Raw genomic sequence first — 50,473 nt, forward strand, 5'->3', positions numbered from 1 at the left:
CAGAGCACACACAATAGCAATGGCTAATGTTGCGAATAGAATTTTGACAAACACCGCCTCTGATTGCTGCATTTCTAACAATCGAGCACTGTCAGAAACATTATGTTTTATCGAGAGCCTTAAAGGTGCTGAAAACAAGTCGTTGCCTATTGAAACGAGCTTCGTTTCAGACGCAGTGTTCTCTGCATTAGTGCGTTCGACGCTAGTGCGTTCTAAACCAGAGTGAGGAACGTGATTAAACTCGACCGACTCATTCTCATATAGGAAGGGGGTGACTTTGGACTCCAACCGGTCGTAACCCATCAGTACAACCAAATAACCTTGCGGTGTATAACTAGAACCTTCAATAAGCCGATAAGGCAAAATGGGAGCAACAAACGCAATGCCTGCACTGGCATCATCCACTAACTCAGGTTCAGTAAATTCAGTGTGAAACAGCTTTCCTTGCTTATAGGTTAAAAGCGGCTGCTTCAAATCTTCGAGTAACTGACTTTTCTCAAAGTGATACAAACTGCCCTTGCTGTCATAAATAGGTTTCCAGTAACGATCCAGTATGTACGTGGCTGACACGCTATCAGCCAACGAATTAAAACTATCCATCTTGTCCCAGACTACGCTCGAGAAAAAGATATTCCCTCCCGCCTTAATCAAAGAGCGATCCTGCGAATACCATTGTGTAAGGCTTGCGATGAGATTAACTTTGTCAAATACCGTTTGCTCAATACCGATAGTCGAATTGGCCAACTTGATTTCTTTTTGCTCTAGAGAGCTTTGGCTTTGTTGATTCAATATAAGCTGTCCAGCGACATAAACAGGAAGCAATGAACAAGCAAGTAGTACTAACCCCATGGTGTACTTTAGAGAAAGTTTCAATTGCCGGACCTCATCGTCGCCGAGTAATAGAGCACGAATTCATCATAGAACTTATGCAACTCTGCCTTTGGCATACCTGACTTGAATCGCTCATATGCCCTTGCAGACGCTTCCCATACAATCGCCATTCGGTAATCACTCGACATCATTTGCGACGACTGAAACTCATCGTACATATTGGAAAAGGTGTGATTCCCCTCTTTTACTCGACGTTGATTCACTTCGTAAAATGGAGAGATCATTGCATTTGAGTGAGCTAAGTAGGTGAAGCGATTCGATTGTAAGTATTCAACCACCTCCTTCAATGCCTCTCTTTTCTCTGGATTTTCCATACCTTTTTTGGTGATAGCGAACACTTTCGCGCCACTAAAAGAGGACATAGATCTTCCTTGATACGTCGGCAATGAATTCACGTGTAAAGCCTCACCAAAAGCCGAATCAAGTTCACTAAACGCCCAATCTCCATCAATTAGAAACTCAACTTCACCATTAATGAATTGCTGCCTAGCGCATACTTCATCACAAGATCGTTCAATAGTATTTGTCTTTTCAAGCATCTCGATAAACTCAAAAACCGAGACCAAACCTTTGCCATTGACATTCTGCGCTGAAAGCAAATTTTTTGAAAATAGCTGATAAAATGCCAAATAGAAGTACATATTTGGATTAGGGAAAAGAAGGCTTACCTGCTTCGTATCTGCAGAACGTTGGATTAACGACTCCCAAGTAATGACTTGAGATTGTGGTTTATTTGAATACAACACTATCTGATTACCAATACCAACAGGCAGCGCTTTAAGCTCACCGTCGATAACCACTGCATCAAGCGCTTTCTTCTCATAGCGTGAGGTATTAACCCAATTTTCAGGGAGGGTAGCAAGATCGATATATTCACTTAACCCTAGGAAATCGGAAGGCACCCAAATAGCATCTGGGAAGATATTATCCCTAGGATCTGCAACAAGAAGCTCTGAACGAATACTGTTGACGTTGAATGGGCGAATTTCAACGTAATGCTCGGTCATCGACTCAATATGTTCTTTGACATAGTCGGCGGTTTCATAGTTGATACCCGCCCATATTTCGAGTGTAGAGGCACAAGTAAACATCGGAAAAAACGCCGGCAAGATACTCAGTAGTCTCACACATCACTCCAATAGGTAAAAAAACATCAGGGTCAAACTTAATTATTCGAACACAAACCAACCTCATCACTACGCGATCACTTGCTAGTTGTTATTTTTTGGCGATACGTTATATAGCAAAAAACCATGAAGAAATAGGACAACGTGACAACATGACAACATGACAACATGACAACATATCATACCCTTAAGTATTGCCTAGGCAAAAAAAAATACCGCAAAAGCGGCATTCATCTCATTTGGTGCTATTGAATTAGTTGACCAATGTTGGCCCAACTAATCGCATTTCCCAATCTTCAACCTCACCCGTTTCCAAACGTCGTTCAACAAGCTTTCCCCAGGATTCAACTAACGGCAAATCAGCTAATTGGCTTAACTCTCGTTTATCGAGACAACCAGTGAAGACCGCTCCCATGATTCGAGCTAGAGACCAGTCAGGATAAGGTCTTTCGCACAAAATAATCTCGTCACCAGCTCCAATATTCCCGTGTTCCAATACTCGAAAGTACCAACCAGTACGAAGAGTATCTTGCAGTCTTCTTGCCATATCATTTTGCTCGAATCTTACGTTCAACTTCCAACAAGGCATACGTCCCTGTGAGACTTCCAACACTGTTGAACCAATGCGAATCTTATCTTTCAAACAAATTGACGCTTCAGTTATACCACTTGAGCTGAGGTTCTCGCCAAATGCGCCTGCAGCTTGGAAAATCGATTTGTCGCCTAGCTCGCGTTGCCAAGCTGGGTAGTGTTCACTTGGATAAATATGAAGGGCTTTTTGAATACCACCATGGAAACGAGGATCGCCTTGCTCGTCATTTGTAAAACCAAGCTCTGTGGCATGTTGACGACTAGGCACAACTTGTTTGTTAATGGCACTTTTTGATCCGTGTGCAAAGTCCACAGTCTTGCCTGTTAATACACTATTCACTACGCCTAACTTTTTCATATCCCTGCCCTTTTAACCGTAACTTGTCTGCTGAACTTTATCGCTTGATCTATCGTTTGATTAACGTTGCCGCTTGCTTAAACATGCCGTTTTCTTTGGATATTCCAACTTGATATCGCATACATTTTCTTTCGCGGCTTCATTCACGTTTCCCAACATGATAGCCTAGCGAACCTGTGTCAGGATAGAGATGTAAGGACAGTTAACAATGCTAACCCGCCAAATTGATTCTCAATCCGATGTCATGACTTCAAATGAAATGATGGCTACCAGTTTCCATTCACCTGCATTGGTGAAGACCATCGACATGCCCAAAGGGTATATTGACAAAATGCATCAGCACACATGGCATCAAGTTATCTTTCCCATCAAAGGGCTGTTGCAAACCAAAACTGATCACTACCAACACCTTGTGCCACACACCTCAGCCTTGTTTGTTCCTGCCAGTATCCCACATGAATCTATCGCACTTAGTCATACGACGTTTGTCGGCATTTATATCAATCCTGATTTTGGCACGACCTATGATCCTCAAGTGCGAACCATTACGCTCACGCCGTTCTTAAATGAACTGTTACAAGAGCTCCGAAGGCAGTGTGAAGGACACAAAAGTGATGAGGAAGTATCACGTTTGCTCGCGGTTTTACATGACCAAATCATGAAAGGTAATGTACAGACCTTTCAACTATTATTACCCGAAGACAGACGCTTAAAACTAATATTTGAAGCGCTTACAGATATTCCAGCATTAGATTGGTCGCTCAGTGAATGGGGGAAGAAAGTAGGCGCATCAGAGCGCACGTTATCGCGGTTATTCTCAAAAGAATTCAATACGTCGTTTCAATTATGGCGACAGCAAATACGACTGATTTACTCGCTGTCTTTATTGGATGAAGAACTCTCAATTCAAAATATTGCCGACAAAGTGGGTTATCAGAACGACTCTTCATACATCAAAGCTTTCAAGGCCTATTTTGATGTTACCCCACAGCAGTTTCGTGTTAATGGTCAACGGAGAGTGTAAGTGCTAATGGTGAGATACGAGCAGTGATGGGGCTTAATAAAACAAGTGAAGTGTTACTTTCTACTTTGTAATAACTTGTCGTACAAGAGCCTAGTTAGAAGCTAAGAAGGCAGGCTTACCGCTTCAAAGAAATAAAAAAAGAGGAGCATCAAGCTCCTCTTTCGAATTGTGAATATTGAAGTTCGCTTACTAAGCGTATTTTTCTTCAAACTCTTTCATAAAGCTCACCAATGCTTGAACACCTTCTAGTGTCATTGCGTTGTATAACGAAGCTCTCATACCGCCAACAGCGCGGTGACCTTTAAGTGATTTAAGGCCTGCAGCGTCAGCTAGCTCAAGGAACTTGCTATCCAGTTCTGGTTTCGCCAATTGAAATGGCACATTCATTCTTGAGCGGTTTGCTGTGTGAACATCGTTTCTGTAGAAAGCAGAATCATCAATCGCGTTGTAAAGTAGCGCCGCTTTTTCTTGATTGACGCGCTCCATTGCTTCAACACCACCTTCAGCTTTCAGCCATTTAAATACAAGGCCCGATAAGTACCAAGCATACGTTGGTGGCGTGTTAAACATTGAGTCTTTTTCAGCAAGCACTTTGTAGTTAAGAATACTCGGTAGCACATCGTTTGCAAGATCGAGTAGATCATCACGAACGATAGCAATGCAGATACCCGCAGGACCAATATTCTTTTGAGCGCCCGCGTAGATAACGCCGTACTGAGAAACATCGATTTGACGAGACAATATATTTGATGACATGTCGGCAACGATTGGTTTATCAGTTTGCGGTAGCTCGCTGATCTCAATGCCATCTATAGTTTCATTTGGGCAGAAGTGCACGTAAGCTGCTTTCGGATCGATTTTCCAATCTTTAGCTGGTACAACCGCCGCTTTACCATCAATTGATGTTTTCGCGTTGAATACATCGATTTCACAGTACTTACTTGCTTCTGTCACTGCGCTTTCTGCCCAGTAACCCGCATCAATATAAGTCGCAGTCTTTGCGTCACCCAGAAGGTTTAGAGGCACAGCAGCGAATTGAGCACGAGCGCCCCCCTGACAAAAAAGAACTTTGTAGTTGTCTGGGATATTCAAAAGATCACGTAGGTCTTGCTCAGATTCGTCGGCAACTTTAATAAACTCTTTGCTTCGATGGCTGATTTCCATAACGGAAGTACCCAAACCATTCCAATCAATGAAATCAGCTTGTGCTTGTTTCATTACTGGTTTAGGCAGTGCCGCTGGACCAGCACTAAAGTTAAAGACGTTATCTAATGTAAGTTCCATGGGGGTAATTGCTCCTGCTAAATAATAACTAAGCAAGTAATACCATGTTTTCCCCAACATAAAAACCACAAAAGAGGTCTTAAGACCTCTTTTGTTTCGTACCGTACAAAATGTTTAACTTAACTCGTTAAAACACCCTACCAGTATTCAGGCCTGTTCTTTTTATTGAACAAAAACCGGCATAAGTAGCGCAATTAATGGAATTTCTTGTCCATTTTCAAACACTAGATTTCCGTTTGCTATGTCAGCGCTGATTTCATAACCACTTTCTGTTTGCTTGATCATCTCCATTACGATCAATTCATCTATACCTTCACGGATGAATGGGTACTCCTCGACAAGTCCATTTGAGAAACTCGAGTGAATATTACCCGTTAATGCAGGAACAATCATAGAAGGATTACTACTGATGTTTTCAGTTCCTTCGGGTACGCTCAGCAACCATTTAGAGTCAAATTCACCCTGACCTAGCTGTAGAGACATATTATTCATTGAAAGGTCAAACCCTTTAGCAAACAGGATATCGATGAATGGAATGATCTCTGCAACATCATCTTGAGTCAGAACCGGATTTGATTGGTAGATTTCAAAGATCTTCTCAAACGATTCACTGTCCAGTTTCGCCATTTCGAAATCGACGTTTAAGTTATTCACTTGACCTTCGTTGGTCTCGATATTGGCGATATCCAACTTGAGATTACTGCGCAGACGTTTAGTCGCTTCATCAAGGTGAGATTCAAAATCGTACTTTGAATTTTCGATAGTCATGAATGGCTGCATAGCCGAATCCGAAACTAGGAAGCTATCGATAGTAAAATTCTGTGAGCCTAACCAATAGCCTTTTGCTTGCTGGCCAGAACCAACACCCGTCAGGTTCGACAGTGTCACTTCTTCACCGGTTTCAAAATCAATTTGCACAGAAGGAACCGTAAGCTTGTAATCGACTTGCCCTAATACAGTGGCATGGCCAGACAGGTTCGATTTCGTGATAGAGACTGAGGTACCATTATCATCAGAACCTTGATAATTAAACTGACTCAACTCGAAATTAAAATCAGTGTTGCCGTTTAACTCGGTGCTGGTAGTAAGAGTCAGAGGAAGAATATCTGCATTTTCAAATGTCGACAGCGCACCTAGGCTGACTAGACCATGGCTAACCGCGCTGTTGATAACAAACTCACTCGGAATCCCATCAAGCGCGAGTTGCTCTTTGAGATTTTCATCCGTCACCGTTAAACGTGTTTTAACATTAGAAGATAAATAACCTCTATCGTATTCCACGATCTCAGCTTGAATGCTTGAATTGTTAAGCTTTGCAACGCCATCAGTAATCGCGTTTTGTCCAATTTGCCCAACCGCTAGTGGCCAACAAAGTGCCAATGAGATTGCTCCGCCGATTGCGCCAATTTTTCTTAACTGTTCCATGAGTTCTCTTTCTACACGTGTCTGTTTTTTTTAGTCTAACCCATCAGTAGCAAACAAGAAACATTGAGTTAAATCAGTCTATTGCTCGATACTTCGATTGCCTCAATAAATTAACGGTTAGCTCTCATCCTTATTCGTCGGTTCTTGCTAGGCTAGAAGCGTCGCTACTATTAAGGTTGAGCTGTGAATCAATACGCTGTTATCTGTTTGGACAATAATCCGGTTAGCATTGAAAGAATACATTTGGAGCTGGCTCCGTTGGCTTCTGTATTCGATATTTATACTGCCGAGAACATAGAAGACGCACATCACGCATTAGAAGATATCCATGATCACAACCAAACCGTTGCCTTGGTGATCACTCATCATCATTCTGAATTTAATGGCGTGCAATTTCTTATTGAACTTGAACAGCTGCCTCATAGTAATACCGCAAGAACGATATTAGTCAGCGCCTCGTCAGACATTCAATCCATTCTAACCGCTGTGAATGAAGGTCGACTCAATCACTGTCTAACCAAACCAGTTCAAGATCAGGTTCTATTCAAATCAGCGCAAAAAGAGCTGACTTCTTTTGTTATCCAATACGACTCAGAAAACCTGCTCTCTTACAGTGATGCATTGGATCAACAGCGCTTACTCAGAGCGCACATTGAACAAAAGATTCACTCTTTCCAATCGGGGTTCATTCACGACTACCACCAGCTTTCTGATAATGCTCTAGCTGAGCGCGTAGTTAGTGCCCTGCAAGATGTCTTCTCTAAAGACGATAAAACCAAAGCAATTCGTGATTATTCACCAGAGCATTTACTGACGGTTGAGGGCGAAGACAATCGCTTTCTGTGGTTGCTCATTGAGGGTGAAGCTGCACTCTACAAGAAAGATGAATTAGGGCAACAGCGAGAAGTAGTACGTCACTCCAAAGGGAACATTGTCGGTGGGATGTCCTTCGTGACTGGTGAGCCTTCGTTTTCTACCGCGATAACTCTGACTCAAACACGAGTGATTAAGCTTGATAAAGACAGTTTCGCTCAGGTTATGCACTCAAACAGCACTCTGTTACCGCTGTTTACTAATTTATTGCTTCGTCACTTTAACCGACGCTTGCAAAGAAGCATCACCAATAAGATTAAGCTCCAACAAACGCTCGAATCTTTGGAATCCGCGCATCAACAGCTAATAGAAAAAGAGAAGATGGCGATGTTGGGTCAACTCGTCGCGGGCGTCGCTCATGAGTTAAACAACCCTATCGCAGCAATATTGAGAAGTATTGAAACCTTATCTGAACATCTCGATCAGATACTCGAAAACTCGTCTCTCCCAGAGTCAAACAAAGGGACCGAAGTATTAGCGCATTCGAAGCTGGCCAAGCCACTATCGACGGCTCAAGAAAGACAGCTAGTAAAACATTTGACCTCAACGATCGATGATCGGGCGCTAGCCAAAAAAGCAGTCAGGCTTAACCTATGCCAAGATTCTACGGTTCTAGAGACCTTGAAAGACTCCCCTGTCGCAGGTAAAGAGCTGCTCAATGATTTAGAGCATTATCACTATGTTGGAAACTCGATTCGCTCAATTCAAGTGTGCAGCAAACGCATTGCCGACATGGTCAAAAGCCTAAAAAGCTACGCCCGAGAAGATGAAGAGGTTCGCCACTACGCGGACATTCACGAAGGGCTAGAAGATACGCTAGTTATTTTTGAAAACAGGCTTAAATTTCACGAGCTAGAAAAACACTACGATACCGACCTCCCCCCTTTATTGTGTCAGTCACTCGCACTGCAACAGGTGTGGACGAACCTTATCTCCAACGCGCTCGACGCACTTTCAGAAAGAGGAAAAGTCTCGATCACAACGTCTCAGCAAAAAAAAGGGGATGACTCTTTTTTGGTTGTGCAAATATCCGACACTGGCCACGGTATCGACAAAGAACATATCAATACGATTTTCGACCCAAATTTTACGACCAAAAAAGAAGGCAACTTTGGTTTAGGAATTGGATTATCCATCTCTCAACAAATTGTTTCGACTCATCAAGGATTTATTTTGGTGGAGTCTGAGGCAGGAAGCCATACTGACATGCAGGTTTGGCTTCCATTCAAACAAGAAGGAGCACCTCATGAATAAGTACCTAATTTTATGTGTCGATGATGAACTGGAAGTTCTCAACAGTGTGCTTCAAGACTTGGCGGTATTTGAAGAAAACTTTATCGTTGAAGGTGCAGAATCGGTCGATGAAGCCAAACAAGTAATCAAAGAGATGGGCCAAGATGGCATTAAGCTCGCTTTAATTTTATGTGACCACATCATGCCGGACAAAACAGGGATCGATTTCCTTATTGAACTCAACCAACACGACTTCACTAAACCGACACGTAAACTGCTACTCACAGGGCAAGCAGGGTTAGAAGATACCGTGACGGCAATTAATAACGCTGCACTCGATTTCTATATATCTAAACCTTGGCAGGGTGATCAACTCCGAGACACAATTACTCAACAGTTGACTGACTATGTCATTGCTAACGACAAGCAATTGCTAAACTGGACTTCCATTTTGGATACCGAGCGCATACTGACCGCCATGGCAGACAAACGAACAAGTTTTGGCGAATAGCTCCCAGCCCCATACGGGTGGTAATGACGATTAGAAGCAAGTGGTCAGACTAAACTTTTCTGATAGCTATTAAAGCAAGGAATAGCCGTTCAAGCTGAGCGAACAAAGATTAAATTAGGTCAAATAGAGATTTAATCTCGGCGAGTCGCATTTTAGCTTGCACAGCATAGCACTGAGATTTTATTTATTAACGCTTACATTTTGATGAATTGTATCTAAAACATGAGATCTCAGTTGCAGAGTAACCCTTGATTTGGTCATTTTTTAGTTAATTGACAAATGAATGGCATTTTTATGGATTACTTTTCCGTGAGTTAGATTAAACTGTCTCAATGTTTATGGTTTGCCTGATTTATCTCAAACCAAAGGAATTAACACAAATAAAGGTTTACTGTCGTTATGCGCAAAATTCTACTTACTACCGCTATGCTACTGGCATCTAGCCAAGCACTAGCTGTTGATGAACAACCACAAGTAATGAGCAACTTTAACTACGATTACTTTGAAGCACGTATCGGTGCTAGCCCAGTAACGTTTGGTGGCGCGTTCAGTAAGTCAATTCACCCGAATGCTCACGCTATCGCACGTATCGATTCAGAATTTGAAGGCGATTACGATTCAGCTGTAGGTCTTGGTTTCCACGCACCATTAAACAACTGGGCAGATCTAACAGGTGAAATGCTAGCGCGCATCGTTCAACCTGAGAACTCTAGTTCGACGGATATAGGTATGGAAATAAACGTTGGTGTTCGCCAATGGCTTGGTCCACAACTAGAAGTGGGTGGTAAAGGTGGTTACGTTTCAATCGATGACAATGATGATTGGACTGGTTCTGTTTACGCACGTTTCCACTCTACAGAGCTATTTTCTCTAGGTGCAGAAGCTCGTATCAACGACTTCTACGGTGATCAGCTAATGTTCACAGCTCGTTTCAAGTACTAATACTTGAAAAGATTGCTCTCAATGGGCACTTAGCTTTCCAATAATCAAGGCTAAGACAGAAACAAAAAAACCGAGGATATTCCTCGGTTTTTATTTATTAACAATAATCTTAAGCATATAGGAACAACTTCTTTAGTGGCAGCTCTTTAATAATTGCTGCTTGCGTGGTTCTTGTAACAGTTTCCAATGGATACCATCAATTGCACCCGCAAATTTCCAAAGTAGTTTTAGGTCAACATCATTGCCGTACGCTTTGCGAACCTTATTAAACACTTCAGGTGCGCCTAGCTGCATAAACATTGAAACATCATCCACACCCGCCTTCTTAACCATGCGCTCTAGTGTAAGTTGCATGTTCGGAAGATCTCTTAATCGACGGCTAGCTGATGATTTTTTGAAGCTACGTTGCTGAATTGAATTATCGATTGAAGTACGAATAATGCTATCCAAATCAGGGTGTTCACATGTAAACAAGTCAGTAATATCGTAATAGTTTACGGTTGCTGTCGTCTGTTTTTTTACATGACGATACTTTTCACAATCAAGATCTGTCAGTTTTTTATCTAATGACTTTCCACCTCTAATAAATAAACAACCTTCGCTCAACAAAGCGAACATGGCGTCATTTTGAAAGAGGCCCATACCTCCGAACATAGAACGTTTTTGATGCTTACCAAATTGATTCATGTAATTAATAAATGCTGTCTCGGTCATATCCGTTGATCCTTAATCAAATTACCCCGATTAGGTTGATCACCAGACAAGCAGCTTTTTATGCGAAAAATTTTTAATCTATTTTTTATTGTTTAGATGAATATTATGTTTCGTCTCTCACCTTTAAAATAAATGATACTTCGAAAAGAAAAATAAGTCTGGACTTAGTTCACATCAATTAATTGTCTATTCCAGTATTTCATGATTGACTTCACAGTAAACTATCAAATTTGAGTAGAATACTGACATTTGGTGATACATCGGTTCAAACTTTCGGAGCTTATGTGGCCCGATCAGTATTGCCTCTCAGCATCGTGGCTTGTAAAATAGTACGACATACCTGCTGTTGTTTTTTATATGAATCATTTATCGTTTTTCTGGCTACCACAAAATAAAGCTCTTCTATTAAAGGGCCTAGAATCAGAGTTTGCCCAATTAGTTGGTCATTCTATCTCAGCGGGAAAAATAACACTTCCTCCTATACCTAACGTTGTACTCAAAATTCAGAAACTTTGTACCCTCGATTCAACCGGGATTGCCGAAGTTGCCGAGTGCTTACTTGAGGACCCGGGCCTCACGGCCGTTGTGATTCGCGTTGCTAACTCTGTCGTCTTTAACAGACGCAACATTACTTGCGTCGATATTGTGACAGCGGTTTCTCGCCTCGGTATATTGAGAGTACGCGACATTGTTACAGCTCAAGCAATTGAGCAACTCAAGCATTCAGTAAACCTTAGCAACGAATGTAACCAACTTTTGGTCCAGAGTGCTTCTGTGTCCAAAGAGCTTGGCGCGACCATGGTTCTCGTGACCAATGGATTCAAAGAGCTTTCCCCTATTGAATATCGCTATCTTGAACATGAAAAATCATTGCTTGTTGGGTTATTAGCAGACATAGGTTTGTTCTGTTTAGTCAGCGAATATCACCTCTATCTCGAAAACGGTAACTACCTCAACCACGATATCGCCCTGCAAATCTTCCAAGGTCAGTGTTCGGCGACAAGTAAGCTAGTTTTACGACGTTGGGGTTTCGATAGCGACTTTATTGATGTGTGTAGCAACACCATCAATATACAAGAAGAGCGTGAAGTGTCTTACCTGGATATCGCTAGAATTGCTAACCACCTATTGATGTTCAGAAACAAGGACGAGAACATCGACGAGCACGAAGTTGAACTGAATGTGACTGGTGCAGAGGTGCTTTATAAATTAAGCAACTTGAGTAAACATGATTTTAATGCAAAGCTAAACGACGTTATAAACACTAGCGGCTTCTAGGCAACCGTTAAAAGCTAAGTATATGTAATTTGAAGTAAATGCAATGGGGAAAGCATGTTTACAGGGATGATCTTTATATTTGCACCACTCGTCGTGGGGTATCTTTTTTCTATTTCAAATATTCAAACGCTAGAGTTTATCAACCGCTCTACCTCGCGTTTAATTTACGTGATCTTGGCGCTTATGGGCCTAAGCTTAGCCGCGCTTGATAATCTAGGTAGCAACCTGCAGACAATCCTTCTATATACTGTCACTTTCTTTGTTTGCTTGGGTGCTTGTAACCTAATGGCACTGCCTGCTATTGATAAATTACTGCCACTTCAAACTGACAGCAGCAAAAAGAAGCTCCCTCTGTCCTCTATGGCGATGGAATCGGCCAAGCTAATCTTAGTGGTGGGCTCTGGCCTTATCGCTGGCTTGGTGTTGCCTATCGGCCTGGATTGGGTCGATACCGCCAGTGAATGGATTTTGTTTGTACTTCTGTTCTTCATCGGCATCCAACTTCGTAATAGCGGACTAACGCTTCGGCAAATCTTGCTCAACAAGCACGGCATGGTTATCGCGGTAACAATCGTCATCACCTCATTGGTAGGTGGCGTTATCGCGGCTTATCTTCTTGATATACCTCTGTTCAAAGCTTTGGCGATGTCTTCAGGTTTTGGTTGGTACTCATTGGCCGGTATTTTGATGGGTGACGCCTTTGGTCCAGTCTATGGGGGGGCGTCCTTCATGCTTGAGCTGCTAAGAGAACTGGTTGCCTTGGTATTGATTCCAGTTCTGATTCGTAGCTATCCATGCACCTCGATTGGTTATGCGGGGGCAACGGCGATGGACTTCACCTTACCTGTGATTCAAACCACAGGAGGCGTTCGATGCGTTCCTATCGCGATTGTCAGTGGCTTTATTTTAAGCTTGCTTGTCCCGATTTTGATGTTGTTCTTTGTATCTCTTGCTAACTAGATCGCAGGAATAGTAATTGTTTTAGATTAGAATGCATCTCGAATTGAAATGCCCAAGATACCGATACAGTTACCGAAATAAAAAGACACGAAGTGTCATTGCTCAACAAATAATGATCACGGTACTCTGTAACGACAAAGTTATAAAAAGAATAAACTTACAAAAGGAACCACTATGAAACGCCTTTGCGTCGCATTACTGCTAGCTTCAACTTCTACTTTCTCTTTTGCAGCAGATTCTATGTCTGAAACAAATCAGTGCCAAGCAACAAAATATGATGCGTACATCGACGCTTCTTTGAATTGGTATGCCGACCTTGCTGCTTTAACGTCTGAACAGTACCCAGAGTTAACAGAAGTCAGTGAGTGGTTCCTAGAAGGTCGTAAACACCACTTTGAACTTAATCGTGCCGCGGTCAATTACTACCTAGTTAACGACTCAAGTAAAGTCGCTACTGAGCAGCCAGTTGAAGGTTGGTTGCAATTAGAACAACACGACATTAAGACACTTTCAACGCGTAATGATGAGCTTGGCCAAATCGCAAAAACAACGTTCGATGACCGCCAATCAACGCCTCACGCTCAAAACTACGAACTACGTTCAGCGTTTGCAGAATTGCTTAGTCACCCTAAGCAGATCGACACAGCACTGCAGCGCTACAACCAGTCAATTGCTAAACTTGAAGCGATTAAATGTAAATAACCCCTCATTTAATATGCTTTTTTGAGAAGTTGGATTTCATAATTAAGACGGGACATTGTTCCCGTTTTCGTTTAGATTGTCCCGCTCGCGTCAATATAAAAAAAAATAACTCGCTTGCTATGGTTACGGAACAAAAAACAGCAGATGTTAGCTTCGACAGTCTTTTACGTATCTTCACGGTACCTGAAGGCCCAGATTCAACACTCACTCAAATTGAAGACAAACTTTCACGAAACCTGAATCAATTCTTACGTGAACACATTGTGGCTGAAGAAAAGCCGCTGCGTGAAATTGAGAAAGATTTTTCAAATGCTCATATCCCTGAGCAGCCTGAATTTGTTTCTGAACATACTGAGCATCTACTCGATTCTCTCGTGTCTCATTCGGTACATACGTCGTCGCCAAGTTTTATTGGCCACATGACGTCTGCCCTGCCGTATTTCTTGATGCCGCTTTCTAAGATAATGATTGCCCTCAATCAGAATCTAGTAAAAATCGAGACCTCAAAAGCTTTTACTCCCCTAGAACGTCAAGTTCTGGGCATGCTACATCGCTTGATTTATCAAGATAGTGATCAGTTTTACTCTCGTTGGATGCACAGCGCAAACCACTCTCTAGGTGCGTTTTGTTCTGGAGGTACCATCGCGAACATTACTGCGCTTTGGGTTGCACGTAACAATGCACTGAAAGCACAAGGTTCGTTCAAAGGTGTCGAGAAAGAAGGCTTATTCAAAGCCATGAAGCACTACGACTATGAAGGCCTTGCCATCTTAGTCTCTGAACGTGGTCACTACTCTCTTAAAAAAGCCGCTGATGTACTCGGTATCGGTCAAGAAGGCCTAGTGTCTGTTAAAACCGACAACAACAACCGAATTTGCACAGACGATCTAAGACTGAAAATAGAACAACTCAAGCAGAACAAGATAAAACCTTTCGCTGTTATTGGCGTAGCGGGTACAACAGAAACCGGTAATATCGATCCGTTAAGAGACATTGCCGAGGTATGTGCTGAATCTGATTGCCACTTCCATGTGGATGCTGCTTGGGGCGGCGCGACTTTAATGTCGAATAATTATCGCCACCTGCTTGATGGCATTGAGCTGGCGGATTCAGTTACGATTGATGCACATAAACAGCTTTATATCCCTATGGGTGCGGGTATGGTTCTGTTTAAAAAACCAGACGCAATGACTGCTATTGAACATCATGCTCAATATATTTTGCGTAAAGGATCTAAAGATCTCGGCAGCCATACGTTAGAAGGCTCTCGCTCAGGCATGGCCATGCTGGTTTATGCTTCGATGCACATCATCAGTCGTCCAGGTTATGAGCTACTGATCGACCAGAGTATTAACAAAGCGCGCTACTTTGCCGACTTGATCAAGCAACAAAACGATTTTGAATTGGTATCAGAGCCTGAACTTTGCCTACTGACTTACCGCTATGTGCCTGAATCAGTTAAAGCCGCCCTACTTAAAGCCGATGCAAAAGAACGTATTGAACTGAATGAGTTGCTGAACGAGCTCACTAAGTTCATTCAGAAAAAACAACGTGAAACAGGTCGATCTTTTGTTTCAAGAACTCGTTTGAACCCTGAAGTTTGGGCGCATCAACCAATCATCGTTTTCCGTGTTGTGTTAGCGAACCCACTAACAGGCAACGACATTCTTTCTTCGGTACTTGAAGAACAGCGCGAAATATCGACACTAGCCCCTAACTTGATGGGTAAAATCACCAAGTTGGTTACGCAAATCAACACATAGCCATTCAATTTTAGTTGCATCAAATTGAAAATTTCTTTCTTTTTGATGTAACTAAGCTGTCAGTTCGTACTCAATTTGCACTCTTTTTACTCAAAATCTCTTCCAGTTCTGTAGTTTTCTAAAATTTTGTTGAGGTTTGTCATATTCTTAAGCATTCATGCCGTGTTTTTGTATTAGTAAATAGTATGTTGGGTTTATACTGACTATATGGTGCTAGTTAGCTTGATATCTATTTGAAGCAGCGGTATTTACATGCAAAAAAATATTTTGAGTCATGTTTTACTGATATTTGTTTCAGCCATACCCCCTGGTAAAAAGATATTAACTAGCAAGTTGTTCTCTATACCCTTGTGAACACTATGAATACATTAGAAAAAATACAAAAAAACCTGGAAAATTTCAGCAAGTCTGAGCGTAAGGTAGCCGAAGTAATTATGGCTTCCCCTCAAACTGCAATTCATTCTAGCATTGCTACCTTAGCTAAAATGGCTGACGTGAGTGAGCCAACAGTTAACCGCTTCTGTCGTCGTTTAGACACAAAAGGCTTCCCTGACTTTAAACTTCACCTAGCTCAAAGCTTGGCGAACGGTACACCTTACGTGAACCGTAACGTTGAAGAAGATGATGGCCCAGATGCTTATACACACAAGATTTTCGAATCGACTATGGCTTGTTTAGACGTTGCTAAAAACAGTCTCGACGCGATGCAGGTAAACCGTGCGGTTGACTTGCTGACTCAAGCAAAACGCATTTCGTTCTTCGGACTGGGTGCCTCTTCTGCTGTAGCCAAAGATGCTCAAAACAAGTTCATCCGTTTTAATATTCCGATCACATGTTTCGAAGACATCGTGATGCAACGAATGAGCTGCATTAACTGCAGTGATAACGACGTTATTGTTCTTATCTCTCATACAGGCCGAACTAAAAGCCAAGTTGAGATCGCGAACTTAGCGCGTGAAAACGGTGCGACAGTTATTGCTATCACAGCAAAAGACTCTCCACTAGATAAAGCGAGTTCATTGTCTATCTCATTGGATGTACCGGAAGACACAGACGTTTACATGCCAATGGCAAGCCGTGTCGTTCAAATGACGGTTATCGATGTGCTAGCAACAGGCTTTACGCTTCGTCGTGGCTCTGGTTTCAGAGAGAACCTAAAACGCGTTAAAGAGTCACTTCGTGATTCACGTTACGAGAAGTACTCTCAGTTCTAACCTGCTAAGACATGAACAGAAAGCACATGACTTGAGAACAAGTCGAATTAAAAAACGGAGCCTAGTGCTCCGTTTTTATTTGTCTTTCCGAAAGAATTTTTTTAATGTTCTCTTTACCAAAACAAATACGGTTAAATAGTCCAACTATTGCCTTTTTCAACCACTCCGTTTTCAGACGCATAAGAATTAATATATGTAAAACTCGACTCAACCTCTTGAGACCGATCTTTTTGATTCAATAAAGCGTTCTTATCAGAGCTCTGATCACAACAGCACTCCTCACAAACTTGCTGTAAAATATGTACTAACCTTTCTCGATTCAGCGGTAGCGGATTGCCTTTAATTGCGACCGATTTTAATGCATCGGCTGACACTTCATCAAACTGAGCGGCACACACACCAAATTCGAGTAGACTTGGTAACTGGAGAGTATTTAATGTTCCAGATAACCAAGAAACGGCCTCTTCCTCTTTAGCCTCTATATTATACGTCACTATTTGAGCAATTCGTTTATAACGTACTAAGATGTCGTCTCGTTTCTGTTCTCTTGCTACGGCAATGTTTTCTAACATTACATATGGCGCTAACCGAGCCGTAATAATACTGTGTGGCGCAGAAATTTTACCACCTAGCGCAGACGCTAAACCATGAGCAGCACCAAGCTTAGCATTAGTGATTGCCATTCCACCAAGCATAGAGGCAAACGCTAGATCACAACGTGCTTGTGGCTCATCATCAATACATGCCCGAACCACAGATGAACTCAATTTACGCAGCCCTTCCTCGCAAATCATATCGGTCAGCGGGTTAGGGTCACCACACACATAGGCTTCCATTAAATGAGTAAATGCATCCATCGCACCACGCCCCGATAGATACAGATTAGTGCCATGAGTTAAAGTAGGGTCAACAATCGCAACGTTCGCCAGCATGTCTGGGCTTCTAAGGCTAACCTTGACTTGATCTTGGCCTGATTTGAGCACCGCATTCTTAGTTACTTCTGCCCCCGTACTCGCCGTTGTAGGGATAGCGATAAACGGAATAGGTTTGGTTTTCAAAGGAACATTACGACCAACCACTTCTACATAGTCGTATAAATTACCTTGATTAGGTAGAATCGCCGCTAAAGCTTTCCCCATATCAATCGCACTGCCTCCACCCATGGCCACTACCATGTCAGGTTTAAATCGACGAGCAGAAATGGCGGCTTCTTCTACCATTTTTATGTTGGGTTCACCTGAGACCGCAATGTGTTGATAACGTATGCTTTGCGCATCAAAGTAATCGGTGACGATTGAAGTTCGTTCTAACGTATTACCAGTAACCAATAGAACACTGTAGCCATATTGATTAAAGAGAGACAATGAAGCCTTTAATGCCCCATCACCAAAGATGATCTTTGTAGATGTCATAAACTGAAACATGGTGCCTCCTGCGCCTATGTATGACTAAACAAAACTGCGAACTCTTGGTATTTGGAATATGACGTTTGTGTTTCAAACATAACCACGATATTGACGTAGTAACATCAGCGAAGAATACAGAGTGTGGTTCTATATCTGTTTCTAAGATGCCTCGTTCTGCAGCTGATTTTTTTGACGAGGTGCAACTTGTCGTATTAAAGACAGATTAAAGTCCTATTTTTAGGGGTAATTCACATTCTTATAATAAGGGTACTCATCGTCAACATTCACAAGAGAACTGCCATGTTCTTTTTTATGAACATTATTTGCTCTGATAGGCAAAACCTATTGTATTAAGAGGCAATTCCATCTTTATTTCCCTAAGGCATTAGGGCATAGTTGGTTTCAAGAATTTTTGAGTCGTATTCAGTTTAAGAATAGTTGACATATTTAGGTTAACGAGCCTCATCCCGTATTTAGGAGAAATGAAATGTTTGTAGTTATTTTTGGTCGCCCAGCTTGCCCATTCTGTGTTCGTGCAAAAGAGCATGCTGAAACTCTTAAAGCGAAGCGTGATGATTTCAACTACCGTTATGTTGATATTCACGCTGAAGGCATCAGCAAAGCTGACCTGGAAAAAACAGTAGGTAAGCCGGTAGATACAGTGCCACAAATTTTCATCGACCAAGACCACATTGGCGGTTGCACAGAATTTGAAGCATACGCAAAAGAAAACTTAGGCCTTTTTGACTAAGCTAAATTGTCTCTTACGAGCATCGAGGTTAAAGCCTTAAGCAGCTAACCAGTTTACCGTTAGACTGTCAGATTTATATAAAGCCCGCTCCCTGTAGCGGGTTTTTTTCATAACAAGTTTTCGTACCGAATAAGAATCAGGTCAAAATCAAGTAAAATAGCAAAATATCGCTTATAATTTATTTATATTTAGATACAATTCACCTCTCAAACTTACCCTGTGTTTCACGCCAATTATTGAGCGACCGCTGTGAATATCGACGTTGTTTTTCTGCTAGAACAAAACCCTATCCTTCTCATCTTTGTTGTTTTATCGATTGGTTTAGCCATTGGTAAAATTCGTTTCGGTAGCCTCCAACTCGGCAACTCAATCGGTGTTCTGATTACTTCCCTTATCATGGGACATCTGGGTTTTTCGTTTAATGCAGATGCGCTCACTATTGGCTTTATGCTCTTCATTTACTGTGTTGGTATCGAAGCTGGGCCTAATTTCTTCGGTATCTTCTTCAGAGACGGTAAGCATTACCTTATTCTTAGCCTTGTCGTACTCTCTACCGCAATTGCTTTAACGTATTTCAGCAGCCACTACCTTGGTTTAGACTTTGGCTTATCAGCAGGCATGATGGCGGGAGCCCTAACGGCAACGCCGATATTAGTTGGTGCTCAAGATGCTCTCAATTCTGGGATTGCAGAATTACCAAGAAACATGGATTTAGGTTTGATCATCGAAAACCTTTCTGTGGGTTATGCGATGGCTTACTTAGTCGGCTTAATCAGTATGATTATGTTCGCTCGCCTCATTCCAAAACTTCAAAAAGTAAACCTGCATGACTCAGCAGAGCAAATCGCTCAAGAACGCGGTCTAGGGGCATCTGGCCAACGTAAGGTTTATCTTCCAATAATTCGTGCTTACCGCGTGGGACCAGAGCTTATATCTTGGACAGACGGTAAGAACCTGCGTGAACTAGGTATCTATCGTCAAACGGGTTGTTACATTGAACGTATTCGCCGTAACGGTATTCTCGCCCACCCTGATGGTGACGCAATTTTGCAAGAAGGCGATGAGATTGCATTGGTAGGCTTCCCTGATAGCCACGCTCGTCTCGACCCAAGCTTCCGTAATGGTAAAGAAGTTTTCGACCGTAACCTTCTCGATCTACGAATCGTAGAAGAAGAGATCGTCGTTAAAAGTGACAATATCGCAGGTAAACGTCTTTCAGATCTCAATCTGTCTGAGTATGGCTGTTTCCTTAACCGCGTAGTTCGAGCACAAATTGAAATGCCGATGGACTTAAACATCGTGCTTTCCAAAGGCGACGTGCTGCAAGTGAGTGGTGAAAAGAGTCGTGTTCACGGCTTAGCTGAGAAAATTGGTTTCATCTCGATCCACAGCCAAATGGCAGACTTGATGGCTTTCTGTAGCTTCTTCATTCTGGGCATTTTGTTTGGTTTGATCACCATGACATTCGGTCAGGTTTCGTTTGGCTTAGGCAATGCAGTCGGCCTGCTATTGTCGGGGATCATGCTTGGCTTCTTAAGAGCAAACCACCCTACCTTTGGTTACGTACCTCAGGGTGCGTTAAACATGGTCAAAGACCTCGGTTTGATGTTCTTTATGGTCGGTATAGGTTTAAGCGCCGGTGGCAAGATATTCGAGCACTTAACCCAAGTTGGACCACAGGTCATTGGTATTGCTCTGGTGGTGAGTGTTCTACCAGTATTCTTCGCCTACTTGGTCGGCGCTTATGTGCTGAAGATGAACCGAGCTTTATTATTTGGAGCCATCATTGGCGCTCGAACCTGCGCGCCTGCGATGGATATCGTAAACGACCACGCTCGCTCAACCATTCCGGCTCTGGGTTATGCAGGTACCTATGCGATAGCCAATATATTGATGACCTTAGCGGGTACCTTCATCATCATTATTAGCTAATCTCTTAGGTGTTAAGAGCGCTTTAGGTTAGATATTTTTAATGCACTAATTCACCTTTGGATTAGTGCATTTTTATTACTCGTTATATTCTTCTCTTTTCCCTATCTTTCTCATCTGTCTTTTAGCTCTCTGCGCATATCAAATCAGCTCGTCATTTTTCTCAAACTACAGATAAAAAAATAGGCGCTCAATGAGCGCCTATTTCGTTTTATTCGATTGTTCGAATTAGATGTCAGCTACATCAAATTCAACCGCTGTATCAACGTCAGCTTCGTAATCCACACCTTCAACACCAAAACCGAATAACTTCAAGAACTCTTCTTTGTACTCGACGTAGTCTGTCAGTTCTTTTAGGTTTTCAGTTGTGATTTGAGGCCATAGGTTACGGCAATGTTCTTGGATGTCGTCACGAAGTTCTAGGTCGTCTAGGCGTAGACGGTTCACTTCATCAACTTCTGCAGCGCTACCGTCTTCTTTGTATAGACGTTGGCTGAACATGCGGAAGATCTGTTCCATACAACCTTCGTGGATACCTTCTTCACGCATCTTCTTGAACACCATAGCGATGTAAAGAGGCATAACAGGGATAGCCGAGCTTGCTTGAGTCACAACAGACTTAAGGACAGCAACGTTTGCTGTACCGCCAGTTTGGCCTAGCTTCTCGTTTAGCACTGATGCTGCACGGTCTAGATCCATCTTCGCTTTACCTAACGCGCCATCCCAGTAGATTGGCCACGTTAGTTCAGTACCGATGTAGCTGTAAGCAACTGTCTTACAACCGTCAGCTAGAACACCAGCTTCTGAAAGCGCGTTGATCCAAAGTTCCCAATCTTCACCGCCCATTACAGTAACAGTGTCTTTAATCTCTTCTTCAGTAGCAGGCTCTACGCTTGCTTCAATGATCAGGTCTTTGTTCGTATCAACAGCCGTGGATGTGTATGTTTCACCGATAGGTTTTAGAGCTGAACGAATCACTTCACCAGTCTCTGGCATTTTACGCACTGGAGACGCCAGTGAGTACACAACCATATCGATTTGGCCTAGATCTTCTTTGATCAGGTCAATTGTTTTCTGTTTCGCTTCGTTAGAGAAAGCATCACCATTAAGGCTCTTTGAATACAGGCCTTCTTCTTTAGCAAGCTTGTCGAACGCTGCTGAGTTGTAATAACCAGCTGTGCCCGGCTTTTTCTCAGTACCGGCTTTCTCGAAGAAAACACCGATAGTTGAAGCGCCGCCACCAAATGCAGCCGCAATACGTGAAGACAAGCCGTAGCCACTTGAAGAGCCAACAACTAATACACGTTTAGGTGCGTTTGCGATTGGACCTTGAGCTTTTGTGTAAGCAATTTGTTCTTTTACATTAGCTTCACAACCGACTGGATGTGTTGTAGTACAGATGAATCCGCGAATTCGAGGTTTGATGATCATATTCAACTTCCTTAAAAAATCAGGTTAAGGATAAAAGTTTCGTACGCAAATGGCATCTAATTTCTGTAAAAATGTGGTGAAAATGCAAGTGGTTGGAGCACTCAACTGATATTTGCTGACTAAGTCACCATTTGTTAACGCATCTATTGCGACTTCTGCGACAAAAACAAAAAAGGCACCTTATTAGGTGCCTTTTATCGTTTCTTTATCTAAGCAACGCTATTTAGCTTAGGTTTTAACTCTTTTCGCGTCAAAGTTTCACTAAAGTCATGACTGAAGTGGTCAACTTGAATCGCGGTGTAACGCAGTTTATCAGCAGCGACAATTTGGTCGACTTCTTCTTGCGTTAGAACATCGGCAGCAAGTGCTTGAGCCAGTTTGTCGGCCAGCAAGCCTTTACGAGCCACTTTGCCTTCTTTCACTGCTTTGAAGATCTTACGTTCCAGAGGCTTGATGCTGTACATCGCGTTAAAAGCGTTCTCCATAAGACCAATACTGTCATCCTCTTCCTTGCCGATGTAGCAAAGATGAGTCAGACGTTCACGGTGCGCTCCCGGAGTCATCAAGCTTTCAGCTAATTGAACCGTTAGATTGTCACTTGGTTTTTCGAAGTGGTTACCTACAGGGAAAACTAAACCTTTCAGCACTTTCCCAACCATCTTGTTAGGGAAGTTACGGTACGCTTCTTGTAGTGACTTAGCCGCATTGTGGAAACAGTGTTGAACTGCGTAGTGTACGTAGTCTAGATCAGCTTGTTGACGACCTTCATCCTCGTACTTCTTAAGCGCAGCCGAAGCCATGTATAGGTAACTTAGGCCATCGCCCAAACGTGCAGAGATAAGTTCTTTACGTTTCAGCTCACCACCTAGCGTCAGCATTGCGAAATCCGCACTGACTGCAAGCGCACGGCTCAAACGAGTTAGATCTTGGTAGTAAGGTTTCGTTGGACCACTCATGTCGGCTTTAATAAATTTAGAGCCAGTTAGTGCTGCACCAAAAGCACCGAACGTGTTTTTAGTTGCGTGTGAGATATGCTTGAACAACAAGCTATCAAAGTCTTTTGCACCTTGCTTCTCATCTGGGTTCGCTGCCGCTTCCATTTCGCTCAATACGTATGGGTGACAACGTGTCGCACCTTGACCGAAGATCATCAGGTTACGAGTTAGAATGTTCGCACCTTCTACTGTGATTGCAACTGGAATACCTAGGTAAGGCGCAGCCAAGTAGTTCATTGGGCCATCTTGAATTGCACGACCTGAATGGATATCCATTGAGTCATTCAAAATAGTACGTGCCATTTCTGTCATGTGATATTTGGCGATAGCCGTTACGATACCCGGCTTCTCTTTCATATCAAGTGAAGTGGTTGTCAGTGTACGAGTCGCTTCTAATAGATACGTTAAGCCACCAATACGGCCTAGGCTCTCTGCAACACCTTCAAACTTACCAATCGACATACCGAACTGCTTACGAACATAAGCGTACGCGCCGGTCGTTTTCGCTGTTAGGTGGCCCATCGCCGTGCCAAGTGCGGGTAATGAGATACCACGACCTGCAGACAAACATTCCACCAGCATACGCCAACCTTTACCTGCGTAATCTGCGCCACCGATTAGCCATTCCATAGGAATAAATACATCGTGACCGCGTGTTGGACCATTCATAAACGCAAGACCAAGTGGATCATGACGCTCACCGATCACAACACCTTCGTGGTCTGCTGGGATAAGCGCACAAGTGATACCGATGTCTTCTTTGTCACCCAGTAGCTTTTCTGGATCGTGCAGTTTGAAAGCCAGGCCAAGTACCGTAGCCACTGGTGCTAGCGTAATGTAACGCTTGTTCCAGTTAAGCTTGATGCCAAGTGTCTCTTTGCCTTCGTGCATACCCATACACACAGTGCCTACATCAGGGATACCGCCTGCATCAGAACCCGCTTCAGGGCCTGTTAATGCGAAACATGGTATATCTGTACCGTCAGCTAGACGTGGAAGCCAGTAATCTTTTTGCTCTTGAGTACCGTAGTGAGACAGTAGCTCACCAGGCCCAAGAGAGTTTGGAACCATTACCGAAACCGCAGTACTGATACTGCGAGTCGCAATCTTAGTTACGATAGTAGAGTTTGCGTGCGCTGAAAATTCACGACCGCCGTACCCTTTCGCAATAATTAACGAGAAGAAACGCTCTTTGCGTAAGAAGTTCCACACTTCCTCGGGAAGGTCTCGGTCTTCTTTTACAATTTGGTGGTCATCAAGCATAGCGAGCAGGGTCTCAAGTTCATTGTCCATGAACGATTGCTCTTCTGCTGTTAGCTGAGGTTTTGGATATTGATGCAGCTTAGTGAAATCTGGTTTACCAGAAAACAGCTCTCCGTCCCACCAAACACTACCCGCTTCCATCGCTTCTTTCTCGGTGCTAGATAGTGGTGGTAGTACTTTTTTAAAGAGTTTAAAAGCTGGGTCACTTACCCATTTTTGTCTTAGAGAGCTCATAGTTCAGATCCTTTTGTTCACTATATTGTTTGTGAATATTTTACTTTTTATTGTTTTATTCTTTTGCTGACATACCAGCGGCTAAATATGGAATGAGAATATCGACCACTGATTTCGCATCTATCTTTCTGTCATAGTCATTCTCTGCAATTTCTATGAGGGCTTGGCTAGATGCCATGGTGAACACACAAGTCCCTAGGGTGAAGTGCAATCGCCAAAATAACTGTTCTTGAGTAAGGTTCGGATTCGCCTTCATTACTGATGTCGTAAACAAAGAAAGTACTTCGCTATAACGAGTAGTAATAAACCAACGCAGGTGCCCTTGCACATCCGTATAGCCTCTACCGATAAGCAACATGAAGCGACTCGTACCGTTTGGTCTAACATCGTTGAGTGCTCTTAATGGCTGTCTTAAAGACTCAAACACGTCACTCATAGAATACGTTTCGTTCAAGTTTAAGTTCACTAGCGCATCTTGTAGAGCTGGCATGAATGCCTCTAAGTACCGATTGAGTACCGCACGAACCAGAGTTTTCTTATCGCCAAAGTGGTAATTCACTGAAGCTAAATTGACATTGGCTTTACCCGTAATGGTACGTAAAGAGGTGTCATTAAAACCGTGCTCAGCGAATAAGCCTTCAGCCACATCTAAGATTTTGTCTTTGGTTGTACTTCTTGGTGCCATTTCAATCACTCGTATTAAACAACTGTTTGAAATATACTCTTAGTACATTTATTTAACAAGCAAGCAACATCACATTTTCACAAATTGGTCGTACCAGTTGGAAAAAGTCGACACTAACCAATTGAATCGATGTGTGTTTACAAAAAAAGGAAAAATTAATGAATTTTCTTGGAACTGAAATAGAAATGGAGGGTCATAAATTAAGTAGAAAACAGAGTATTTAGAAGTTTAACAGGCCGTCAAACTTGTTCTTCTCACTGCTTTCTTAATTACTGCATTTTCCTTATTAACTCCTATACTTGTATCCGCCCAAACCGTGTTGGTTTGGGCTTTTTTTTGTTTGTTGTTTAGGGTGAAACCTTACTTACCCTTCTTCACAGCTACAGCTACAACTACAACTACAAACTAAACAGCGCGATCGATTCTTTATATATTGTCATTTTTTACTAAAAATCGAACTACCACGCTTGGCACATTGCTATCACTGAGATACGTATTTCAAACAACCTCCTAACCAACGTTTACCAATCTCTGCCCAAGCCGAATTCTAGCCTTGCATTTATTTTCAACACATTTACTCGAAACTTGCCACCTGTCACAACTGGTAAATTAATCAATAGCGGTAGAGACTTACATTCGAAATAAAGCCAACAAACTTAGCAATTTCTAGCAGATGTCCTAAGCTTCGTTTAATACCCTTCTCAATTAAGTAGTTAAACGCTAGTTGGGAGGCGGCGGGAGCTTTTAAAAGTAGAAGGAGACCTACTTTGAGACTGTTTAAATTACCCATCATCTGTTGCTTAGCTATTGCAACCCCACTCTCTGCTCAGACTTTAGAACAGGCTGTTGCCATTACTTTGGCTACCAATCCTGAGATAAAAAGTATTTTTAATGAGTTTGTGAGTGTACAAAAACGAAACGATGCCGCAGGTGGTGCTTATAGGCCGAGTATCGATCTTGATGCTGGTATTGGCTATGAAGGCATAAACCCTGCGCCAAACAACGGTCCTGATACCGATCTCACACGAAAGGAAGCCACCATATCCCTCACTCAGTTGTTGTGGGATGGTTCGTCGACTCTCAATGATATTGACCGTACTGCCGCAGAAGCGGAATCGGTTCGCTTACAATTACTCGCGGATGCCGAAGACAAAGCGCTAGAGGTCACACAGATCTACCTGGATGCAGTCAAAGCAACTGAAGTTTTAGCCCTTTCGGAAAGTAACCTTGCTATCCACAAGAAAATCTATAAAGACATCAAAAAACGAGCAGCCTCAGGCATAGGCTCAACCGCAGATGTATCTCAAGTAGAAGCTAGGATTGCAAAAGCGCACGGCAATTTATTAGCCGCACAGAACAACCTAATTGATACCCACACTCAATTTAGAAGAATAGTGGGTCAAGAACCGCTTGGCTTGGTCTACCCAAGAGCCGATATTTCTATGATTCCTCTGTCATTATCAGACGCCCTTGTTAATGCTCTGGACCAACACCCGGTAATCAAAGTCGCAACTGCAGATGTCGATTCGGCACACTTCCAGTACAAACAATCAAAAGGGGTTAACTACCCGACTTTCTCTATCGAGGCATCTCAATCATGGCGCGATGATGCGGGAGGCGATGAAGGTTCGAGCCAAGAGACGTTGGCAATGTTAAGAATGCGATACAACCTCTACAACGGTGGTACCGATAGTGCTAATTCAGAAGCTGCAGCTTACCAACTTAATAAAGCGAAGGATCTAAGAGATCGTGCTTATCGACAAGTGGAAGAAGGCCTTCGCCTATCTTGGAGTGCATTGGATCTGACGTTGCAACAAAAGAACTTCTTGTCTGATCACGTGGATTCGGCGTCAGAAACCGTTATCGCTTATGAGAAACAATATCGAATCGGCAAACGTACGCTCCTTGACCTGCTTAACACCGAAAACGAATTGTTTGAAGCCCGTAAAGATTACTTAGATGCGCATTACTCTGAACAGTACGCTAAATACCGTGTAATGAACGCGACAGGCTCTCTATTGAACGCTCTACTGGTCGACATTCCAGACGAGTGGACAACGGCCGTGGAGTATTAATGATGAAAATACCTTATTTATTGCTTTCCGCATTAACGATAACGCTATGTGCATGCTCTAGCCAAAATGAAGAGCCCTACATAGAAACGCCAGAAGCGGAGCAAATTTCAGACCTGCAAGACGATGATAATGATGGGGTGGTCAATGCACGAGATACCTGCCCAAGTACACCTAGAGCGTCATTAGTTGATAATGAAGGTTGTGGCGAGACTATACGCTCAGAAGAAATCAGACAGCTGAACATCCTTTTCGCCAATGACTCCTATGAAGTTAACCCTATCTTCTCAGATCAAATCACTACCATGGCTGAGTTCTTAGAAACCTACCAAAGTGCATCGATAGAAATTCAAGGTTACGCCAGTAAAGTCGGCGCGAGTGAATACAACTTAGAGTTATCAAAGAAGCGCGCTCACCACGTTGAAGATGAATTATTGTCGAATGGTATAGACCCGAGCCGAGTAAGAGTTGTCGGTTACGGTGAAAACCGCTTAGAGAGCGATGGCAACGATGCTACTTCTCATGCACTGAACCGTCGAGTAACAGCAACGGTTGTCGGGCTGAATGAGCAGATCGTCGAGGAGTGGACCATATTTACCACGCTAGAAAAATAACATGACACTGTCACTCTGGTCATCCAAAACGATCCGCAATTCATGCCGATCAAAATAATGAGTTGAATCTAGGAGTTTTAGAGTATCAATAACTAACCAAACTAAAAATACTAGCAGTTAGGATCAATAAAGCCGTGATAGGAAACCCCATCACGGCTTTTTTGTTCTTTGCTATCACATGAATCGGGGAGGATGATTCTGTGACTCGTCTTGCTACTCAGAAGTTAGCTTGTTAATCAGTGAATAGGCTCGCCGTTAAACGAGCCTACCGCTGATTATAGTTTTACTTCTTGTTGCTTTGCTGTTTTCGGTAAAGAAACGCTTAGCAGGAAGTAACCTAGAATTGCAGCTGTTGTAGACCCCATCAGGATGCCTAGTCGAGCTAGTGTGTCAAACTCTACATTCGTTGGGCCAAACGCTAACGAAGAGATAAAGATAGACATTGTAAAACCAATACCACACAGGACAGATACTGCGAAGATGTTCATAAAGTTCACACCTTCAGGGAGCTTAGCAACACCCAATTTCACCGCACCCCAGCTGAATGCAAAGATACCAAGAGGCTTACCAATCAATAGACCCATAGCGATACCAAGCGGTAGCATACCTGTTAGGCTTGAGATTGAGATACCTTCCAATGAAATACCTGCGTTTGCAAAAGCAAAGACTGGCAAGATTGCAAAAGCGACGTATGGGTGCAGAGCATGTTCTAGATGCTTCAGCGGAGAATGTTCACCTTTATTGCCTTTCAGTGGGATAGCAAAACCAATCACTACACCAGCCAGCGTTGCATGAACACCAGACTTCAATACTGCAAACCACAGAATTGCACCAACAATGAGATACACACTCAGCTTAGTTACATGCTTGTTGTTTAGCATGAACAGCACACCAGTTGCGATGAAACCAACCGTTAGCGCAAGCGTTGATAGGTCGCCTGAGTAGAACAGTGCAATGATAACAACAACGCCAAGGTCATCGATAATTGCTAAAGCCAATAGGAACACCTTCAAGCTAACCGGTACACGGTTACCAAGAAGCGCCATGATACCTAATGCGAATGCGATATCAGTTGCCGCTGGGATAGCCCAACCTTGAAGCGCTTCTGGGTTACTTGAGTTAAATAGCACGTAAATAAGTGCCGGAGCTAGCATACCGCCAACGGCTGCGATAGCTGGGAAGATTGCTGTCTCTTTAGATTTTAATGCACCTTCTAAAAGCTCACGCTTAACCTCTAAGCCGATTAGAAGGAAGAACACTGCCATTAAGCCATCGTTAATCCAGTGAGACACAGACATACCCAAAACGTAACTATGTAATACGCCTTGGTACATTTCGTTCAGTGGTGAGTTTGCTACAAACATTGCGATCGCCGCAGCGATGACTAGTATGATGCCGCCAGCAGATTCCATTTTAAAGAAGTCACGGATGACGTCGGTCATGATTTCGCCCTTATATTTATTATTTAAATAAACGAATAACAAAGAATAGCCATGAGTTTATATCCAAGCTTTCTCGATAGATAATCACTTCTTCGGATGTTTAACTTCGGTTTTTCCTACAAATACTAAACAATACGTCGTATATTCCATAATGTTATTATGTCACATAAATTAAGTATAGATGAGATAGCCGAGTCTGTATGCACATTTAGTTTAAGCTTTTTAGAAACCTCAAGCATAAAAAAGGCTATCAAATGATAGCCTTAGGTGTTTTTCAGTAGCCGGTTAACTGCATAAAGCCCGTCGCTTCATGGCTTCCGCTGGCCATTATTGGCCCTTCCCAATATGGTATGACAAATGGAAGCCACATATCTCTGCGTTTAATGCGCGTTGTGAGATTGATATTGTGCTGTGGCACGTTGATTATCCATTGAAGGGGCATTCTTCTGCCATTCAATAACGTTGTGTTCTGCAGAGGCTTGATAGAGATATCAGAGTCTGTTAAGTGATAAACCTTACCTGAGCGAGTTGCCAATGTACCAAAAACATAAGGCAATTGTTGGTTGTGACGATAGCGATTGATACTTAACGCGGTGCCATCATCAAGATTAAACACAAACCAATCCCAACCTTGTTGACCCACTCCAAGTAAGCCACTGCCCCACTCTTTATGCACCCACGCCGTACCTTCAACTTCTTTGGTAACACCATCAAGGTTCAACACTCCACTCAATGATAAAAAGGGTGCGCTAAAGTTGTAAGAAGCGACAGGTAGTAGATCGTGTTTTTTCTGATAACCATTGTCCCCGTTAAGCACGTACGGCCCTTTAGCCACAGTGTCCAACTCGAGACCAAATGTATCGGTTTTGACTTGAAGACGGCCAGGAAACGGCGTATTACCCAATGCTCGCCAGTTCCAATTATCAATCCAAATTCTAAACGGTCGATTTGTCATTCCCGCTTGACCAATGCCACCACGAGCTAAACGTTGCTCTTTCCAAACTTTCATCTCAGAAGAGATCACCACATTTGAAATATAGATTTGCGGGCTTTGCCACCCCGGAGTTTCGCGTTCATCTGTTGCGATACGAAAGAAACTCCATTGAACCGAGTACTTTTTACCATCTTTCCCTTTTAGGGACGCAAAATAATGCCACCATTCGTGTTGAAACTCTGGATGAAATTGGAAATCTCGCGGCAGAGAAACCGTTCTATCGGGTAACACTGGTTCAAATACATTGAAATGCTCACTGACCAGCACCGAGTTAACTTCATTGACGCCCTTTTCACCGACGTCAACGAAATAGGAGTAGTAAGCCCAGATACTTAAAAGCGCACCAAAGAAGCAGATCAACAAAACAGAAGAGATCAATCGGTGCCTGAATTTAATTGAATTATCGCGTTGAAGCATATTAAAGCGCATCCCTTAATGATTTCATCGGTGTGTTCCGAATCATTCTCATCACTGGTAAAGCACCAGCAAGCATTAATGCTGCCATGGCCCATGCAAATGTCACTAAATAATCCCATGGAATCACTTGTAACTCGAGTGACCAACCAAAAGATTGCTTAATCACGATATCCACGATCAAGCTCGCTAACGCTAAGCCAAGCGGAATGGCGATTAGTGAGGAAATAAGTCCAAATACAAACAACTGTAAACTACCAGTTAGGATCAGCTCTTTAGCCGAAACTCCCAAACAACGCTGTAATGAAATATGCCTTTGACGCGATACCTCGCCCGCAACAGTCGCAAAGAAGATACCGAAAACCGCAATCACTAAAGTGATGTTGCCTAGAGTGTCGGCAATAGCGAAAGTTCTATCAAACACACGCATCGCTTGGCTATGGATATTGTTATTATCGAAAATACGTTCCGACCCCAGCCTGAATACATTCTCTAGTCGGCTACGTAAGCCTATTGCATTCACGTCGTCTTTTAAAATGACGCCAAGCCCCACATTACCCCTGCCAGCAAAACCATACAGCCAGTTTCGATGGGACATCATTACTTGATGGTAAGGATTACCATAATCGTAATACACACCCACAACCTGCCAACCAGAGCCTAGGCTGTCATAAAGATCAATGTAGTCACCAGGACGAATACCCAGTTTCAAAGACATAGATTCACTGATCAATACGCCTTTAGAATGATGCAAGTGATACCAATAATTCGGAATACCTAACTTAATCGTTAGTGCTTCTAGTTCACCTTCTGATGGGCCAGTACTAACAACTTGAATACTGCCTACAGGTGAAGCGACGTCTTTTTCCCAACGCCACCACACAGAATCCACTTCAGGTTGATCTGACAACCAGTTGCTCATGCGAGCAGCGGCATTGTTAGTTGGGTATATATAGAGATCAGCGGCCAAACGCTGCGTTAGCCATTTATCCGTAGTATCTCTGAAACTGCCCACCATGGTTTCAACGCCAATATTAGCTGTTAACGCCAACATAAAGGCCATTGTCGCCACACCACGATAGCTCATACTCGAGGCTGCATCAGCAAAGAACCAACGAGCACGAACCCAACGCAAAGAGTAAGACAAACTATTGAACAGCTTCCACATCAAGAATGGCGTAAACAACGCGACACTCACCAGCATCAGGGCAATAATTGCAAAACCCGTTTCTTGGGTTTGGGGCGCTTGATACACAGCAACCGCAGCGACACAGAACCCACAACCCATTAAGGCTTGCCAAGTAAACTCGGTGCCAGCGAAGCGCATTAATGACAGTCGAGAGGTCAAACGAATAGGCTGAGATTTAAGCAAACGTACCAACGGCCAAGCGCACGCTAAGAATGCCCCAAGTAATGCCATTAATAAGCTGTAACCACTCCAACGCCAACTCCAGCTCAGCGTTAAGCCCACATTAGCATCATAAAGATCGCCCAAGCTTGAAGAAACTGCAGGTAACAGTTGATTCGCGAGCATCAAGCCAAAAATATTGCCGCATATCCAGCTGAGTAAAACTAAGATCAATAGCTCTAAACAAAGCGCTTTCGCAAGTTGCCAACCAGACACACCTGTTTGTCTCAAGATTCCGACGAGTGGTTGGCGCTGAATGAAAGACAACGACATCGCTTGATAGAAAATAAACAAGCCCACCACAAACGACAACATACCCATGGCGGTTAAGTTCAAGTGGAAGGCACTGGTAAGAGATTCCAGCTCCGCCTTTGAACTACGAGTAATCGTTAATCCATTTGGTAGCATGTTCTTAAGACGCTCAAACTTTTCAGTTGGCATATCTGAACACGCAATCACCGAAAGCCCTGCACTGCGTTTTAGCATTCTGAGCAATGAGATATCCGCAATCAGGCGAGTACCATTAATAATATTGTCTTGATCGACAGCCACTGGCCCTAACTCAGATCCATCCATCAGATGGATGTAGTCGCCGTGTTTCCATTCCATGTGTTCAGCGAGATCATCACTGACTAGGATCGGGTATGGCGGTTTCATTAGATTTAAGGTAGTGAGATCTTTTAATGCAACACCCGGCTGTAGCTGAAGCATAGACACAGGGTCTAAGCCAATTAGCATGAAGTTCGCGCCGTTTTCATCAGTGATACGATGGTGGTCAAAAGGAGAGCACTGTTGAAAGCCTTCACGGCGAAGTTGGATATAAAAACCTTGCGGGATTTTATTAGCGTTGTGTTTTGGTCGAATACGATAAGGAAGAGGATTCGAAAAAAGTTTCTCGCCATGCGCATAGCTTTGCTTGGCGTGTTGGTTGATGGCAGTAACACCAACCAAAAGTGATACGCCAAGGGTTAAACCAAGCCATACCAAAATAATCTGAAGTGGGTAACGTCGATAGTGACCGAGTAGTGCCTTAACTACGGGCCATGACATGCAGTTGCCCTCCTTGTAGACGGATACGACCATCCATATGGAGCGCTACTTTTTCACTGTGCGTCACCAATAATAAGGTACACTCTAACTGACGAGCCAAAGAAGTAAGCAAACGCATTACCGCTTCCGCATTACGTTCATCTAAGCTTCCTGTTGGTTCATCGGCCAACAAAATTTTAGGTTCCATATACAAAGCACGAGCAATTGCCGCACGTTGTTGTTGGCCACCAGACGCCTCTTCAGGATAACGCCCCAGTAAAGGCATAAGGTCTAAAGCAGAAAGAATTTGTCTCCAGAGTCCTTTATCTTCTGGTAAACCCTTTAATTGACGGCAAAAGCGAATGTTATCGGCAATATTAAGCGTTGGCAGTAAGTTGAATTGCTGGAAGATATGGCCAATATTATTTCGGCGATAAGCAGTACGATCACGTTCAGTGGAGGCGTGCATGTTGAAATGAGGAAAAGCAATTTCACCTGAGTCTGCTAGGTCTAAACCCGCGATAAGATTCAATAATGTACTTTTCCCTGAACCGCTTTCTCCCATTAATGCGAGTTGATCGCCTTGGTTTAATGTTAACTCAGCACCTTGCAAAACAGGGTGGAACTCCCCCCCGTCGACATAGCCTTTACATAGGTCTGACAGCTTTAACATTAAACAGCTCACATTAGTTAGAATTTGGAAGGAGAATCTACACTAATTCCCTGTTAGGAGGAAGTATTTTGAAAGATAGATCACACGCCAACGAGAAAGTCATTAGATTGATGCGCCTCACTTCAACTTCCTATTAAGTTCTTAATCCATTTTCTTGTTTTCATTCGATAGAGCGAACCGCCCCACTTTATGACTTCTTCGGTAAGAAACAGTAAATACACCCATTCAGGCGGGAACTTGAAATAAATAGCAGCGATCGCGGCCAATGGAATGCCAATCACCCACTGAGCAATTAAGTCTTGATAGAGGCAGAACTTAACATCACCACCCGCTCTCAATACACCTACAATCACTGTCATTGGGATAGAACGGATAACAATTCCGACACTTAAAATGAGAATAAACTTCTCTGAGAGCGCTCTGGTTTCTTCAGTCAACGCGCTGAACGCATTAAGTATTGGTACTTGCACAAAATAAAGGAAGACCGCCACAACAATACTGGTCAAGAAACACAAAATGGTTAGGCCGAGAGCTTGATAGTAAACCGCTTCATTATTCTTTGCGCCAAGTTGATTCCCGACCAAAACAGAAGCTGCATTCGACATGCCAATCAATAGACTCAGCGAGATAGACTCAACCGGCGTCATTACTGACAGTGCCGCCAAACCTTGTACACCTGATTGCCCCATGATTGCGTGATAAGCAAAAAGACCACCAGCCCAAGCTAAGAAATTAAACGTCGTCGGCAACGATAACTTCAAAAAGCGAATCACTTTTTCAACGGTCGCTGCCGCTTTGATATCACAGAATTTAAAGGCTAATAAATGTTTAGAGAAATAGAGGTAACCAAACAAGGTCGCTACTTCAATAGCCCCACTCATTACCGTCGCAATCGCTGCGCCTTTTATTCCAAGAGCAGGAAAGCCCCAATTACCAAAGATCAGTACCCAGTTTAAGAACACATTAGAAAGGATGCCAATACCACTAAAGAAAGTACTGAGCCCTGGTTTATGCATCGCTCTCAAGCCAACAGCCATACTGCTCACACAGGATACCGCCAACATGCTAAATGAAGTGATAACGATGTATTCAATACCCAAGTTAATGACTTCTTGAGAGTCTGTCGTCACACCCATGATTTGCGCTGGGAAAGAGACAAAGAAAACAATAGTCAGTAAGGCAAACAACGTCGAAACCAACCAGGTCAGAGCGGTACTTTCTCTCACACCTTGTTTGTCCCCCGCTCCCCAGTATTGTGCCGTCAACAACGCGCCACCCGTGGTAACACCAACTAACATAATGGTCGTCACAAACATCGCACGGCTTGCTACTCCAACCGCCGCAATGTCTGCTTCTCCAAGCTGACCCAACATCAACACATCCACTAAGCCTCGGCTTGAAAACATAATGCTCTGCAAAGTGATAGGCAAAGCAATCGCAATAAGCCTACGAACAAAATCACCGCGAGTGTGATGAAGAATGGAAGAGAGCAACATAGAGATACCTAAACGGAACGTATTGATGAATAAAGATAAATATCACGCTATTATATCAATGTTCGGTTTTTAACCACAGATATAAATGGAGTAACAATGAAGAAAGTACTGGTTTTAGGCGCTTCTGGATATGTTGGTTCACAGCTCCTCCCCCTCCTGCTTGAACAAGGCTATCAAGTTACTGCAGCAGCAAGGCATATCGACTATTTAAAGGCACGAACAGAACCTCACGACAACTTGTCACTGGAATACCTTGATCTCGCAGATCAAGCGGCGACACAAGCATTGGTACCCGATTTTGATCTTATCTTCTTTCTAGTTCATGGCATGGCAGAAGGCCATGATTTCATTGATTACGAGCTCAACTTGGCGCGTAACTTTGTTTCGGCACTTGGACCGAAGAATCAACACATTATCTATCTCAGTTCTCTTCAGCCTCAAACGGGCGATTCAGAACACCTTCAAGCTAGAAAAAAAACCGGACAGCTACTTCGAAAAGGCCCCGTTCCAGTAACCGAACTCCAAGCCGGTGTTATTATCGGTCCAGGCTCCGCAGCATTCGAGATCATGCGAGATTTCGTTTACAACCTACCCATAATGATTGCGCCAATATGGGTGGACTCCAAAGCCAACCCTATCGCCTTGCAGAACCTTAACCATTACTTGCTGAAACTCGCACAGGACACACCCAATGAAAGCCAAACGTTTGAGGTTGGCGGACCTGATATTGTCTCTTACCGAAACCAGTTTGCTCATATAGCCAAAACAGCCGATCGCCCACTCAGGCTTTGGGCAACGTCATTACTAACGCCTCAAATCGCTTCCTATTGGTTAGGGGTAGTCACCTCCGTCCCTTCTAACATCGGCAGAGCGCTTCTCGCAGGCTTAAAGCATGACTTCATTGCCAGTTCGACCACCATTAGAGAAAAGTACCCTCAAAAGCTTATATCGTTCGAGAGCATGGTTGAGCAAGCCATTCACGCTGAAGGAAATTTCGTTAAAAGTAATGTCTGGGGCTTTGATAAAACCGCGTTCAAACGATGGCAAGCTGGATATGGCTACTACCCCAAGAAAACCGGTGCAAGCATCACTTCAACCGCGTCACTGGAATCACTGTGGAATGTCGCAAAGCAGATAGGAAGCCCCAAGCAAGGTTACTTCTTTGCTAACGCTTTATGGCGCACACGAGAATGGCTAGATGTTCTGTTTGGTGGCGGTATACCGGTTCGACAAATGCCTGAAGGCCCAAACTTAAAAGTGGGTGACAAAATCGACTCGTGGAAAGTGATCCGTTGCGAAGAGAATCAGTTCTTATCTCTGCTTTTCGGAATGAAAGGCCCTGGTTTAGGTCGGCTGGAAATTACCGTATCTGACCACGGAGAAGCTCGTGAACTGAATATCTCAGCTTGGTGGCATCCAAAGGGCTTTCTAGGATTACTGTATTGGTTTGCGATGATGCCAGCCCACCTGTTTATCTTTAAAGGCATGGTAAAGGCGATAGAAAAGCAGGCTAAAAAAGCTGATAAAAAACCATAACAGCACATGAAGTATTAGAGTAAAGAGATGCTAAGACAGTAAAAACGAATGATGTAGCCCGTTGCTATCATTAAAAAAAAGACCGCCAATTCGGCGGTCTTTTGATAAATATCGAGAGTCACTTAGTTAACCAATAACACTGATTGGAATTTCCGCTAACTGATTACCTTGGTTGGCAGGGTACACGATGTATTCACCGTGGTACTTCACCGCTGACTTATAGTCTGTAACTTTGTGAAGCATAAAGCCTGCTTCCATCGCTGCTTGAATAAACTCTGCGTGATTACCACGCACAAACCAGTTCATCGGCTTAACCATCAACTCACCGTTGAAAGAGTCGTCACACTGTTTACCACACAAGGCAAAAGAATGTTCGCCATCGGTGAAGAATTGAATCTTACCGCCAGTGGTCAGTTCATCTTCACTCGATACGCTCCAACCCATCTCATACATTTTGTCCATAAATGCTTCAACATCACTGTCTTTTAGCGCTTTAGGCTCTTCGCCTTCAGGGAAAAAACGTCCGTAAAACGCAGAAATACGTTTGAAGGTAAAAGTTAAATCAGAGTTGTTGCCTTTTGAGCGACCCTGTTTCTGCCAGCGAACCAAGTCAGGCACAATCACGCGATCATAAGCTTGAGATTTAATCGCCTTTGTTACCCAACGAACAAGGTAAAGGTTGTTCGCGATAGGTGCGTCAATGGCCTTGCCAGATTTATGTAAAGCATATAGCTCGCCTAGCGCATCATTCACTAACTTCTGAATTTCAATATAGTATTTTGACATTATGCCTTCTTTCCTAATGTCCAATATAGTAATGCTGACATTACTGCACACGCAGCCATTACCATAGCCATAGACCCAGCACTGTCACTTGGTAGCATCGCAACGATCGCTCCAACGACAGAACCAGTACCAAATCTCAATGTTCCCGCAAGCGATGAAGCCGTGCCTGCCATATTAGGGTAACCACTTAGCAGTAGACCCATAGAGTTACTGCCAATCGTAGAAATAGTGCCGATAAACAGCATCACAAACGGTACAATACCCCAAAGCCCGAGATCCAATGCCCAACCAGCCAGTAAACCCACACCAGCCAGTAATTGAATGACCAGCGCTGCTCTCAGCATGGTATGAGAACCGACCTTCTTAACGATTCGACCATTGATTGTCGTCATAAGAATCATCGCAACAATGTTCAAGCCAAATAAGTAACCAAACAAATCAGGACGTACGCCATAAATGTCGATATAAACAAAAGAGCCTGCGGTTAAGAATGCAAACATCCCAGAAAAAGAGAATGCACCAGAGAAAATCAGGCCCATAGCCGTAGGGTTTTTACATAAACGAGCGTAATTACGAATCGTCGTTTTAAAGCGCAGTGGCTGGCGATTTTCAACAGGCAGTGTCTCAGGGATTTTGATTATTACCGCGAGAATCACAATCACCGCAAAAATGGCCAAGACCCAAAAGATTGAACGCCAGCCAAACCACAATGCCAAGTAACCACCAATCATAGGTGCGATAAGTGGCGCAACCGTCATCACCAAGGTAACGAACGACATGGTTCTTGCAAAATCTTCACGGTCGAACATATCACGCACAACGGCCTGGATAATGACCGCTGCCGCTGCCCCTGCGAAACCTTGAGCAGTACGAACTAACGTTAGCGCTTCAATGCCATGAGTAGTAGCACTCACAACAGACGCAATTGCAAAGAAGAAGACACCAATCAGTAAAACAGGCTTGCGACCATAACTGTCGGCTAACGGGCCATGTAACAACTGACCTAACGCAAAACCTGCGGTGTACGCTGTGAGTGTGATTTGTACTTCACCCGCTGTTACGCCGAGATCTTTGGCGATCGTTGGCATTGCGGGCAGGTACATATCGATGGCGAGTGGTGTCAGTGCACCAATCGCCCCCAGAACCAAAAATAGCATCCAACCTAACTGAGGAGTTTGTGGTTGTGATTTTGGGGTCTGTTGGGTAGACGTTTGCATAACTCTCCGACTAAGTACTAGGTTTTATGTGAGCATGAACATGCACACAGTGATACGCGAATATACACATAGCGATATATAAATACGCAAATAGTAATAATGGCTGAAACTGTCCTAGTACCAGTCACAATAATCAGCCGACGCTATCCTTGGTCGGCCACATTTTACAATAGAAAAAACTACTTCCAGATAGAGTCGACTTCTTCTTGTGTTAGATAACGGTATTCACCCAACTCCAGAGATTCGTCCATCTCGATTTCACCGATACGCTCGCGATGCAATGCTTCAACCTTGTTACCAAGCGCCGCAAACATGCGTTTTACTTGATGGTATTTGCCTTCGTGAATCGTTAAAAGCACTTCACGCTCAGCACGTACATCAAGGTGTGCAGGAAGTGTTAGGCCATCTTCGCTCTTAAGCTGAATGCCTTCTTTGAATTTTTCAACGTAGTCCGCTTCAACAGGTTCAACAAGCCATACACGGTATGTTTTTTCGCACTTGTGCTTTGGCGACGTGATGCGGTGAGACCACTTACCATCGTCAGTAATCAATACAAGACCAGTGGTATCAACATCGAGACGACCTGCAAAGTGCAGCTTGTCCATTTTGATTTCATCAAGCAATTCAAACGCAATACGATTTGCGCCATCTTCATGCGAACAAACAAAGCCTTCTGGCTTATAAAGCATGATGTAACGTGGGCCGTGAACGTGAAGTTCATTGCCTTGCCATTCCACAACGCACTCTTCAGTTACCTTAAGTGAGCCGCTTTTTTGAATGACATCATTAACAGTCACTGCTTTTGATTTTAATAAGTGTGTTGCTTCTCTTCGAGTGACGCCTAACGCATCGCACAGAAATTTATCTAAACGCATGAATACCTCAACTAATCTAAGTCGGGTATTATAGTCACCTTTGCTCAATTAGTTGAGCTATTTCACACTATTTGTTTTTCACCATACAAGACTCGATATGTATACACTCCGCCCATACCAAGCTGACTCCGTAAAATCAGTGATACATTACTTCAGAAAACACCAAACTCCAGCAGTTTTGGTGCTGCCAACGGGTGCAGGAAAAAGCCTAGTCATTGCAGAGCTAGCAAGGCTTGCCAAAGGCCGCGTTTTGGTGCTTGCTCACGTTAAAGAGTTAGTAGAGCAAAACCATGAAAAATATGAAGGTTATGGGTTAAAAGGTTCGATTTTTTCTGCCGGTTTAGGCCGTAAAGAAACCGACCAGCAAGTGGTATTCGCGTCGGTTCAATCCGTGGTTCGCAATCTCGATTCATTTTCTAATCAGTTTTCATTATTGGTTATCGATGAATGCCACCGTGTACCGGATGAAAAGACCAGTAGCTACCAGAAAGTGATCACTCACTTGCGCGAGAACAATCCAGGTATCAAAGTGCTTGGGCTGACTGCAACCCCATATCGTCTTGGTATGGGTTGGCTTTATCAATACCACACACGTGGCCAAGTGCGTTCTGAAGAACCGAGATTTTTCAGAGACTGTATTTTCGAACTGCCGATCCGCTACTTATTAGACGAAGGCTTTCTTACGCCAGCACGCATGATTGATGCTCCGGTTTTGAGTTATGACTTCTCTCAGTTAAAACCAGCAAGCACTGGTCGCTATAAAGAAGCTGAGCTCGATATGGTGATCGAACAATCGAAACGCGCCACGCCACAAATTGTCGACCAAATCATTGAGCTGGCCAAAGACAAACTCGGCATCATGGTATTCGCTGCAACCGTTAGACACGCACAAGAGATCCTGAGCTTACTCCCTGAAGGTGAATCATCCATCGTGATTGGTGACACACCTACGCTAGAGCGCGACCAAATCATCAACGATTTCAAAGAACGTAAAATCAAATTCTTAGTTAACGTATCGGTATTAACCACAGGTTTTGACGCGCCACATGTGGATTTAATCGCAATTTTACGACCGACAGAGTCCATCAGTTTATATCAACAAATTGTTGGTCGTGGATTACGTTTGTCTCCAGGCAAAAAAGAGTGTTTGGTATTAGATTATGCAGGCAACAGTTACGACCTCTACCAACCTGAAGTCGGCGATCCTAAGCCGGATTCAGACAGTGAGATCATCACCATTCCCTGCCCTGCTTGCGGCTTCAATAATAACTTCTGGGGCAAGCTAGACAGCAACGGCTTCTTACTCGAACACTTTGGGCGAAAATGCCAAGGCTACTTTACCGATGAAGACACAGGGGAACGCGAGCACTGTAACTATCGCTTTAGAGCTAAATATTGCGGTGAATGCGGCGCGGACAACGACATTGCCGCACGTATTTGCCACGAATGCGATGCCACCTTAGTTGACCCAGATAAAAAACTTAAAGAAGCGTTAAACCTCAAAGATGCGTTGGTGTTTGAGTGTTTAGAAATGGACCTTAACGTTCTCAAGGACGAAAAAGGCAAGTCGCAGCTTAAGGTCACTTACCGTGGAGAAAACCAAGCACAAGTGCATGAGTTTTGGTCATTAACCACCAAGAAACAGAAGCAGAATTTTAAGGATCAGTTTGTTCGCCCTCACCTTGCCGACAGACACAGACCGTTTGAGGAAGCGTCACCAACCAAAGTTGTTGCTCACCAACATCGATTTCGCCCGCCTCAATTTGTGATTGCACGTAAAGTGGGACGCTTTTGGAAAATGAGAGACAAGATATTCGAAGACGAGCTTCAACAGCGCTAATACCTCATTTTTTGAGAACCTAAAGCTCATAATTAATCAGGTTCACTTTCTGTTCAGAATTACTTTTTTATACTGAACGCTATCAACCTTCTCTAGGATTCGCTATGTTTAGTAAAGCTATGATTTCTTTGTTTTCTATAAGCTTCGGCTTATTGGTTTCTGCCAGTGTCTGGGCCGACTCTGATCATAACGGTCATGACCTCGTACAAGATGTCCACAAAGCAGGAACTCGTATCGAATTTGAAGAAGATCAAGACGAAGTCTACGACGCAGTACAAGAAGGCTATATCCGCCCTTTCTCAGAAATGTACGCGGCAGTGGAAAACGATCTGCATGGTCGAATCATTAAAGTAGAGCTTGAAGAAGATGACGACGTTTGGGTTTACGAACTCAAAATTAATCATCAAAACAACATTATCAAAGTCGAATACAACGCTGAAACGCTAGAAATGTTAATGATAAAAGGCCGAAACTTTAAAGACGCTATAAAAAGCGCTAATTAGTAGTTCATAAAAATAAGAAGAGTAAACATGAAAATTTTAGTCGTTGAAGACGAACCTCGTTTAGGCCAACAAATTATTGAAACACTTGAGGGAGCCGACTGGGTACCCGAGCTTTCTCAAGATGGTATTGACGCACTGTATCGGGCAACATCTGAAGAGTGGGACGTGATTGTTCTCGACTTAGGCTTACCAAAATTAGATGGCTTAACCGTATTGAAAGGCATTCGAGACGAAAACATCAATACACCCGTAGTTATTTTAAGTGCTAGAGACACATTAACTCAACGAGTAGAAGGCTTGAATGCTGGCGCTGACGATTATCTAACCAAGCCATTTGAAATGGTAGAGCTGATTGCTCGAATCCGCGCTCAGTTACGCCGAGCATCTGGCAGTGCCGCTCCAGTGCTACAGATTGGCGATCTCAGCTTAGACACGCGCAGTTCAAAAGTTTTGTGGCAAGGTCAAGCTGTCAGCTTAACCGCACTCGAATACAAAGTAGTCGCGTATTTCATGCATAACCAAAACAAGGTTATTTCACGTACGGAATTGGTTGAACACATTTACAAACAAGATTTTGACCGCGATTCAAACACCGTGGAAGTGTTTATCGGGCGTATTCGTAAGAAAATCGCACCAAAGATCATAAAAACCGTTCGTGGCCTCGGCTACCAACTGAATGCTGAATAGCGCGATCGTCAATTAACAAGCGCCATCATTAATCAAATACACATCAAATAAGTGGATAGCCTGTTCTGATCACCGTAATACTGATAAATCGCAACGAGCAAAGGCAGGCTAGAAATGCATGAATCTAAAAAAAAGAACGCTTAAAAACATCAGTCTAAAAAGCCGCTTGCTTCTCGCTGCGGCTTTTTGGTTGGGTGCAATGATACTTGCTGCTGGTATCGGTATACCAAAATTGGTTAATGATTACTTGGTCGATGACGTAAAGCAGCAATTGAGTCTTACTATGGACGAGTTAACTGCAAACATCGAAACAAGTAACAGCGGCAACCTTATCATGGCCGAACGTCTTTCCGATCCAAGATTCAACCAACCGTACAGCGGGATCTATTGGCGTGCATCCACTCAAGATCAGATCATTCGTTCTCGTTCTCTATGGGATAAAGATCTTACCATCAAGCGTTCACCCATTCACACCTCCGTTAAGGGACCTCAAGACGATAAGTTGATTTACATCGAGCAAGACATTTACTTACCTGAACTGAGTGAGCCTGTCACCATTACTATTGGCCTCGATGAAGACCCACTAGAGTCAACACTCAATCAGTTAACACGCCAGGTTTGGCTTATTTTGATGTTGTTGTTTGTAGGGGTGCTACTGCTCATCGGCATTCAAGTCAGTTGGTCACTACTGCCACTAAGTAAAATGCAGCGCGAACTGGTGATGCTAAGAAAAGGCGAACAACAAGGGTTAAGTGATAACTACCCGAAAGAAGTGTCTCCGCTAGTCTCTGACCTTAATGCCCTACTCTTCCATTACCAAGAGCTATTGGAGCGAGCTCGAAACCACGCAGGTAACCTTTCTCACGCGTTAAAAACACCGTTATCGGTTTTGAAAAATGAGATAGAAATGCTTCCCGATAACGAGAAGAAACTCTTACAGCAACCCATTTATCAAATTCAAAGCCAAATTGACTATCACCTTGGCCGCGCACGCATGGCGGGTGCAATGAATATCCTTTCCGTGAAGTCATCACCTTGTGAACGTGTCGAAGCTATCGCGATGGCTTTTGATAAAGTCTATGCCGCTAACGACGTCACCATGATCAATGAGCTGGATTCTGAACTTGAAGTCGCCGTAGAAAAAACTGACCTAGATGAAATGGTCGGCAACCTGCTTGAAAATAGCTATAAATGGGCGAGCAGTATTATTCGAGTTCACGCCAACGCGCTTGCAGACGGTAATATTGAATTGGTCATTGAAGATGACGGAAAAGGCATTCCTGAAGAGAAACTCGCGCAAGTCACCAAGCGAGGCGTTCGACTTGACGAAACAACGCCAGGTACAGGTTTGGGGCTCAATATAGTGAACGAAATGGCCCACAGCTATCGAGGCAGTTTAACTCTAAGCAAGAGCTCTATGGGGGGGTTAAAAGCCTCTCTCATTCTAAAGGCCTCTCAAGCTTCTTAGGCTTCTTAGGCTTCTTAGGCTTCTTAAAAACAATAAAGCTTCTGGGCGCGAAAAGCAGGCGTTTGCCTATCATTTGCAAACTCCTGCTCTTTTTTCTTACTTAATTAGAGCTCACTTTAACTCATAGAATGCAACCCTATCGTATTGCCCTCAGTATCACTGACAACACTAATGAAACCATGTTGACCAATGGCCATTTTGGGCACTTGTAAGGCACCACCATTCGCTGCTGCTAAGCTCGCTTCGGTCTCACAGTCTTCACAAGAGAAATAAACCATCGTGCTGTTACCACCAGCTTTGACACCAGACATAGAACACAGCGCCCCTGTTGCACCGTAACTGTCCATCTCACAAGGAAATACCCACATTTCAATGTCGATTTCAGTTTCGTTATCTAACTTCTCTAGCCTCACTTTAAACACAGCTTCGTAAAAAGCCTTCGCTCTCGCCATATCATCGACATAAATTTCAAACCAACCAATCGGATTCATTTGCATAACGTTGTCCTTGGCTTTCGCCGCTTACTCGCCCTTAATTAGCATAGACAAAGAAAACAGATTATCGCTGAGAAGTAGCTTATAAGAGGGTTAAGTTACTTAACTTAAAATAAGCGCTGAAGAAAAGGCAAGGCCCTGTTCGATTTAAGAATTAAACAAGGCTCATATTATTGGCTGTTCTAGGATGGGTAGACCAGAAAGAAGCGAGAGAAAGATAAGCAGTTAGGTAACTACTATATGGGTGCATATCACTAGAACGATGGATAATGAGCCAAAAACCAAAGCAACAGGTTTCCTTTAACAAGCTTTGTACCACTCTCCTATATATCGTTCACTGCCACATTTAAAGCTGGCGATTTAACGCCGTACGTCGTTGCTCCAATCATCAGAATTTTGCCATCAGTATAATAATCGTGATTATCATTCAAAGCTTCTGCGTTAGCGAGTGGCAAGTGCACCAAACCAATATTTGGATAAGTCGATTTGATCTGTTTGGCAAACCTATCGCGTTCTTCATCCACATTCGGGTCAATTTTATGAAGTATGGTGACAATACCTGAGTACGGCGTCACTTTAAGCCCATCATCGTAGCTGATTGCCCCTAACCACTTAAGTTGATTGCTATTACTGTCTAGCCCTGCGTTCCACCAACGTATGTGGCTTCTTTTCATTAGGTTTCCAGGCAATTGAAATGCCATATCTTGAGGCTGATTTCGCCAATACAAGTCAGAAACCGGAGGAGTATTCGCTTTTAACAAGGCTAAATAATGTGACCATTCAATCTCATGTCGAGAAAAGGTTTGGTTCTCTATCCAACCAAGTTGATTCATCAATTCACGGGGAGACTCCCCGACATACACAACATTGATCGCTTGTGCATCGTAAACGGGAGACAAGCCAGGAAATGCTTTATAAATCACTTGCTCTAAGTCAATAGAGGCCGTTTCTTCTGGCGCTTGTTGAGTTTGAAAATCATCGGCCTTCCAGAAGAAGTGCGCGTAATTTACGTAGCATAACCAAACGACCAAAAGTGTACTGGTCTTCAGCGTCAGTCTGCGCCACTTGAACTTATATCCGATTGTGACAAAGGCAATAACGACGACCAAGCCAATCATTAAGCTTTGATGTTCAGTAAGAAAAACCTTAACAGTATTCAATAATGGAAACTGTTCAACTCCATGTGCCAATAACATGCCCCATGCAATAAATTGTCCACCACCAAGCAACAACCCAATCGATGAAAGCAGCGTAAAGCTACTCCACTTAACGCGATGAGAGCCCGCAATAAAAGGTACGACCCAAGCAATAGGTCCAAGAAGGCGAGCAGCCACAATAATGTAATTGCCCTTCTTTGCGATTAGGTAACGGCATCGAGCCATAAGCCTTTTGGTTTTAGGGCGGAATTTTATAAGTTTCTTTTGTGCGGTTGCACCCCATTTTGATCCAATAAAATAGCTCAACTGGTCTCCGATGAAGCCACCCAACATCACTAGCACCAACGCCATCCATGCACCTGAATACAGTTGAAAGCCCGCAGCGATAAAAAAGGGCTCTCCCGGTACAAATAGGTTCGGGCCTATGAGTGCGTCACCTAATGCACCCAAAAACAGCCCTAGTCCATCAAACATAACAACCTCAGCGCTTACTGTTCTTTATAATGACCAAACTTGTAGTTCATCTCGTTGTTACGCATTTCACCCTTAAAGAAACGTCTTACATTGGCTTTAAGGTAAGTTGATCCCGTTTTAACAACACCGTCTTGGTCTAACCGACGAGGGTCAAAGCCAAAAGTCATATTCAGGAATCTAAATCGCCATGTCTTGCTCGCACGTTTTACGTAATCACAGTCTTCGCACAATACAATTTCTTCATCGAACCCGCCGATTTCATCGTGTACTCGCTTAGTCGAGAAAATACACGCACCAATCGCTGTTGGAAAAAAGAACTGAGTGGCAAATAGCCCGGCGTTAAACACCCCATAACCAAACTTGTGAACAAGCGGCAACCCCTTAGAGCTCATGTACACGCCTGCGACTTCAAGTTTCTTCTCGTCCAATTCATAAAGCGCTTTGGCAAGAAAGTTTCGAGGTAAGCTTACATCAGCGTCTAAAAAGAGGATTCTGTTGTACTGAGCCAAAGAAGCTCCCGTGTTTCTGCCCAAACTCACACCACGTGTTTCCATGTGGTGAACCGTTAAGTTTGGCAATGCACTTTCATAGGCCTGCGCCACTTCTCTTGTGTTGTCTTCGCTGTTTGAATCGACAACGATAACTTCAAACTCCTGATGGGTTTGGACGCTCAACTTTTCCATCAAGCGTCCAATGCGTTTTTCTTCGTTTAAAGTGATAACGATAATGCTAACCGGTTCCATATGTTCACCTATTTATTCTGCTGTTTAATTAACACTAAGATTAACTAACAGAGTCTTAACCAATCCTTAGTTGAACATTCATTTTCCGTTCATTAGCTGATGATATAAATAGATAAGGTCTGTGATACAAAGGGCGAGAAAGGCAGAAATGAAGACCAATGAACGTTTTATCGTCAAACGAGCTGAATATCGAAGGAATTTCCCTTTGTGATAGGCTTCTGACTTGCTCCGGTTTGAATGTAATGTTAGTATCCGCGCTCGCTTAAGCATGAACTCGTTTATGCATAAGCATTACCACATACTCAAGGTCGCATTGAGGTGTGAAGTTAATTTTTACTAATTTGAGAGTAAAACTATGAAATTTGAAGCAGTAGTACGTACTGAACTAGGTAAAGGTGCGAGCCGCCGCCTACGTCACGCTGGTAAATTCCCAGCTGTAATCTACGGTGGCGAAGCAGCAGCTGTAGCTATCGAACTTGTTCACGCTGACGTGATCAACCAAATGGATAAGCCTGAATTCTACGAAGCAATCACTCTACTGATTGACGGCGCAGAAGTTAAGGTTAAGCCGCAAGACGTTCAACGTCACGCGTTCAAGCCTAAAGTTGAGCACATGGACTTCATCCGTATCTAATTCCCTACCAAGGAATAAGATTGGATTAATCCAAGCCTTCTGCATAGAAAAGATAATCGATCTTACCAGTCGAGAAATCTAGAAATTCGAAACCCCGATGCTACCAACATCGGGGTTTCACCGTTTTTGAGCCCTCAAAAACGTCGTAAATCTCGCGCAATATACTGAAAATAATCAACTTTCCTCTTCCCCACTTTATCCCAGTTTTGCTTGGGTGGATTAAGGGTGGACGAAAGGTGGACTTATACAGTAGTTTTTCTAACATTAAGACTAGACCGCTTTTTCGCTAGGTTCAATACACTACTCAAACAAAAAAACAAAACCGACTAACATCTAAAATATTACTTGTACGGCTTTGTACGCACTTCTAAACGAATATAGTCATCATGAATAAGAACCACTCCTTTGGCGCAACTGACATCAGCTAAGAGCCACTTATTTACATTCTTGTGTATTGGACTAGGCGCTACCACTACGTAATACACTCCAGGCTAATCCAACAACAGTGAAAGGCGATCAAGAAAACACTTCTGGCCTTTCGTTCATTCTTAACACCATCTTCCAAACTAACCCTTCAATTCTCATTCAATGACATAACACGCCTGAACTAACTATTAGCAAATAAACCTACTCATCCAGTATTAAGAACTTTAAAGGCCTATAGGCATTCACTGATCCGCACACTCACTTTTCAGAACATAACACCCAGCTTCCCTGACCAAAAATCACGGATTCGGAATCCGAATAATTAATAGAACGTCTATGCAAACCAAAAATATTGAATAATTTGGGGCCAAGGATTTGTGATGGTGGGGCTCTGGTCGCATCACAAGCATAAACTCCCGCAACCCCCACCCTCATGCACTCTAGGTGACACTTTCAGTTCACCTAGAGCGCACGGATTTAAAGGGCTAACGAGAGATTTTATTAACCAAGTAATGTTGACACTTTTTTGGAAGAAATCTCAATCCAGATTCTAGTGCTAATTCTTAAAAATCAACGGCGTTTTGAAGGAGAAAAAAACGAGTAACTCTACGATTTTCACTACAACTCGTATAATAAACTCGTAAAAGTGAGGTTGCCGAAGCAAAATTGTAGCGGATATCCGAATTCGCGAATAAAAAGGAATAATATTGAGATGGTTGCAGCTATGAAAAAGAAGCGGCCTGATTAGCCAACTTTCCTTAGGCTCTTCTTTCTAGAATACTCGTAATGTCTTTTTTGAGTTCGTCTGAAAGGCGTTCGAATTTTTCTGGTGCAACCAAGCCTTCCGCACACATTTGCATGAGCTGAATAAATGCACGGCTTCGAGAGTGGCCGTCGAAAATCAACTTCATTTGCTTTTGAGATTCTTTGGAATGCTGACACATAAAGTTGAACCTTTCCCCTACAGGTTCTGATTCATCAGTAATCGTTTTGATTGCTTCATCTAGCTGTCGAGTACAAAACCGTTGCGCAGCTTCACTCTTTATCTCGCAAAAGATTTTCCAATCAGACTCTTTGATATTCATACCGACCTCCATAAAGTGTTACTTCTTAGGGTAGAACATGGCGCCATAGTCGTTTGTTATATGAATTATATCGCCAATAGTTTCCTATCGGTTACTTCAACTAACTCTCGAAAAAAACGTATGCACTTGTCTAGCTCCTCACGCTTCACTATATGAGAAGACTGTTTATCAATTTGTGCTCTATGGACCGCTTCACCACGCTTTCTAAGCCAAGAGTTTAACGCAGTTCTTGAATCTTTTGCTGTGTGAAAGTTACCCCAAACCCAACTTTCAGTAACGTCTATACCGAAAAACTCTTGGAATAGATCCTTAGTTTTCTTAGAGTCTGGATTATTGAAAACTTTAAGATGATCATGCAATCGCCCTGTTATTATGCTGCCAACCTGAGAACCCATAACCATTCCATATTTAGCATTAATTAATTCGGAAGCTATATCTTCAACATACGTCTCCCAAGCAGTCAAAGTCATGATCAAAGTTGCTCGTTTTAGCACCTCTGGTGGACGCATACCACTATCACAGTGATTCATCGAGTCATAACAGGCTATTAACTCTTCTGAATCTGAAAGTGCTAACTCAAATTCCTTTCTTGCTTGAGACATATACATATATCCTCCTTATTCATATAACGCCCAATTAGGGTGTGAGTAACGCTACCACGTAACTCGATAAAACCACAGTAATCACTAAAATCCAATTTTACACCAAAATTGCTAAGCGTTAGGAATGATCTTCACCCGATAAAATGGACACCCTATCTTCTTTAACCCGTCATGACTTCATATTCATGCGGGCTTCGATATCCAAGACTTGAGTGCAGTC

Annotated in this window: 42 protein-coding genes (1 of these 42 cut by a window edge); 19 read left to right on the forward strand and 23 right to left on the reverse strand. The window is 43.1% G+C overall.

The genetic code is table 11. The features are described 5' to 3' along the window. The 3 genes from IQO02_RS02170 to IQO02_RS02180 form a co-directional block, all read right to left on the reverse strand. Positions 1–849: the start of a GGDEF domain-containing protein gene (locus IQO02_RS02170; protein ID WP_016793759.1), read on the reverse strand. Its footprint begins 1,167 nt before the window's first position; only the first 849 of its 2,016 coding nucleotides appear in the window; it begins with the start codon at positions 847–849; its stop codon lies off the left edge, out of view. Positions 850–869: 20 nt separating this feature from the next. After that, positions 870–2,018 (reverse strand): sugar ABC transporter substrate-binding protein, encoded by a 1,149-nt coding sequence (locus IQO02_RS02175; protein ID WP_016793758.1) that lies wholly within the window; start codon positions 2,016–2,018, stop codon positions 870–872. 253 nt (positions 2,019–2,271) lie between these two features. After that, entirely contained in the window at positions 2,272–2,967 is a 696-nt protein-coding gene (locus IQO02_RS02180; protein ID WP_010441442.1) for an MOSC domain-containing protein, read from the reverse strand. Positions 2,968–3,175: 208 nt separating this feature from the next. On the opposite strand from IQO02_RS02180, the gene IQO02_RS02185 reads away from it, so the two are divergent. Continuing rightward, on the forward strand, positions 3,176–3,991 hold the full coding sequence (locus IQO02_RS02185) for an AraC family transcriptional regulator (RefSeq protein WP_016793757.1): 816 nt from the start codon (positions 3,176–3,178) through the stop codon (positions 3,989–3,991). A 189-nt stretch (positions 3,992–4,180) separates the two neighbouring features. On the opposite strand, the gene serC is transcribed toward IQO02_RS02185, so the two are convergent. Together serC and IQO02_RS02195 are read right to left on the reverse strand one after the other, a co-directional pair. Further along, the gene (gene serC, locus IQO02_RS02190) at positions 4,181–5,275 is read right to left on the reverse strand and encodes a 3-phosphoserine/phosphohydroxythreonine transaminase (RefSeq protein WP_010441446.1); all 1,095 of its coding nucleotides are present in this window, start codon (positions 5,273–5,275) and stop codon (positions 4,181–4,183) included. A gap of 162 nt (positions 5,276–5,437) precedes the next feature. Further along, a complete protein-coding gene (locus tag IQO02_RS02195) occupies positions 5,438–6,700 on the reverse strand; it encodes a DUF945 family protein (protein ID WP_010441447.1) in 1,263 nt (420 codons plus the stop codon). A 183-nt stretch (positions 6,701–6,883) separates the two neighbouring features. On the opposite strand from IQO02_RS02195, the gene IQO02_RS02200 reads away from it, so the two are divergent. The 3 genes from IQO02_RS02200 to IQO02_RS02210 all read left to right on the forward strand — a co-directional run bounded on the left by IQO02_RS02200 (position 6,884) and on the right by IQO02_RS02210 (position 10,259). Beyond that, positions 6,884–8,827, forward strand: a complete 1,944-nt coding sequence (locus IQO02_RS02200; RefSeq protein WP_029189644.1) for an ATP-binding protein — start codon at positions 6,884–6,886, stop codon at positions 8,825–8,827. After that, positions 8,820–9,317, forward strand: coding sequence for a response regulator (locus IQO02_RS02205; protein ID WP_102282784.1), 498 nt, complete (start codon positions 8,820–8,822; stop codon positions 9,315–9,317). Before IQO02_RS02200 ends, IQO02_RS02205 begins: the two co-directional genes overlap by 8 nt. Positions 9,318–9,716: 399 nt before the next feature. Then, a complete protein-coding gene (locus tag IQO02_RS02210) occupies positions 9,717–10,259 on the forward strand; it encodes a hypothetical protein (protein ID WP_004734692.1) in 543 nt (180 codons plus the stop codon). Positions 10,260–10,391: 132 nt separating this feature from the next. Here the strand turns inward: IQO02_RS02210 and IQO02_RS02215 are convergent, their stop codons facing one another. Then, positions 10,392–10,973, reverse strand: coding sequence for a TfoX/Sxy family DNA transformation protein (locus IQO02_RS02215; RefSeq protein ID WP_010441453.1), 582 nt, complete (start codon positions 10,971–10,973; stop codon positions 10,392–10,394). Positions 10,974–11,330: 357 nt separating this feature from the next. Between IQO02_RS02215 and IQO02_RS02220 the strand changes: the two genes are divergently transcribed. The 5 genes from IQO02_RS02220 (at position 11,331) to IQO02_RS02240 (ending at position 16,890) form a co-directional block, all read left to right on the forward strand. Beyond that, positions 11,331–12,251 (forward strand): HDOD domain-containing protein, encoded by a 921-nt coding sequence (locus tag IQO02_RS02220; protein ID WP_010441455.1) that lies wholly within the window; start codon positions 11,331–11,333, stop codon positions 12,249–12,251. 54 nt (positions 12,252–12,305) lie between these two features. Beyond that, entirely contained in the window at positions 12,306–13,211 is a 906-nt protein-coding gene (locus IQO02_RS02225) for a lysine exporter LysO family protein (RefSeq protein WP_010441460.1), read from the forward strand. 174 nt (positions 13,212–13,385) lie between these two features. After that, complete coding sequence (locus tag IQO02_RS02230; RefSeq protein ID WP_010441462.1) at positions 13,386–13,913, forward strand: hypothetical protein; 528 nt, start codon at positions 13,386–13,388, stop codon at positions 13,911–13,913. Between the two features lie 119 nt (positions 13,914–14,032). Further along, entirely contained in the window at positions 14,033–15,676 is a 1,644-nt protein-coding gene (gene panP, locus IQO02_RS02235; RefSeq protein WP_010441464.1) for a pyridoxal-dependent aspartate 1-decarboxylase PanP, read from the forward strand. A 359-nt stretch (positions 15,677–16,035) separates the two neighbouring features. Further along, positions 16,036–16,890 (forward strand): MurR/RpiR family transcriptional regulator, encoded by an 855-nt coding sequence (locus IQO02_RS02240; RefSeq protein WP_004734686.1) that lies wholly within the window; start codon positions 16,036–16,038, stop codon positions 16,888–16,890. A gap of 131 nt (positions 16,891–17,021) precedes the next feature. Here the strand turns inward: IQO02_RS02240 and IQO02_RS02245 are convergent, their stop codons facing one another. Further along, positions 17,022–18,314 (reverse strand): iron-containing alcohol dehydrogenase, encoded by a 1,293-nt coding sequence (locus IQO02_RS02245; protein WP_016793756.1) that lies wholly within the window; start codon positions 18,312–18,314, stop codon positions 17,022–17,024. Positions 18,315–18,783: 469 nt separating this feature from the next. Between IQO02_RS02245 and IQO02_RS02250 the strand changes: the two genes are divergently transcribed. Then, entirely contained in the window at positions 18,784–19,047 is a 264-nt protein-coding gene (locus tag IQO02_RS02250; RefSeq protein ID WP_009847069.1) for a GrxA family glutaredoxin, read from the forward strand. A gap of 249 nt (positions 19,048–19,296) precedes the next feature. Beyond that, positions 19,297–20,979, forward strand: a complete 1,683-nt coding sequence (locus IQO02_RS02255) for an aspartate:alanine antiporter (protein ID WP_010441471.1) — start codon at positions 19,297–19,299, stop codon at positions 20,977–20,979. Between the two features lie 225 nt (positions 20,980–21,204). Here IQO02_RS02255 and fabV read toward each other — a convergent pair whose 3' ends face one another. The 3 genes from fabV to IQO02_RS02270 all read right to left on the reverse strand — a co-directional run bounded on the left by fabV (position 21,205) and on the right by IQO02_RS02270 (position 25,584). Beyond that, positions 21,205–22,407, reverse strand: a complete 1,203-nt coding sequence (gene fabV / locus IQO02_RS02260; protein ID WP_010441474.1) for an enoyl-ACP reductase FabV — start codon at positions 22,405–22,407, stop codon at positions 21,205–21,207. 209 nt (positions 22,408–22,616) lie between these two features. Beyond that, on the reverse strand, positions 22,617–24,899 hold the full coding sequence (locus tag IQO02_RS02265; RefSeq protein WP_016793755.1) for an acyl-CoA dehydrogenase: 2,283 nt from the start codon (positions 24,897–24,899) through the stop codon (positions 22,617–22,619). Between the two features lie 55 nt (positions 24,900–24,954). After that, the gene (locus IQO02_RS02270; protein ID WP_010441478.1) at positions 24,955–25,584 is read right to left on the reverse strand and encodes a TetR/AcrR family transcriptional regulator; all 630 of its coding nucleotides are present in this window, start codon (positions 25,582–25,584) and stop codon (positions 24,955–24,957) included. A 767-nt stretch (positions 25,585–26,351) separates the two neighbouring features. Here IQO02_RS02270 and IQO02_RS02275 point away from each other — a divergent pair. Together IQO02_RS02275 and IQO02_RS02280 are read left to right on the forward strand one after the other, a co-directional pair. Next, positions 26,352–27,659 carry a TolC family outer membrane protein gene (locus IQO02_RS02275; RefSeq protein WP_010441480.1) on the forward strand — a complete coding sequence of 436 codons (1,308 nt, stop codon included), beginning with the start codon at positions 26,352–26,354 and terminating at the stop codon, positions 27,657–27,659. Then, on the forward strand, positions 27,659–28,270 hold the full coding sequence (locus tag IQO02_RS02280) for an OmpA family protein (RefSeq protein ID WP_010441482.1): 612 nt from the start codon (positions 27,659–27,661) through the stop codon (positions 28,268–28,270). Before IQO02_RS02275 ends, IQO02_RS02280 begins: the two co-directional genes overlap by 1 nt. Before the next feature lie 275 nt (positions 28,271–28,545). Here IQO02_RS02280 and nhaA read toward each other — a convergent pair whose 3' ends face one another. The 5 genes from nhaA to IQO02_RS02305 all read right to left on the reverse strand — a co-directional run bounded on the left by nhaA (position 28,546) and on the right by IQO02_RS02305 (position 35,726). Further along, the gene (gene nhaA / locus IQO02_RS02285) at positions 28,546–29,712 is read right to left on the reverse strand and encodes a Na+/H+ antiporter NhaA (protein ID WP_010441484.1); all 1,167 of its coding nucleotides are present in this window, start codon (positions 29,710–29,712) and stop codon (positions 28,546–28,548) included. A 274-nt stretch (positions 29,713–29,986) separates the two neighbouring features. Beyond that, positions 29,987–31,135: a lipocalin-like domain-containing protein gene (locus IQO02_RS02290; RefSeq protein WP_016784577.1), complete on the reverse strand. Its 1,149-nt coding sequence runs from the start codon at positions 31,133–31,135 to the stop codon at positions 29,987–29,989. Then, complete coding sequence (locus IQO02_RS02295) at positions 31,125–33,578, reverse strand: ABC transporter permease (RefSeq protein ID WP_010441487.1); 2,454 nt, start codon at positions 33,576–33,578, stop codon at positions 31,125–31,127. The genes IQO02_RS02290 and IQO02_RS02295 overlap by 11 nt, the downstream gene beginning before the upstream one ends. Next, positions 33,559–34,230, reverse strand: a complete 672-nt coding sequence (locus tag IQO02_RS02300) for an ABC transporter ATP-binding protein (protein ID WP_010441489.1) — start codon at positions 34,228–34,230, stop codon at positions 33,559–33,561. Before IQO02_RS02300 ends, IQO02_RS02295 begins: the two co-directional genes overlap by 20 nt. 122 nt (positions 34,231–34,352) lie before the next feature. Further along, a complete protein-coding gene (locus IQO02_RS02305; RefSeq protein WP_016767229.1) occupies positions 34,353–35,726 on the reverse strand; it encodes an MATE family efflux transporter in 1,374 nt (457 codons plus the stop codon). A 96-nt stretch (positions 35,727–35,822) separates the two neighbouring features. On the opposite strand from IQO02_RS02305, the gene IQO02_RS02310 reads away from it, so the two are divergent. Then, positions 35,823–37,262 (forward strand): DUF2867 domain-containing protein, encoded by a 1,440-nt coding sequence (locus IQO02_RS02310; RefSeq protein WP_016799397.1) that lies wholly within the window; start codon positions 35,823–35,825, stop codon positions 37,260–37,262. Positions 37,263–37,388: 126 nt separating this feature from the next. Here the strand turns inward: IQO02_RS02310 and IQO02_RS02315 are convergent, their stop codons facing one another. The 3 genes from IQO02_RS02315 to rsuA all read right to left on the reverse strand — a co-directional run bounded on the left by IQO02_RS02315 (position 37,389) and on the right by rsuA (position 40,140). After that, a complete protein-coding gene (locus IQO02_RS02315) occupies positions 37,389–38,048 on the reverse strand; it encodes a DUF2913 family protein (RefSeq protein ID WP_016793752.1) in 660 nt (219 codons plus the stop codon). Next, positions 38,048–39,265 (reverse strand): Bcr/CflA family multidrug efflux MFS transporter, encoded by a 1,218-nt coding sequence (locus tag IQO02_RS02320; RefSeq protein ID WP_010441498.1) that lies wholly within the window; start codon positions 39,263–39,265, stop codon positions 38,048–38,050. The genes IQO02_RS02315 and IQO02_RS02320 overlap by 1 nt, the downstream gene beginning before the upstream one ends. Positions 39,266–39,444: 179 nt before the next feature. Continuing rightward, positions 39,445–40,140: a 16S rRNA pseudouridine(516) synthase RsuA gene (gene rsuA, locus IQO02_RS02325; RefSeq protein WP_010441500.1), complete on the reverse strand. Its 696-nt coding sequence runs from the start codon at positions 40,138–40,140 to the stop codon at positions 39,445–39,447. Between the two features lie 97 nt (positions 40,141–40,237). On the opposite strand from rsuA, the gene IQO02_RS02330 reads away from it, so the two are divergent. The 4 genes from IQO02_RS02330 (at position 40,238) to IQO02_RS02345 (ending at position 44,638) form a co-directional block, all read left to right on the forward strand. Continuing rightward, a complete protein-coding gene (locus tag IQO02_RS02330) occupies positions 40,238–41,980 on the forward strand; it encodes a DEAD/DEAH box helicase (RefSeq protein ID WP_016784579.1) in 1,743 nt (580 codons plus the stop codon). Between the two features lie 104 nt (positions 41,981–42,084). Continuing rightward, positions 42,085–42,483, forward strand: coding sequence for a PepSY domain-containing protein (locus tag IQO02_RS02335; protein WP_010441504.1), 399 nt, complete (start codon positions 42,085–42,087; stop codon positions 42,481–42,483). A gap of 27 nt (positions 42,484–42,510) precedes the next feature. Next, positions 42,511–43,170, forward strand: coding sequence for a response regulator transcription factor (locus tag IQO02_RS02340; RefSeq protein WP_010441506.1), 660 nt, complete (start codon positions 42,511–42,513; stop codon positions 43,168–43,170). Between the two features lie 118 nt (positions 43,171–43,288). Next, positions 43,289–44,638: an ATP-binding protein gene (locus IQO02_RS02345; protein ID WP_010441508.1), complete on the forward strand. Its 1,350-nt coding sequence runs from the start codon at positions 43,289–43,291 to the stop codon at positions 44,636–44,638. Positions 44,639–44,754: 116 nt separating this feature from the next. Here IQO02_RS02345 and IQO02_RS02350 read toward each other — a convergent pair whose 3' ends face one another. The 3 genes from IQO02_RS02350 to IQO02_RS02360 all read right to left on the reverse strand — a co-directional run bounded on the left by IQO02_RS02350 (position 44,755) and on the right by IQO02_RS02360 (position 47,506). Continuing rightward, positions 44,755–45,135: a VOC family protein gene (locus IQO02_RS02350; protein ID WP_010441510.1), complete on the reverse strand. Its 381-nt coding sequence runs from the start codon at positions 45,133–45,135 to the stop codon at positions 44,755–44,757. Positions 45,136–45,455: 320 nt separating this feature from the next. After that, positions 45,456–46,763 (reverse strand): LssY C-terminal domain-containing protein, encoded by a 1,308-nt coding sequence (locus IQO02_RS02355; RefSeq protein ID WP_016793751.1) that lies wholly within the window; start codon positions 46,761–46,763, stop codon positions 45,456–45,458. Positions 46,764–46,777: 14 nt separating this feature from the next. Beyond that, positions 46,778–47,506 carry a glycosyltransferase family 2 protein gene (locus IQO02_RS02360; RefSeq protein ID WP_010441514.1) on the reverse strand — a complete coding sequence of 243 codons (729 nt, stop codon included), beginning with the start codon at positions 47,504–47,506 and terminating at the stop codon, positions 46,778–46,780. A 355-nt stretch (positions 47,507–47,861) separates the two neighbouring features. Between IQO02_RS02360 and rplY the strand changes: the two genes are divergently transcribed. Then, a complete protein-coding gene (gene rplY, locus IQO02_RS02365) occupies positions 47,862–48,140 on the forward strand; it encodes a 50S ribosomal protein L25 (protein ID WP_010441516.1) in 279 nt (92 codons plus the stop codon). A gap of 1,184 nt (positions 48,141–49,324) precedes the next feature. Here rplY and IQO02_RS02370 read toward each other — a convergent pair. Beyond that, a complete protein-coding gene (locus IQO02_RS02370; RefSeq protein WP_016784583.1) occupies positions 49,325–49,651 on the reverse strand; it encodes a hypothetical protein in 327 nt (108 codons plus the stop codon). Positions 49,652–49,716: 65 nt separating this feature from the next. Continuing rightward, a complete protein-coding gene (locus IQO02_RS02375; RefSeq protein WP_016788809.1) occupies positions 49,717–50,259 on the reverse strand; it encodes a HEPN domain-containing protein in 543 nt (180 codons plus the stop codon). Positions 50,260–50,473: the final 214 nt, after the last annotated feature.

This window comes from Vibrio sp. OPT24 (genome assembly GCF_015163545.1).
Classification (GTDB): Bacteria; Pseudomonadota; Gammaproteobacteria; order Enterobacterales; family Vibrionaceae; genus Vibrio; species Vibrio cyclitrophicus.

Excerpts from the sequence above, each read along its gene's own strand:
- IQO02_RS02360 (WP_010441514.1), bottom strand. The coding sequence starts at position 47,506 with ATGGAACCGGTTAGCATTATCGTTATCACTTTAAACGAAGAAAAACGC.
- nhaA (WP_010441484.1), bottom strand. The coding sequence starts at position 29,712 with ATGACCGACGTCATCCGTGACTTCTTTAAAATGGAATCTGCTGGCGGC.
- IQO02_RS02300 (WP_010441489.1), bottom strand. The coding sequence starts at position 34,230 with ATGTTAAAGCTGTCAGACCTATGTAAAGGCTATGTCGACGGGGGGGAG.
- IQO02_RS02215 (WP_010441453.1), bottom strand. The coding sequence starts at position 10,973 with ATGACCGAGACAGCATTTATTAATTACATGAATCAATTTGGTAAGCAT.
- IQO02_RS02270 (WP_010441478.1), bottom strand. The coding sequence starts at position 25,584 with ATGGCACCAAGAAGTACAACCAAAGACAAAATCTTAGATGTGGCTGAA.
- IQO02_RS02345 (WP_010441508.1), top strand. The coding sequence starts at position 43,289 with ATGAATCTAAAAAAAAGAACGCTTAAAAACATCAGTCTAAAAAGCCGC.
- serC (WP_010441446.1), bottom strand. The coding sequence starts at position 5,275 with ATGGAACTTACATTAGATAACGTCTTTAACTTTAGTGCTGGTCCAGCG.
- IQO02_RS02295 (WP_010441487.1), bottom strand. The coding sequence starts at position 33,578 with ATGTCATGGCCCGTAGTTAAGGCACTACTCGGTCACTATCGACGTTAC.
- IQO02_RS02225 (WP_010441460.1), top strand. The coding sequence starts at position 12,306 with ATGTTTACAGGGATGATCTTTATATTTGCACCACTCGTCGTGGGGTAT.
- IQO02_RS02265 (WP_016793755.1), bottom strand. The coding sequence starts at position 24,899 with ATGAGCTCTCTAAGACAAAAATGGGTAAGTGACCCAGCTTTTAAACTC.
- IQO02_RS02315 (WP_016793752.1), bottom strand. The coding sequence starts at position 38,048 with ATGTCAAAATACTATATTGAAATTCAGAAGTTAGTGAATGATGCGCTA.
- IQO02_RS02210 (WP_004734692.1), top strand. The coding sequence starts at position 9,717 with ATGCGCAAAATTCTACTTACTACCGCTATGCTACTGGCATCTAGCCAA.
- IQO02_RS02280 (WP_010441482.1), top strand. The coding sequence starts at position 27,659 with ATGATGAAAATACCTTATTTATTGCTTTCCGCATTAACGATAACGCTA.
- rsuA (WP_010441500.1), bottom strand. The coding sequence starts at position 40,140 with ATGCGTTTAGATAAATTTCTGTGCGATGCGTTAGGCGTCACTCGAAGA.
- IQO02_RS02220 (WP_010441455.1), top strand. The coding sequence starts at position 11,331 with ATGAATCATTTATCGTTTTTCTGGCTACCACAAAATAAAGCTCTTCTA.
- fabV (WP_010441474.1), bottom strand. The coding sequence starts at position 22,407 with ATGATCATCAAACCTCGAATTCGCGGATTCATCTGTACTACAACACAT.
- IQO02_RS02240 (WP_004734686.1), top strand. The coding sequence starts at position 16,036 with ATGAATACATTAGAAAAAATACAAAAAAACCTGGAAAATTTCAGCAAG.
- IQO02_RS02185 (WP_016793757.1), top strand. The coding sequence starts at position 3,176 with ATGCTAACCCGCCAAATTGATTCTCAATCCGATGTCATGACTTCAAAT.
- IQO02_RS02290 (WP_016784577.1), bottom strand. The coding sequence starts at position 31,135 with ATGCGCTTTAATATGCTTCAACGCGATAATTCAATTAAATTCAGGCAC.
- IQO02_RS02335 (WP_010441504.1), top strand. The coding sequence starts at position 42,085 with ATGTTTAGTAAAGCTATGATTTCTTTGTTTTCTATAAGCTTCGGCTTA.
- IQO02_RS02250 (WP_009847069.1), top strand. The coding sequence starts at position 18,784 with ATGTTTGTAGTTATTTTTGGTCGCCCAGCTTGCCCATTCTGTGTTCGT.
- IQO02_RS02305 (WP_016767229.1), bottom strand. The coding sequence starts at position 35,726 with ATGTTGCTCTCTTCCATTCTTCATCACACTCGCGGTGATTTTGTTCGT.
- panP (WP_010441464.1), top strand. The coding sequence starts at position 14,033 with ATGGTTACGGAACAAAAAACAGCAGATGTTAGCTTCGACAGTCTTTTA.
- IQO02_RS02180 (WP_010441442.1), bottom strand. The coding sequence starts at position 2,967 with ATGAAAAAGTTAGGCGTAGTGAATAGTGTATTAACAGGCAAGACTGTG.
- IQO02_RS02230 (WP_010441462.1), top strand. The coding sequence starts at position 13,386 with ATGAAACGCCTTTGCGTCGCATTACTGCTAGCTTCAACTTCTACTTTC.
- IQO02_RS02320 (WP_010441498.1), bottom strand. The coding sequence starts at position 39,265 with ATGCAAACGTCTACCCAACAGACCCCAAAATCACAACCACAAACTCCT.
- IQO02_RS02245 (WP_016793756.1), bottom strand. The coding sequence starts at position 18,314 with ATGTTTCAGTTTATGACATCTACAAAGATCATCTTTGGTGATGGGGCA.
- IQO02_RS02375 (WP_016788809.1), bottom strand. The coding sequence starts at position 50,259 with ATGTATATGTCTCAAGCAAGAAAGGAATTTGAGTTAGCACTTTCAGAT.
- IQO02_RS02310 (WP_016799397.1), top strand. The coding sequence starts at position 35,823 with ATGAAGAAAGTACTGGTTTTAGGCGCTTCTGGATATGTTGGTTCACAG.
- IQO02_RS02195 (WP_010441447.1), bottom strand. The coding sequence starts at position 6,700 with ATGGAACAGTTAAGAAAAATTGGCGCAATCGGCGGAGCAATCTCATTG.
- IQO02_RS02355 (WP_016793751.1), bottom strand. The coding sequence starts at position 46,763 with ATGTTTGATGGACTAGGGCTGTTTTTGGGTGCATTAGGTGACGCACTC.
- IQO02_RS02370 (WP_016784583.1), bottom strand. The coding sequence starts at position 49,651 with ATGAATATCAAAGAGTCTGATTGGAAAATCTTTTGCGAGATAAAGAGT.
- rplY (WP_010441516.1), top strand. The coding sequence starts at position 47,862 with ATGAAATTTGAAGCAGTAGTACGTACTGAACTAGGTAAAGGTGCGAGC.
- IQO02_RS02330 (WP_016784579.1), top strand. The coding sequence starts at position 40,238 with ATGTATACACTCCGCCCATACCAAGCTGACTCCGTAAAATCAGTGATA.
- IQO02_RS02340 (WP_010441506.1), top strand. The coding sequence starts at position 42,511 with ATGAAAATTTTAGTCGTTGAAGACGAACCTCGTTTAGGCCAACAAATT.
- IQO02_RS02205 (WP_102282784.1), top strand. The coding sequence starts at position 8,820 with ATGAATAAGTACCTAATTTTATGTGTCGATGATGAACTGGAAGTTCTC.
- IQO02_RS02350 (WP_010441510.1), bottom strand. The coding sequence starts at position 45,135 with ATGCAAATGAATCCGATTGGTTGGTTTGAAATTTATGTCGATGATATG.